This window comes from Mesorhizobium shonense (genome assembly GCF_040545255.1).
Classification (GTDB): domain Bacteria; phylum Pseudomonadota; class Alphaproteobacteria; order Rhizobiales; family Rhizobiaceae; genus Mesorhizobium; species Mesorhizobium shonense.
The window spans coordinates 1-43,157 of record NZ_JBEPLM010000031.1; the positions used below are offsets into that span (position 1 = coordinate 1).

A 43,157-nucleotide genomic window follows, 5' to 3' on the forward strand; every position below is an offset into this window, starting at 1 on the left:
GCTCCGGCGCCCGCCCGGCTGATCGAAGGCGGTCTGCCGACCGAGGCGACGGTCGCCCAGGTTCTGGTCTCCAAATATGCCGATCACCTGCCGCTTTATCGTCAGGCGCAGATCTACGCCCGGCAGGGCATCAGCCTGGATCGCTCCACACTCGCCGACTGGGTCGGCCGCGCCGCCTGGCATCTGCGTCCGGTCCACGAGCGGCTGCTGGAGAAGCTGAAAGCCTCGCCGAAGCTCTTTGCCGACGAGACCACGGCGCCGGTGCTCGATCCCGGCCGCGGCAAGACCAAGACCGGGCAGCTCTGGGCCTACGCCCGCGATGACCGACCATGGAACGGAAGCGACCCACCGGGCGTCGCCTATGTCTATGCGCCGGACCGAAAGGCGGAGCGCCCGATCGCTCATCTGGCGGGCTTTGCCGGAATCCTGCAGGTCGACGGATATGGTGGCTATCGGGTGCTCGCCGACAAGAGCGGCGCAACGCTCGCCTTCTGCTGGGCGCACGTGCGCCGACGCTTCTACGAACTCGCCGCGGCTGGCCCAGCGCCGATCGCGAGCGAGGCGCTCCGTCGCATCGCAGAACTCTATCAGGTCGAGGACGACATCCGCGGCCAGCCGGCAGACGCACGTCTTGCCGTGCGGCAGGAAAGGAGTCGACCCATCCTGGCCGATCTCGAACCCTGGCTGCGTGAAAAGCTCGGCCTGATCAGCCAGAAGACAAAGCTCGCTGAGGCGATCCGCTACACGCTCTCGCGCTGGGAAGGTCTCTCGCGCTTCCTCGACGACGGCCGCGTCGAGATCGACAGCAACACGGTCGAACGCTCCATCCGTCCGATTGCGCTCAACCGCAAGAACGCCCTCTTTGCAGGCTCAGACGGCGGCGCCGAACACTGGGCGGTCGTCGCGTCGCTGATCGAGACGTGCAAGCTGAACAATGTCGAGCCGCTCGGCTACCTGGCCGACGTGCTCACCAGGATCGTCAACGGCCACCCAAACAGCCAGATCGATGACCTGCTGCCTTGGGCCTACATCCGGCTCCCGAGCTTAAAGCCGTGATCTGAGTTCGGGTGATGCGCGGCTTCGCCAGCTCATTCGGCTAGTTCAAGACGCCCCTGAACTCGCTCCTCGATCGCCTTCAGGAAATGGTCGGACGTCGATGTCCAGCCAAAGAGTATCTGCACGAGCGTGATCGAGGCATCATGATTGCTCCTTGAGGCGTCCCAAGCGATGGGCTCGCTGGTGCAATCCGTCAACAGTATGCAGTGATAGTCCCTGAAGAAGGCATCCCGAATTGTCGATTCCACACAAACGCTGGTCGTGCATCCTGTCACGATGAGGTGTTTGATGCCTGCGGTCTTCAGAACAGAATCGAGCTCGGTCTCGTAGAAACCGCTGAACCGCGTTTTGTAGAGGACGACATCCCCTGCCTCTGGCTTGAGGTCGTTAACGATATCTGTTCCCCAGGTGTCGCGGATCAGAATCCGGCTCTCGCTGCCATCCGGAGCTGTCATGCTCTCACCGACGCCAAAGATCTGGAGATGTCGGATACGGTTGGGGGCGTCCGATGTCCCAAGGTCCGAGAGGTCGGAATAATACCCCATCTTCAGATAGACGACGGGCACTCTCAAATCGCGAGCGGCAGCTATTACGCTGGCAGTAGGGCCAATAGCCCGTTGAATCCCGGAGATATCGATTCCGGCTCTGTCGAACATTCCACCTTTGGAGCCGAAGTCATTCTGCATGTCGACGACGAGAATTGCAGCGTTAGCAGGATCAATTGAAACAGGTTGAGGCTTCGCGTCGATGACAAGTGGATGCATTTTTGTCCTCCCACCAGCATGAGGTGTCGCTCTTCGCGCCCTTGGTTATCATGATCCGCCACCTACATCGCGTCAACAAAGGGAGGAGCTACATCACTGCTTGGCAGCCTAAGAACAGCGGTTACGAAGTTTTCATAGGATTGGATGTTGCGAAGTAAGCGTCACGACATAGTGGAGTTCGCGAAGGGCGGGACGTCCTGGCCAAAGGCTCCGCAACCAATCACGCCGTATTTGCCAGCGTCGCCAGGATCCACAACCGGATCAACGAGACGCTGTTCGACAGACCCCACGATTTTGCGCCCCGCTTCACCACCAAGCCCAGCGGCGGCATCGACCCACGGCCGTGGTACCAAGGGTTCTACGCGGCCATGAATCTCAACATCAAACATCAAACGCTGGAAAGTAAGCGGTGCATCAAGGCACCTTTCCCGAAGTCGTCTGATGCGTGTATGGCGGTCAGCCGTTAGTCGGCGCGCCGGCGGCGATTACTGCGAGTTATCATAACGGGTGACATAGTGGAGTTCGCGCAGGGCGGGGATGACGAGGACGATGTCTTTGTATGCCCGTCCAACGTCCTTCGCATTTGCTGCCAAGCGCTAGGCAGGCGATGGTACGCCGGCCTCCGCAAGCAGCTGACGTTGAGTGAATCTGTCTTGGCATGGTTCAATAGATGCGGGGTTCGGTCCCGGTAGATCGAAACGCCGGCAGAGCTCGCCGACTGTTGCATAGACCAAAGGTCTGCCCGTGATGCCAGCAATATCATAGGTCGTGCGTATCCGGGAACATTCGCGGATCAGCATATCGAGATCACTTGTATCGACGCGGATTGTCTCAATCCCTTGCGCCGCAGGATAGTCGTCGCAAATTGTATCAGCCGAAAAGATAATTGGATGAAAGCCAAGACGCTGGGCCGCTTGGACGTATCGCAGACCACAACCCCATGGACCGCCTTCAACCAGGATGAGTGCTCTTCTTCTCATTGTTGTCGACTTTCTGTCGCGAGCTATGCGACGGTCAGATTGTAGATGTGCATCAGCTCTTTTACGTGTCCCGTCCCTCAGACTTGCGGTAAAGGTAGCATTGTCGACGCTCTGCAGTCGCAAAGGTTATGTAAAGTTAGTTGTAGGATCTATTGCAACGTTTTGCTTGCCGTCGGTCTGGCGCGCAGCCAAGAATGGCGGAGCCTTCACCTTGTTGAAGGAATAGCCACTCGGGCGGCCCACACCCGAGTGTTGCAACTGCCGGCACGGGTGGTTCGTCCCGTGGAATCATCGTCTGCGCATTGAGGTTAGACCCGGACATCGGGGCGATCAGATCGGGACCGAACGGGAACCGGGTGGGGCTGGGGTAGTTGTGGATGCATTCGCGAGAACGCCAGTCGCAGCCATCGTTCCACAAGATCGGTCCCGTAACCACCGCCAGACGACAGGATCTGCGCATCCCTGAGTCCCTGCCGCATGGCTGTTCCATCAGGCGGATGTTGCTCGCGCCGGCCTTCTCGCCGCGATGAAATATGCGGAATGACGAGCAGCAGTTGGTGTAGATGATCCGGATCGAGATAGTGGCTATTATAAACGGTTGACCGATTGTTACTCGGGGCAATCACTCGAATATCACCGAGAGATGTTGTCACGAGCAGTGCCGGCTCATCGATCAAAAAGTCGCGCGGGCATTTCCTGACGGTGATCCTGCAACTTGCAACGAATCTTTCTAAGAATTTTCGCAAACTCACGGGCTGCGTCCGTATATCCTGCTCGGAGTGGGCCCGATCAAAAGCAGTCGGCGTTATCGGAACCAAAGAACGGTGTGCGAGTTCGACGGAAATGTGCGGAACGCAGCGGCAGGTTATCACCCGAATGGGCAAGCGCTTGCTGCACAATGGACTGCCGAACTTTCTCTAGTTCAGCGCGTGAGTCGGAGATTAGATGAGCAGCCAGAATTACTCTTCAACTTCGTCAATGACAAGAAACGAAGTCGTTCATCCGATGCCAATATCCGGAAGGCGATTCGCGAGAGCATCGGCATCAAGAGAACCGTCATTTCCACTGGCTGGAACGACGCGTTATCGCGGAAAGTCCTGACATGCCGAAACTGAAATGCAGCGTCGCCCGACGCCGAAGCGCGGCCGCCGTGGGATCTGTTCTATCTCTCCCGCTCCCGGCGTCCGCTCGTCGACAGCGGAAGGCATCATCTCTGGCTAGGACGACCGGCTTTTCATCGACGGATCGATCGAGCCGTGGTCACCAATATCGGCCAGTCCAACTGCACGTCCTCGACACATGAAGCGCCAAATACACAATACGACCCTCGCCTTCCGGCTCCATTTGAGAACAAGCTGGCGGAAGAGCGCCGCTGCGCGGTCAGTGAGTGTCAGGCAGCGGTCTATGTTAAGCCCCTCCGTCAACACAGATAATGAGACGGCGCAAGAGAGCTCGGCATCGCCTAGTCGATTTACGAGCAGTTCTAGAACATCATCGGCAAGGCCTTCTTCGCCGTTGCCGATGCGAGAGGATTGACGATGAAAGCCTTCTACGCCAATGAACAAAAACGCCATCAACCCAAAGCCTACCTCTCCAGCGGCACAGCCCGGCCCCACCCTGAAAAACCGGAGCGGGTCGAGAGATTGTTGGCCGGCCTATCATCAGCAGGTTTGACCGTTGAACGGCCCAAGGATCATGGCCTTGGCCCGATCACCGCCGTGCACACACCCGAATATCTGGACTTCCTCGAGCACATATTCGCGCGCTGGCAGCGCATCGAAGGGGCCTCGGCAGAAGTTATCCCGAATATCCATCCGATCGCCCGCAACGGCTCTTACCCCGTTTCTGCGGTCGGCCAGGCCGGCTATCATATGGCAGACTCCGTGTGCCCGATCGCGACTGAGACTTGGAACAGCGCGCTCTGGAGCGCCTGGAGCGCAGTCGAAGCTGCCGAAGCAGTGAAGGCAGGGGCGCCTTCGGCCTACGCGCTTTGCAGACCGCCCGGCCACCACGCCTTCGCCGACCTTGCTGGCGGCTTCTGCTTCATCAACAATTCGGCGGTCGCAGCGTTGGCGTTGCGCAGGAGTGCTGCGCGCGTCGCGATCCTCGACGTAGACCTACATCATGGCAACGGCACGCAAGGCATCTTCTATGCAAGGCCCGACGTGCTCACCGTCTCGCTGCACGCCGATCCGGTGTGCTTCTATCCCTTTTTCTGGGGCTACGCCGGCGAGCGCGGTGAAGGCGCAGGTCTCGGCTACAACCTCAACCTGCCGCTGCCACAGAAATCCGGCGACGCGGCATTTCTGGAAGCGCTCGCGATAGCCCTCCGGCGCCTTCGCGCCTTCGCCCCCGAAGCGCTGGTAGTGGCGCTCGGTCTCGACGCCTTTGAGGGCGATCCGTTCGGCGGCCTATCGGTGACGACGCTTGGCTTCTCCCGTATCGGCGAAGCTATTGCCGGTCTCTGCCTGCCTACGGTGATCGTACAGGAAGGCGGCTATCTTTGTGATGCGCTCGGGGACAACCTCACCGCTTTCCTGACCGGCTTCGGCGATCGGGAGAGGACCTTGATGAGCTCGAACAGAAAGGGGTGGCAATGAACGCTTCTGGCCTTGGCACCATGGCGGTTATCGGCAACGGGGTGATTGGACACGGAATCGCGGAGGTATTCGCGAAGGCGGGCTGGGACGTGTGTCTCATTGGTCGCAGCCAGGATAGCCTCAAGGGCGCGCTCCAGCAGATTGGCGCGAGCCTCAACGAATTTGTTCAGGCTGAATTGCTGAGCACTTCATCAGCGAAATCAGCGGCGGCGAGGATTCGAACTTCAACCGAGTTACAAGCAGCAGCAGCAGCGGAATTCGTTATCGAAGCCGTTCCTGAGGACATGGAACTGAAGCTCGACATATTCTCCAAACTCGACGGAATCTGTCGTTCCGATGCCCTACTTGCGACTTCTAGCGGCCATCCGGCCAGTTGCGTCGATAAATGCGTCGAGCACAGGGAGCGTGTCATCGCCGCGCATTTTTGGTATCCGCCCCAACTGCTTCCGCTCGTTGAGGTTTGTGGCAGTGGTGCCACGACCAAGGCCGTGGTGGTGCGTACATGTGCAATTCTTGGCGGCATTGGAATGAAGCCTGTCGTCATCGATTGCGAAGTGCCGGGATTCATCGGCAACCGTATCCAATTTGCAGCGCTTCGTGAGGCCTGGGCGCTTTGGGCCGCGGGTGTTGCTTCGGCCGAAGCCATCGATTCGGTGATCCGGTATTCGATCGGACGACGGCTTGCTGTGACCGGACCAATCGAATCAGCGGATCTGGGTGGTCTTGACACAATGTATCATTTTGCTCGTTTCCTGCTGCCATCGCTCGACACTTCGTCTGAACCACCCGAACAGGTTGCGGCTTTGGTCCGCGGTCGGCATTGCGGAGTTCCCAGCGGCAAGGGCGTGTACGATTGGTTCGAACGAGACGGCTCTGGGCTGCTGTCAGCACGGCGCCGTGAACTGATGCGATGGTTGCAAATGGACCAGAAAGGTCGTGACCCCGATAAAGCACCCACACCCGTACCCCAAATCAGTGCAAGCGGCACAAAACCGCGCGGCTCAGATGAGGATCGCTTGGATTGACCCTTCGCCCGCGAGGTTGCGCAGATTTCCGGCGAGGCACTGGTTCGGGCGTTGCTGGCGTCCAAGCGGGGACGAGCCGTGGGTGTGTACGATGGCCCGCAAGCCGACACAGAAGACGGCCGTCTCTCGCATGATCGCAAGGCACAACGAGTATATATAAGTTATGATCGGCGAGGAAGTTAGGCCAAAGGTTCGAAGAGGATGCGGTTTGCGCGTCGCCTGAGCGCCTGCAAACTGCTTTTTGCATCCAAATCTCGAGCCGCAGCAAATCCCCGTAGATGATGGCGGATTTGCCAGGGATGGCAAATAGGATTCCTTCGGAGGCGACGAGAATTCCCGCGTTGGTCAACGCGTTTTAATTGTCGCATGTCCGACTAAGTCGGACATGCGAATAGCAGGCCTAGGGCAAACATATTGTCTTAAAAAGATTGTCTCCTTTGGCATGCTTCATGCTTCGTTATCCGCAAATGCGTCACCAACCGAGAGAATCGTCCGTGACCGCGTTCACTAATTATTCTGTTGCCGCCGACAATTCGGAGGCCCTCGCGAAAAGCTGCAGAATGACGGCGGCGCCATCGACGAGGCCAGCGTCTTTCCTCTTTTCAGTTCGAGCGAGGTTCCGATGAGCCGTATTACGCATGAGATGAACCACGAGTTCGCTGACGCTGCATGGCAAGAGCGCCATGCTGTTACTCGCATCGACCAGTTGCGCGAATGGATGAGGGTCGACGCCGACGGCAGTCTGATGAGAGACGTTGAACTCGGCCTAGCGCGTGCGCCAATGGCGATGCGGATCACGCCTTATGTACTGAACTTAATTGACTGGTCTAACTTCCTTAAAGACGCAATTCGCAAGCAATTCATTCCTGTTGGAAGCGAAATTCTTCCGTCTCACCCGTTGCTGAAAATGGATTCGTTGCATGAACGAGAGAATTCACCTGTAGATGGACTGGTGCATCGATATCAGGACAAGGCACTTTTACTCGCAACGGATCGCTGCCCGGTCTATTGTCGTTTTTGCACGCGCAGTTACAGCGTGGGTCTAGACACCCAATCGGTGTCGAAGAAACGGGCGGCGCCTTTCCAGATGCGCTGGCATAGTATCCTGGCATATCTTCGTACGAACCCAGTCATAGTTGACGTAGTAGTGTCGGGAGGAGATTGTTTTCGGCTCAAAGCGTCCAGACTTTTGGCGATCGGCATGGGGCTTCTGTCTATTCCCTCAATTCGCCGCATCCGATTCGCGACGAAAGGCCTCGCTGTACTGCCTATGAAAGTCACAAGCGATCATGAATGGACTGATGCTCTTTTCAACATTAACCATGTTGGCCGGGATCAGGGCGTAGAGATATCATTTCACACCCACTTCAACCACCCTGGGGAAATCACCGACTACACGATTGCGGCTGCAGAGCTTCTTTTCAAGCAGGGAATAAGGATGCGCAATCAGTCGGTTCTGCTGGCTGGTGTCAACGACGATCCCGAGGTTATGAAACAGCTCGTCAAAAGACTCTCAGACATACATATACAGCCATACTACGTGTACACTTGTGATCTTGTCGAGGGAATCGAGCACATGCGGTGTTCGGTAAAACGAGCGTGTCAGATAGAAAACGCCGTACGGGGGATCACGGCTGGTTATAACACTCCGGTGTTCGTCGTAGATACGCCGGGAGGTGGTGGAAAGCGCGACGTCCACAGTTTCGAGCATTATGACAGACAAACAGGGCTTGCTGTGTACCGGGCTCCATCTGTCCGGCCCAACCAACTGTTCACATATCCGGATCCTTTGCAGTCTCTCTCTCCAGATGCGCAGGCGGCATGGTTAAATCCCAAGCGCGCCGAACGCATACTGAGCGATGCGGTTGAGACCGCTCGAGTAAAATCGATGAGCGGCCTCTGCGGTATGCAAAAGTGATATCGCGAAGCCTGAGTTTGACGAGGGCGCCGTACCCGTGAAACTGGAAGTGCAGCCCTCGCCCGACACCCAATCGGGGCCGCCGTCGCATCCGTTCTATTTGTCCAGCCTGCGCCGGCCGCTGGTCGACCGTGCCGAGGGCATCTATTTCTGGACCAAGGACGGCCGCCGCTTCATTGACGGTTCGAGCGGGCCGATGGTCGCCAATATCGGCCATTCCAACCGCAACGTCCTCGACGCCATGAAGCGGCAGATGAAAAAGACCACCTTCGCTTACCGGCTGCATTTTGAGAACGAGCCGGCGGAAGAGCTCGCGCGCGAACTGGCTGGAAAACTGCCCGAAGGCATGGACCGCATCTTCTTCGTTTCCGGCGGCTCCGAAGCGACCGAATCCTGCATCAAGCTCGCCCGCCAATGGGCGGTCGCCACCGGTCAGCCCAAACGCTGGAAGGTGATCACCCGCTTCCCCTCCTATCACGGCGGCACGCTGGGCTCGCTTTCGATCACCGGCGACGATGCATTGGCCGAAACCTTCACGCCGATGATGCGGGTGATGCCGACGGTGCCGGCGCCGACCGCCTGGCGCGACCGCGACAACCTCTCGATGGAACAGCGCGGTATCCGCTACGCCGACATGCTGGAGGAGAAAATCCAGGCTGAAGGCCCGGAAAGCGTTCTAGCCTTCATCATGGAGCCGATCGGCGGCGCGGCGACGGCTGCCCTTGTCGCTCCCGACAGCTATTATCCGCGCATCCGCGAGATCTGCGACCGCTACGGCATCCTCCTGATCCATGACGAGGTGATGAGCGGCGCCGGCAGGACGGGCAAGTTCCTCGGCGGCGATCACTGGAACTGCAGGCCTGATATCGTCGCACTCTCGAAGGGGCTGGGTTCTGGCTATGCGCCGCTCGGCGCCCTTGCCGCGCCGATGCGCCTGGTCGAGCCGCTGCTGGCCTCCGGCGGTTTCCAGCACGGCCACACCTATGCCGGCAATCCGCTGGCCTGCGCCGCCGGCCTTGCCGTCCTTGGCGAAATGGACCGGCTCGATCTCATCGCCAACGCCGCGGCGATGCGCGACGTGCTCATGGCGGAATTGAAAGCGCTGCAGAAACGCTTCCCATTCATCGCCGATGTGCGCGGCAAGGGCCTGCTCACCGGCGCCGAGATGGTCGCCGACCCGGAGACCCTGCGGCCGATCGACCCTGCCAGCAAGGCGACGCAGCGCCTGCTCGATCACGCCTATGCGCGCGGCCTGATCATCTATGGCCGCAAGGTCAAGGGCGGCGTCAACGGCGACAATTTCATGGTGGCGCCGCCGATGATCATCACCCGCGAGCAAATCGGCGAGATGATCTCCATCATCGGCGACTCGCTAGAGACGCTGGCGCAGGAGCTCGACCTGCCGGTAGAAGGGTGAGAAAGGTATCTTGATGCCGGCACCGGTCACCCTTCGCCCCGGCCGCATCGAGGACGTCGAAACGATTCATGCCGCCCTGCTGCGCCTCGGCACCCATATCGGCGCGCATCAGGAAATCACCTCGACGCCCGACGACCTGCGCCGCTACGGCTTCGGCGAAAAGCCCGCCTTTTCGACGCTGATTGCCGAGGTCGGCGGCGAATTCGCCGGGCACTGCCTGCATTTCCCGATCTTCTCGACTTGGATGGGTCGGCCGGGCGTCTACGTGCAGGACCTCTACGTCGAGGATCGTTTTCGCGGCCGCCGGGTCGGCGAAAAACTGCTGCGGCACGTCGCGAAAGAGTGTGGCGCGGCGGGCGGCGTTTATCTGAGGCTGTCCGTCGATACTGACAACGAGCCCGCCAAGGCCTTCTATGAGAAGCTGGGCATCGGCTGGTCGAGTTACGAGCAGGTGCAGAAGATCGTAAGCGGTGCACCAGGGCACCTTGCAATAGGCCGATGAACATGGAGCTTTCGCGCCATGACATTGGAACATGCAGAGGGCGATGTAGTCGCCGAGATCAGCAGCACCGCGGCGGCTGAAGCTGGTGCAACGATGCCCGGCCGCGTACGGCAACGGAGGCTGTGGAGTTGCGCGGAGAAGCGCGCGTTGGTCGACCTTGCGAGCGCGGCGGGGTCGTCGGTGACCGAGGTCGCGCAAGCGTTTGGCGTGGCTCCTTCGCAGCTCTATGCGTGGCGCAAGCAGATGGCCGGCGGCGAGCACGATGTCGACGAGGCGGTGGCCACCTTCGCGCGCGTCGAGGTGAACGATCTGCCCGAGGTCGACCGGCCCGTCTCCGATTGCCCGGACCCGGCCGGCAAGATCGTGGTGGCCTTTGCGAACGGAGCGCGATTGCGGATCGATGGGACCGTCGATCCGACAGCGCTGCGCATCGTCCTGGCGGAGTTGAGCAGGTGATCACGGTGGTGCCGACCGACCGGATTTACCTGTGCTGCGGCGCGACCGATATGCGCCGCGGGATCAACAGCCTGGCGCGGATGGTGCAGCAGGTGCTCGCGCTCAATCCGCATACTGGCGCGATCTTCTGCTTCCGTGGACGCAAGGGTCATATCATCAAGATTTTGGCGCATGACGACCAGGGATTCTGCTTATTCACAAAGCGGCTGACCGACCGCTGTTTTGCCTGGCCGACCACGAAGGATCAGGTCGCCGTTTCGCTCACCAAGGCGGAGCTTTCGCTGCTTTTGGAAGGGATCGACTGGCGCCGGCCGAGCAAGACTTATCGGCCGCGTCTGGCTGGTTGATTTTGCTCGTTTGTTATTGATTTTGTGTCGATTTTGCTTCCTTGAAGGAAGTCTTTCGGGTATGTAATTTGGGTGTCGGAACAAGCTCCCTCAACCGCTGATTTCCTCGCCCGGATCGCGCTTCTGGAAGCGGCCGTTGCTGCCCGCGACATCACCATCGCCGAACGCGATGAGCAGCTGCGCAGAGAGCGCGCCGAGGCCGCACTTCGCATCCAGCGCCTGCAGCTGCGGATCGATCGCTTCAACCGCAAGGCATTCGGCCGCTCGTCCGAGAAGCTCGGCCAGATGCTGCTCGAACTCGAAGATCTCGAGGCCGATGTCGCCGCCGGCGTGCCCGATGCCGAGCTGCCCATCGTCACTGACACCGACAAGGTCCGGGCGTTGCCGGTGCGCAAGCTCAACCCGAACCTGCCGCGCAAGCGGATCGTTCGCGAGCCGTCCTGCGCATGCTGCCCGGGCTGCGGCGGCGCTCTGCGCGCCATGGGCGAAGACAGCGATGAGATGCTCGATCTGGTCGCCCAGGCCTGGCAGGTGATCGAGACCGTTCGACCCAAATACAGCTGCCGGACCTGCGATAAAATCATTCAGGCGCCGGCGCCCGCCAAGGCCATTGCACGCGGCAAGCTCAGCTACGCCGCGCTCGCCCATATCATGATGGCGAAGTGGGGTTATCATCTGCCCTACTACCGTCAAACCCAGATGATGGCCGCCAAGGGCGTCGATATCGAGCGATCCACGCTTGCGCGCAGCGCCGGCTATGTCGCCGCCTTGCTCGATCCGATCTACAATCGCCTTCGTGAGATCGGCCGTACCCGCATCAAGCTACACACCGACGATACGCGTCTTCCGATCCTGGCGCCCAGCACCGGCACGACGCACAAGGGCGCGCTCTGGGTTTACGTCGCCGATGACCGCAACTCGGGTTCGCAGGAGCCGCCGATCGCTTGGTATCGCGCCACCATGGGCCGCGCCGGCGCGAGCGTGATGAGCGAGCTCGCCGGATTTGCCGGCACGCTCCAGGCCGATGGATTCACTGGTTATGTTGCGGCCGTCCATATGTAACGGCGGCCGGAGAAAGGTTCGTTTCCCCGGCCTGAACCGCAACATAAATTTCAACCCTGCGACGGCTACAGAGCCTTCAGGAAAGCCATCAGGGATGGCAGCGAGCGCTGAGGGACAGTGGCTTGTTGGTCAGAGATGTCGACCCGAGCAAGCGCCTTCGCCTTCATTTCCATATCGACTTCAGCATAAATATGCGTCGTGTCGAGAGACACATGGCCAAGCCAGGCGCGGATAGTGTTGATATCGACGCCAGCGCGCAGCAGGTGGACTGCCGTTGTATGCCGGATCGTGTGGGGACTAACACGCTTCGCTTCGATAGACGGCACTGTTTTGCTCGCCAGTCCGACGTAGTGGGTCACAAGTCTGTGGATCCCGAAGCGCGTCAATGGTAAGTTGACCCGATTCAAAAAGACCGGATCACGTTTGCCACGCCCCTCGACGAGCCTCGACAGTGTCGTTGCAGTGGCTGGCCACAACGGACATGATCGGAACTTGTTTCCCTTGCCGTGTAGTCGCACCGACGATTGCCGGCCCAGCTGCAGATTGTCGACGATCAACTTCGCCGCTTCATCTGCACGGGCACCGCTGTTGTACAAGAACAGAAGCAAAGCATAATCGCGATTGCCAAGAGGCGTACGACGGTCCGGTTGTGCCAAGAGCGCGTCCATCTCCGGCTTCTCGAGATATCCGATCATGGCCTTGGCGGTCTTCTTGAACTGCACCGCTCGTACTTCGCCGGACCACGCGATGTGGACCGGAGAGTGCATGCCAATGAACCTTGCCAACGAGCGTATAGTCGCCAACCTCTGGTTTCGAGTGACTCCGCTGCACTTTCGATCGCGTTCCAGGTGATCAAGGAACTGACGGATGATTGACGGTGTCAACTCCTCGACCGACATCCGATCGATGGCGCGCGCCGCATGATTGCTGGCGAACGGAAGCAGCAGCGTCAGGGTGTCGCGGTAGCTAGCCTGAGTGTTTGGGGACAGATTCCGTTCCGCCACCAGATGTTCGAGGAGGAACCGCCGCACCCATGGTCCGAGGAGCATCTCATTCTTCATTGCTGCCCTCCATCGCATATTTGGCGAAGCGTTGGCTGGCCGCCTCCAGAAGTTCCGGCGTCATTTGCAGATAGCGTTGCGTAGATCGGATGTCGATGTGACCAAGGAAGGTTGCGAGTTGGGGGAGCAATCGTTGGACGTCCTGGCCGGATTGATACCATGCAACGACACGGTGGACGGCCGCGGTGTGGCGAAGATCATGGAGACGTGGTGGACGCGGTTCGCCGATCGGGCGTTCGATACCGGCGGCGCGGCGGACATGCTGGAACATGGTGACGACACTCTGATAAGTCCACCCTCGGATGCCGCGCGATGCGAATAGCGGCGCCGCATTCCCCTGCGGCATTGGCAGCAAGCCACGACGTTCGAGATGCGCGGCCAGCTCTCCAGACAGCTTCGGTCCAATTGGAACCAGGCGAGTCTTGTAGAATTTGGTGAAGCGAATGGTAATGATCCTTTCGACGAGATCGACATCCTGAAAGGTCAAGCGCAGGGCCTCGCCGATCCGGATGCCGGTCCCGTAGAGGAGTAAGATCATAGTACGATACATCGCTGGTACGTGCTGACTGTAGCCTGTTCGCAAAGTCGCCGTTGCTTCCAAAAGTCGGCGCAGTTCGTCGGTCGAATATACGTATGGCGTTTGCGCCGGCGGCAGTTTCGGCCGAACTGTCGGCAGAGGCGAGCGATCGGCATGTCCACGACTTATTGCGAACCTAAATAGGCCGCTCAGCACGCTGTGCTTGCGTGCCCACGTCGCTGTCAGAGCCTTGTCCCCATTAAGGAAATCAATGACCGATTCCGGGGTCACCTCGCCGATCTGTCGATCGCCAACTGCTCGCTCAAAGTAGTGGAGCGTGCGTTCGGCAGACTCGAAGCGCATGCCCAGTGACCGTTGCCGGGCCACGTAGATATCGATGACGTCGCTCAGCTTCATAGGACGTCTCCCAAATCGAAGGCGCCGACTTCGCGAAGAACTGCCATGTTCACCTTGGCGTAGACACTTGTTGCCGATGTCCAAGATGGTCGCCGATCTCCTTGATAGTCAGCCCCTCGGCGAGCAAGCGAACTGCACAGGCATGGCGCAAGGCATGCGCGCCGCGATGGGCAGCTTGAATCCCGAGCGCAACAAATCGCCGATTGGCGATGCTATAAATGCTAGTCACGTTCAAGGGGCGTCGAGGCGACTTCATGCGGAGGAAGACTTCTTGGCAAGAGGACGGTGGCCGGACAGTATCAACATAGCGCGCCAGTGCTTCAGCAGCAGAAGGCACCAGCGGATAGATCTGGGCTTGTCGTCGCTTCAAACGGAAAAGCCGAAGTGTTCGCCCCGCCCAGTCGATCTGGTCGAGTCGCAGTGCGGCGACTTCGCCGCGGCGCATGCCATATACAGCCAGCAGCAGTAGGATCGCGCGGTCTCGGATGTCGCGGGGCCGGTCCGTATCGACGTCGGCCAACATCTTCTGGACGTCGGACCAATCCGGGGCATATGGCAGAGACTCATGCTGATACAGCCGAGGTCGCGATATTGACGCCGCCAAGCGGTCTGAGCACCACGCCTCTTTTGCTGCGTATCGCAGAAAATCCCGCAAGGCTGAAGTGACGTGTGCAATAGAGACGCGACCCCATCGTCCGGCTCCTTGGGTCGCGATATAATTGTCAATGTCTTCTGCCTTCAAATCCTCAAGCTGGCGGTTCGACCGCTCGCACCACAGCAAGAACCTGCCGGCCATCCTCCCCCATTGCTCGACCGTCGAAGGTGTCAAACCGCGTTCGTCGCGCATCCAGACAACGTATTGGTCGAGTTGCCCTTGGTACGACAACATGACGGTGGGCTCGCGCCACCAGCCTAGGAACTTCAACCAGGGTCGCCCGATATCGATAACTCGACGCGCGGCGGTAGCCGCACCGCGAAGATTCTGCCGAGCTTGCGCAATCGGCAACAACTCCGCCATGCCAACTCCCTCCGCTGCGTCCGGGCGGAGATGTCGCGCGATCCATAGGAGTTCGCTGCGTTTGACCCTCAGAACTTCGGGTCTCGCTCCGAGTGTGGCGCAGTGATGCAAATAGCGGTTTCGCTCGTCAGCGAATGGCACTTCGGGAAATAGGGCATCAGCGGCTTGGTCAGAAAAGCAAGAGCGATCCATGTCGAACCTCCAAATGAGAAAAGGTCCGCCAGCCGAGCTCGCGATTTATGTCGCGTCAAATCGGGCCCAAATACTCAGTTGACAATGGGTAAAGGCCAGCATGGGGACATATGGATGGCCGCAACATAACCGGTGATATGTTCTGGAGAACATATCACCGGCTACAATCAGATCTACAAGGGCGGCGCCATTCGAGAAGCTGCCTGCCTGGCGCATCTGCGTCGCAAGATATTCGACGTTCACGACAGCCAGCCGACCGAGCTCAGCACGACGGCGATGGCCGGTATCCAGGCGATCTACCGGATCGAGGAAGAGATACGGGGGCTTGCGCCCGCCGAGCGATTGGCAGCCCGACGAAGGCGGACCCGACCACTGGTGCGCGCCCTGCGACGACAGCTCATGCGCCAGGCCAACGGTTTGTCGCGCCATGCAGATATCGCCAAGGCCTTCGCCTATGGCACCAAGCGATGGCGCGCGTTCAATCGCTTCCTCTACGATGGCCAGCTCGAGCCCGACAACCTGATCGCGGAGCGCGCCATTCGTGGATTTACCGTCGGCAGGCGCAATTGGCTTTTCTCGGGCAGCTTCGCCGCGGCAGAGCGATCCGCGGTCGTGCTCAGCATCATCGAGACCTGCAAGCTCTGCGACGTCGATGCCGAAGCCTACATGGCCGATGTCACCGAGCGCATCCAGAACGACTGGCCAGCCTCGCGCTGGGATGAGCTGATGCCGTGGAACTGGGTGCGCCGCCAAGAGATGCCGCTCCCCTTGGCGGCATGAGCGCGATCGATGACATGGCGCTGTCGGACGAGGCCCTCGAGGCCTGGATGGCCGCCAAGACCAACCCCCGCCCGCTGGTGCGCACCATGTCGGCGCTGGATGGCTTCATAACGGCGGCGGTCACCGGGCCGCGGTTCGCGGACCCGCAAGACTGGATGTGCCCGCTCATGGGATTGCCGCGCGACGTCCTGGCCAAAGGCTCTGCAACCGATCACGCCGTATTTGCCAGCCTCGCCAGGATCCACAACCAGATCAACGAGACGCTGTTCGACAGACCGCAGGATTATGCGCCCCGCTTCGCCACCAAGCCCGGCGGCGGCATCGACCCACGGCCGTGGTGCCAAGGGTTCTACGCGGCCATGAATCTCAACATCAAACGCTGGAAACGGCTCCTCGACCTCAAGAACCCCAACCACGGACTGCTGCTGCCGATCCTGATCTACTGCGTCGACAAAAAAGGGCGGCCCGTCCTCGGCAAACCCAGGCCGGGGCCCGAGACCGCGCACTTCGTCGAGCACGAGGCATACAAAGACATCGTCCTCGTCATCCCCGCCCTGCGCGAACTCCACTATGTCACCCGTTATGATAACTCGCAGTAATCGCCGCCGGCGCGCCGACTAACGGCTGACCGCCATACACGCATCAGACGACTTCGGGAAAGGTGCCTTGATGCACCGCTTACAGAAGATCGTTGGCGATGCCTTCTTCGCCTTTGCCGACATGCCGGAGGAATGACGATGAAAGCCTTCTACGCCGAGGAGCAGAAACGCCATGATCCCAAGGCTTTCCTCTCCAGCGGCGCGCCGCAGCCGAACCCGGAAAGGCCGGAGCGGTTCGAGAGATTGCTAGCCGGCGCAAGGTCAGGACGATCGAACGTCCAGGAAGTCATGGGCTTGGCCCGATTGCGGCGGTGCACACGCCCGAATATCTCGATTTCCTCGAGCACATTTTTCCGCGCTGGCAGCGCATCGAAGGCGCTTCGGCGGAGGTGATCCCGAACATCCACCCCATCGCCCGCGACGGCTCCTATCCGGCCTCTGCCGTCAGCCAGGCCGGCTACCATATGGCCGACACCGCCTGTCCGATCTCGGCCGAGGCCTGGGACAGCGCGCTGCGGAGCGCTTGGAGCGCGGTGGAGGCGGCCGAGGCGGTGATGGCCGGTGTGCCTTCGGCCTATGCGCTCTGCCGTCCGCCCGGCCACCACGCCTTCGCCGATGTCGGCTGGGGGTGCGGGAAGGGCTCGTCGGCAAGGCGACGCCGAGACCGCCTGTGACGTTGAAACGAATGGTGCCTGACGGTTGGGATCATGGAGCTGTGTCGGTGAGGGCAACCCGAGCAGCTGTTCGGGGAAGACGTGCGCCGAACACTTTCAGAGCGGACCATACCAATGACGACATAGGGACAAGCTGTCATATGAGTTCCGTTACATATTTCCAGTAGATTCAGCACCGGCTAGGGCTGCGACGCGATTGCTGCGAGCGCTCCGTCAACTGCTGAAAGGATATCGCGCGCGTCATTTTCGGTCATCGGGGTGGAAAGCGCGAAGAGGCCGTAACTCGCCGAGAGTACTCCCCGATCGAGCAAACCCTTGTGGAACAGGTTGAGCTTCTTACGTTCGGACGCTCCCGGATAAACCGACCGGTAGTCCGTGATCGGCGGCGCAGTAAAATGAACTTTGAAAAGCGAGCCGAGACCGACGCACTGTCCGTTGAGGCCATGGCGTGCTAAAGAATCCGTGATCCCTTTGCGAAGCAAGGCGCCGATAGACTCCAGATGCTCAAAGCTTTCGGGAGTCAGCGTGCGCATCGCCGCCAAGCCGGCTCGCATAGTCACTGGGTTGGCAGTGAAAGTGCCGGCGTGGGGCAAGGCAGGCTTACCGCGGGTTGGATCGAAAACCGCCATTACCTCGGCACGACCACCGACGGCACCAACCGGAAAGCCGCCGCCGATGATCTTGCCGAGTGCCGTCAGGTCTGGGTCGATGCCCCAGAGACCCTGCGCGCCAGAGTAGCCCAGTCGGAGCGAGATCACCTCGTCGAAGATCACCAGCGAGCCGAAACAATGAGCGATCTCGACCGTCGCCTCTAAGTAATCCTTCCGCGCGGGAATAAGTCCGGCGCGGTTCGGCATTGGGTCGATCAGAACACCCGCTATCGTGCCGCCATGCGCGTCAAAGACGGCGCGCAGCGCCTCGGTATCGTTGAACGGCACGGCGATCACATCATTAAGCACTCCTGCCGGCGTGCCTTTCGCGTATGCCGTAGACGCGGGCATGTCACCCCAGTTGGCGGGCGAGCTGTCGAGGCTGACTTCCGCAAAGTCATAAGAGCCATGGTACGCGCCTTCGATCTTGACGATCTTCGGTCGACCGGTGAACGCCCGAGCCGCCTTGATCGCCATCATCACACCTTCTGTGCCAGAGTTGGCGAAGCGAACTTGCTCGACCGACGGGAGGCGCTCGACCAACAGCTCCGCAAGATCAAGCTCGCTCTCGGTTGGCGCTCCGAAAGCGGTTCCGTGGGCTATTTGACTTACCACCGCCGTCGTGACGTCAGGATGACCATAGCCATGGATCATGGCCGTGAAATTGTTGATGCAGTCGTAATAGACGTTGCCGTCGACGTCCCAAACGTGACAACCTTCGCCGCGATCGGCGTAGATCGGAAAAGGGTCGATGTAGACGGTTGTCCGCGTATTCCCGCCCGGCATGACCTTGCGGGCCCGCTCGAACATCTCGCGGGACTTCGGCATGGAATCTGGATAGTGGGGCATGATCTCGCAATCGATTAGGCAAGAAGTTTACGGATGGACCGCGAAGAGAGTCGCGATCCGCCTTGATCACCTGGTCATGATCGTGTGACTCTGCTCGCGCAGATACTGCGGCAAGAACCAGGAGCCTAGACCACCTTTGCCACTGACCCCGGTCCCCTTCCAGCCGCAGAACGGCTGAGCGCCCGGCCATGCGCCGGTCGTCGCCCCACTAGCGCGGTTTGCATAGAGAACGCCCGCTTCGGCAAAGTCGAGGAAGTATTGCAACTCGTTTTGATCATTGGTGAAGATGCCAGCCGACAAGCCGTAAGCGATGTCGTTGCCCTCCTGGATGGCGGCTTCGAGGCTGTCAAAGCCGCGGACGACCAGAAAAGGCATAAAGAGTTCCTCGCGGGTCAGCCGGCTAGGGCCGTCCAGTTCGACAATCGTCGGTAGCACGTAATTGTCCGGGAAGCCCTGTCCCAGTGCAGCGCCGCCGAAGTGAACCTTGCCCTTGCCTTCGACTTCCGACAGCACTGCCTTGAACCGATCGACTGTGGCATCGCCGTAGACAGGACCCATGAAGGTCTCGGCCTTGCGGGGGTCACCGACGACCAGCTTTCCAGCGAACGCCACGAGCTTATAAATGAATTCGGCCTTGACCCTCTCGTCGACGTACACGACCGAACACGCCGAGCACTTTTGCCCTTGCAATCCGAATGCGGAACGCGCCACGCCTTGCGCCGCACGATCGAGATCGGCTTTGCTGGTCACGTACGCGGGGTTCTTTCCACCCATTTCTGCAATGACCGGCTTCACGTATGGCAGCGTCGCCATGTGACGGAAGATGCTCATGCCGGTCTTGTGGGAACCAGTGAATGCGACACCATCGATGCCGTCGTCGGTGGCAAGAAGGCGGCCGACCTCGCCGTCGCCTAGCACAATATTGAAGACACCGTCCGGCAATCCTGCTGCGTGCAGCGTTTCGGCGAGCAGCAACCCGGTCAATGCGCAGCCGGGCGAGGGCTTGTAAACAACGGCATTGCCCGTCAAGAGGGCGCCGGAAACCATGTTAATCGACAACGCCAGCGGAAAATTGAAAGGAGCGATGACCGCGAAGACGCCATATGGCTTCAAGGTGCTCACGGTCGTCTCGTTCTCGACCAGTTCGTTCATCGGCCGAACAAATCCGTTGTTCGCCTTTAATTCAGAAGCGTAGTACTCAACAAAGTCGAGGCATTCCTCGACTTCGCCGACAGCCTCTATACGGGACTTTCCGATCTCATAGAGCGCCGCGAGACCAAGGTCGTATTTACGCTCGGCTAGTGCCTCACGCCATCGTGCGCCGAATGCGAGACGATCGTCTAGCGTCGAACGATTCCACACTTTAGCGCCGGCTCGCGCAGCCTTGATCGCGAACTTGACGTCGGTTGGAGTTGATACTGGGAACTTGCCAAGAGAGATCGTCCTTTCGATAGGGCTGAAGATTTTCTCCCGTGCACCAGTCGCGAAAGGCGTCGACCACTCGCGGCCTAGCGTGTCTTTCTCGAAGCCTGGGATCATTGGATCGAGGTGAGCGTGAACTGGAGAAAGATCCACTCCGACGTTCGAGTATGTCACGCGCGGTAGTTCAGCCATTTTCAGTCTCCGAAAAACGGTGTTTGTACCAACCGGATAACCGAGTTTTCCCTTCCGCGTCAATATTTGTGTCCATAAAACGGGTTTAGTTACCTGATTTCGGACCAATCGTGTTAGATCGGCTTGGTGCGACCGGTAGATGACCTCGTCTAATCCCCGGATCGCCCTGGTGCGAGCCTCGCGGCCGATCGCCGCCTTCATGGCCAGCCCGATGGTCATGTCGACGCCGGGGATGGTCATCAGCCGCTTCACGCCTTCAACGGCGAGAGCCGAACGTGCAAGATCGCGTTCGAGGACCTGAAGGTCTTCGCCCGGTCGAACTCGCGCGGATGCCGATCGATAGCGAGACGCTCGTCCTGCGGTGAGACCTGCTCGTTCAACCATGACCGGCCCTTAGTGCCGCGCAGGTCGGCATGGGGGCAGGAGGGGATCAGGCGGCTATAAGGATCGACTGGATCACGTTCTTCGATCGAGAGATCTCTGCCGGACAATCTGGTTGCGCTGTGTCACCTGTCGACGCAGAGCCTGCTTCGGCCTCGACCGGGAGCAGCCCATGCTGCCGATAATGCCGGGCATCCCCGAGCGCCAGACACATAGCTATGTCGGGCCCGGCGCCACCTCGCTGTCTGTAGCGCTCGACGTCGCCTCCGGCTTCGTTATTGGCAAGCGCTACAAACAGCACCGGCCCACCGAGTTCCTGGACTTCCTGTAGCAGCTCGATGCCAGTATTCCGCCGGACCTCGACGCCCACATCGTCATGGATCACTATGCTACTCATAAAACCGCGCTGGTTGGGTAACGGCTGACTTGACGGCGGCACTACCATGTCCAATTCACGCTGACATCGGCATTCGCGGCTGCGGGCCGGCGCGAGCGGGGGCATTCCGCGAGCCATCATTGCCACTCTTCTTCGTCGCCGGCCGGGGTTCCCGGGGCGGAAGAATTACACTTGACATCGACATTGCTCCCGCTTTTCGGATATCATGACCAGTTTTCGGATTTATTACCGCAGCGGTGCCGGAGGCAAGGGGGTGGCGCGTACATGTGGAGCGTTAGATCATAGGACTACATAGCAAGCGGAGGTCGCCGCCTGAACTTCCTTGACCGGAATCGTTGAATCCGATCTAGCTTCGTCGGGACGCGAATGTGTCGAAGAAGGGATAGTCAAACTTTGCCCGCCAGCAAGATCCACGAGCCGAAATCCGGACCTTTGGAGCGTTACGTCACCGTCCTGGAAGCGGTCGTCAGCGCGCCGGACGGTCTGACCACGCGTGATCTCGAGACCATGCTGGGTCTGCCGAAGACGACGGTCAATCGCCTCCTCTCGGCCCTGGTGGCAAGCGACCTTTTGGTATCTGGCGAACGCCGAGGCTCATTCGTCCTAGGCCCGCGTTTATCTCAAATCCTTCAGTCAGATACCGCGTGGATTGAGTTCGCTAGCAAGCGTCTGCTCAAGTCTCTCGCAGAGGAAAGTGGAGAGACTTGCTTTATCGTACGGCTATATGGGGCGACCGTGCGCTCCTTGGTTATGGAATCGCCGGATGCAAGCGTAGGGGTATACGTCACTCCCGGTCACATCCTGCCTCCGCACGCAACGGCAACAGGCAAGCTTTTAACTGCCATGCAGGAACAAAATCTGCGCGAGGCGATCTTGCAGACGGAACTAAAGAGACTCACACCTCACACGATAATTGATAGAGCGGAACTGGAGGAGGAGTACCATCGGATCCGAGGGCAGGGTTATGCCGTCGAAAACGGGGAGCAGGTGAGAGGTTTATTTACAATCGCGTGCCCTATCATTCTGATGGAAGGGCAGGCACCAATTTACGCCCTAGGAATGACAGGGCCGGCTGAGAGAATGGCAAGCCAGCCGCTCTCCTTGTGGGTAACGAAGCTGCGGCAGACGGCTGCTGAGTTTGCAAAGGTCTTCACTCCAAATGGGAAGAAAAAATCGTAGGCTATAAGCGAGAAGCGTGAGAGCCTGGCCAGCAACTGCGATGCGCCGATCGCTCCGGGTGTCGCGACTTTGCGGGATCATCGACCGTTATAACAAATCCTTCAAACAAGTTTACAGAACTTTCACGACCGCAAGTCGCTGATAGAGGTATGGTCACTCAAATTCGACGGCAATCTCACGAGAGTCCAAGGTCAAGCACGGCTGAAAGCTTTGCTGATGTTCACTCGGACGTCCGCACAGGATGCAAGGTCGGAGTTAACAGCCAGTGGCAAGAAGAGCGCTCATCCTGCAGAAGACACAAGCAGAAATGGTCCGTTATTCGTCCAAGCAGAACGGCGTCTGGCCTTCATCCAATTGCCCTGTCAGCCGAACCAGCTCGGTATGACTATCTCGCGGCGGAAAGGGCCGAAGCAATCCGTGTCGTTACAGCGATTTCGACGTGCTGAACCGCGAATGTTCTCTGCCGCGCGACCCATGACGTTGCTGGCATTACAAGCGCCGAGGTGGTGTATGCGACAGCTGGCAGGCTTTTACGGCATTTCGATCTGCCACGAACCAAACCGAGTATCGATGGTGCTGCGACAATTTCGTCCACGTCAGCTCCTCGCGTGGTCGGCGTTCTGTAGAAAGCGCTGCCCGGAGATCGACCTGCCGATGATTCCTAAGTCAGCTGTTGGCTGATGCGAATCCGATTGAACGACAACGTCGATGATAACATTCTACAGAGCTGTTGAGCGGGAAGCGCATATGGTAGCCTTCGCCGCGAGTACTAGTCGAAAAATGCGCACAAGGCCCCTTTGTTGCGCCGACATAGTGGGGCTTCGACCGTCACCGCACTCTTTCGTGAATTCACTTTCCGGCCTCGCTGACCGATGACGAGCATGCGCGTATCGCTTAGAGTTATCGCGACGTTAGAGACTTCGAGGCCGATAAGTTTGGCCAAGCAACACAAATCGTTAGCGGAAGCATATCAAGGCCAAAGGGAGGGAATCTTTGCCGTGACCTCGACTAGGAACCGTGAAGCGAAATCCGGTCCGCTCGAGCGGTATATTGCGATCATCGAAGCCGTTCTCGGTCCGCCCGATGGACTCAATGCGCGTGAACTCGAGGTGATGCTTGGGCTGCCTAGGACCACGGTGAACAGACTTCTTTCCGCGCTGACCGCCAGCGATTTGATTGAAAAGGGCGGTCGACGTGGCACGTTCAAGCTTGGCCGCAGGCTTTCGCAAATCCTCCAGTCAGACACTGCCTGGTTAGAACTCGCCAGCAAGCGACTCCTGAAGGGCCTCGCCGAGGAGACCGGAGAGACTTGCTTTATCGTACGACTTTGCGGGGCCACAATACAGTCAATCTTGATGGAACCGCCTGACGCAAATGTCGACGTCGATGTTCTGCCCGGCCACGTTCTGCTGCCCCATGCGCTAGGGCATCGAAAGACACGTAAGCACGGTTATACTATGGAGAATGGCGAGCACTTAGGGGGTCTCTTCACCATCGTCTATCCGATCATTCTGGGACCGGATCAGCCTCCGATATATGCGCTCGGTATAACAGGCCCCGCTGAACGCATTGGATCACAACGTGTGCCGGTTCTCCAGGAAAATCTCGAGCGGACAGCCGCTGAATTCGCCAATGTCTTCTCGCTAGGTCGAAAGAAGCTCGCGGTTAGTCCCAATTAAGTCCCACGCCGCGCGATCTGGCGGTCATGCCAATCAAAATAACGCATGACGAGGCCGAGAAACCATGGCGTTCCGCTATAGAAGGGCATCGTGGGAAATTTGGTGGTCGCGAACATGCTGTTCACGCCACGCTCGCCGAGAATGCGCCCGGCGATTTTCCTGCCGAAGGTAGTTCCCAGAGTGATGCCGGAGAAATTATAACCCAGGCCGTAATGGACGCGCCCTTTACTGCCCATATGCGGCATCAGGTCAAACGTCCCAGCACAATAGCCGCTCCACGCATGGCTCAACCTCAGGTCACGCGCGTCAGGCAGCACGCGATCGAGAATTGCTTTCAAGCGCCTTACGATCTCATCTTGCCCGCCAAGCGGCGCCGCAGTTGCGCCACCGAACAAGATCCGGTTCGAATCCGGTGCAGGACGGAAGAAGTCGATGTTCGTGTTGGAATCGACGACTGTCCGTCCAAGGGGGATAAGCTTCTCCAGCTGCGACCGCGGCATCACCTCGGTCGCAGCCATATAGGCACGGAACGGAACAACGCGGCGGCGGAACCACCCCAAGTTTGTGGTGTAGCCATTGGTGCCCACTACCACGTCACGTGCCTTTACCACCCCTTTGGTGGTGCGGATTTCGCTGCTTCCAGTGCTGGACGCCCTGATCTCCTCTACCTCAGTGCGGCCGAAAACGCTGACCCCCGCCGCCATGGCACGGTCAAGCAAGCCCTTATGGTAGAGACCTGGATGAAGGCAGCCACTGTCCGGAATGACCGCTCCGCCCAGGTAAAGATCGGTGCCCAATTCTTCCCGTTGGCGTCCGGCTGGCACCATCGCATAGTCGAAGCCCATCTCTGCTTGCATCCTGCCGAGATCCGCTGCGAGCGCATCAAAATGCCCCTTCGACGTCGCGCCGATGAAGCGGCCCGGGCGCGAAGCGAAGCAGGCGATGGCCTCGCTTTCAATGAGATCCAGCGTAAAGCGGTAGGCGGAGTGAAGTTCAGCATAGATGGCCTTGGCGTCTCCTTTCCCCTTTGAATCCGAGAGATCGGAATACGACTTCTTAAGCACCCTTCCGATGAAGCCCGCATTGCGGCGTGAAGCGCCCGCGCCCGGATCCTGCCGATCGAAAATCGCGACATTGCGCCCGGCGCGCGCTAGATGGAGCGCCGCGCTGACTCCGGTGTAGCCACTGCCGATAACAACGACATCGTATTCGGCATCGGGGTTGCCCGCTTCAATTACAGTCGGGGCCGCAGCGTCCCACCAATAGGGTAGGAATTTGAAATCAGAAGTCGTGACGTCAGGCATCTGGTGGCTAACCTGTTGGTGCGAGTGCGTGCAACCGTTTTTAGGGACAAAAGTCCGTTTACCGGTACATACTTCGCATGTACGGTCACGTCAATCGCGGTTGTGAGTCACGTGCCGGCCTGCAAAAAGGATCACTCGTAGGAGTTTCCGATAAGCCAAGCGATCCATCGCACTACCGTCCAGGGCAACTCTCGTGACCTCAGGACCGAGCAGTTGGCTAATAGACAGCGAGGGCAAGACGCATCTCGACGCCTCGAGTGGCTGCCTGTGGCACGCATTGGCCACGGAGCCGCCGCGTTGGGGACTCGATTGCGCGGCAACCGCTAAGCTCGACACGGGGGGCCAATCCCTCCTGCATGAGCGGATCTGGCGAGCGGCTTGCCGATGTTGGTCTCGCGCCGACCGGAGACACTGGCGAAGGGCCATTGCACAAGCGACGGCTCGGGAGCTGTTAAAACAGCGCTCAAGCTTGCTCAGCAGAGAGAGAGAGAGAGAGAGAGAGAGAGAGAGAGAGAGTCGTGATGATGTCCCGGGATGAAGATGCTATAAGGCGAGCGGCGAGGTGTGGCATCCTTTGGGCGCGTTGGATCCACGATCAGAAGGAGGCCCCCGATTGTCGCAGTCGTTTGAGGCAAGCCGGTCCCTTACCGCTCTTCAATAGGATAACACGATCGTCGCCGTCATCGAAATGAGCAAGGCGAAGTGGCCGATTGCCGCGTTTGTTCCGGGTTTCAAGCGAAGCCGGCCACCCCCTTCTGCATTGTGTTTGGACTGGGGACATCGCGAACAGGTGTGCGAAGACATCGCGAACAGTTTCGTGCGCTTTGCGCGGGGAGGTTCGGGGTGCCATTCGAGGCCAGGAGCGTGATGAGCCAGAAGGAAGAGTTTGTGAGGTTGGCGCTGGCGCCAGGGGCCAATGTGAGCGCGCTGTGCCGTCGCTTCGGGATCGGGCGAACCTGCGGGCACAAATTGATCGCGCGGTTTCGCGCGGAAGGCGTAGCCGGGCTGACGGAGCGGTCGCGGCGGCCGAAGTCGAGCCCGCGGCGCAGTCCGCCGGTGCTGGAGGCGGCGGTTGTGTCGCTGCGCCGGGAGTGTCCGGCCTGGGGTGGGCGCAAGATCGCCGGCGTGCTCGAGCGCGACGGCATCGGCGCCATTGCCCCTTCGACGGTGACCGGCATCTTGCGGCGCAACGGGGTCGAGCTGGGTGCGTTGGGCGGCGGCGCGCAGCCCTTCATCCGCTTCGAGCACGAAGCCCCCAACGATCTGTGGCAGATGGACTTCAAGGGCCATGTGCCGCTGCGCCAGGGACGGTTGCACCCGCTCACTGTGCTCGACGACCATTCGCGCTTCTCGCTGGCCCTGGAGGCCTGCCCCGACCAGACGAACGAGACCGTCAAGGCACGGCTGATCACGGCGTTTCGGCGCTACGGCCTGCCGTGGCGCATCGCCATCGACAACGGCCCGCCCTGGGGCGACGGTGGCCGCAACAACTTCACCGTGCTCGGCGTCTGGCTGATCGAGATGGACGTGGCCCATCAGCCATGCCAGGCCCTACCATCCCCAGACGCTGGGCAAGGAGGAGCGCTTCCATCGCTCGCTCAAGGCCGAGGCGCTGCAGGGACCGCCCTTCGAAAACCTCCAGCACGCCCAGAGTGCCTTCGACAGCTGGCGCCATCTCTACAATCCTGTTTCATAACACCCATCTGTCTATGTTGTTGAAGGGAATAGGCTTTGCTGATCGGGATGCGATCCTGCGGGTATTTGGGATTCTGTCGCGCGCGATGAACGATCTGCAGGGCATGCGGCTTTCCGAGTTCTGACCGGCTGAAGATCCACGGACCATCCGGCAGGGGATGAACGCCTTCGATCTCGCCTGTCTCGGCGGCGAGCCTGAGGGTCTTCGGTGCAACGCCGAGAAGGCGTGCGGCCTTGTTCAGGTTGAGCCACGGTTCGTTGCCCTCCGGCGCCGGTCGGAAGACCGGAATCTTGTGATGCGACCGGTGCGCCGTGACCCGTTCGCGCGTCCAGCGATTGCCATGCCCGGTCACCAGGCCGTTGCGGTTGAGAATGCCGGCAATCAGATCGTCGCTGGCGATTAGTACCAGTTGCCGCATGGCGGCGATGATGTCGGCGGAGGTGCTGTTGCGTTGTCCGCGGCGCCGCTTCGGCAAGCGCAGTTCGGTGTGAACCCCGCCGATCCAGTGGATCAGCAGGACGATCTCGGAGGCTTCATCATCAATATCGGCGATCACCTCCTGAATGACGGTACGCGCGATGCGCTTCTTGAGCCGCGCATCTGTCGTCGGTGCCGCCAAGACGATGTGGAGGTTCGCGGCCAGAGCGCCAAGGTCCATCGTCAACACAGGTGACGGCTTCGCCCTTGCGGTATCATGTGTGTGGCGATCTTGCCCTCGATCTCGCCGACATATGCGAGGGCACGGTTCCACCGCGTCTCCAGTTCCGCGGCGACCAGCCGGTTCTCGGGGTCGGCCGCGTCATATTGCCGGAAAGCCCGGTCGGCGACGTAGCGTGCAGCCTCCAGATCGCGACCGAGAGCGTCCCGAACCTGGTCGCGGCGATTGGCAGCCTGCGCTTCGGCCTCGGCGGCAGCCGCGACCGCGCCGGGCTCGGACCACCTGCAGAAGGGCCTCTTCAATAGCGTCATCGACGCGAAGTCCGCCGAAGGCGATGCAGCGCGGTTCGCCATTGTCGAGCAGGCCCCGCCAGCAGGAATAGCGCGGGATGTTGTGCTTGATACCGGTGTATCGCACCGTGAGCTTGCGGCCGCAGCGGCGGCACCGGACAAGCCCGGCGAGCAATGCATCGCCATGCTTCGGTGCTCCGTGATGCCGGCCCGTTGGCACGTTGTCGCTCACCATTGTGCGGATTGCCTCCGCTCGTTCCCAACTGACGTAACCTTCATGGCTGCCCGGGATCAGAGCCAGCCATTCCTCCCGGGCCTGGCGACGAACGCCCGACCGAGGAGCCGTCGATCCAAATCCCGGCGCGGCACGAGTCCTACCATAGGCATAGGCGCCGCCGTAGATCGGGTTCTCGATCATCCGGTGGATCGTGCCATAGCTGGGTCTGCGCTAGACGACATCGCCGTTGTTGCGCCTGGTGGGCAAATCCAGGCCATGCTCGAGGAACCACATCAAGGCCTGACGGGCGCTGCCGAGCGCGGCGACCTTGTCGAACACAAGGATGATCGCCTCTTGCACGCGGCGGTCGGAATCCTTCTCGAGCCGATCCCCGACCTTTACGAAGCCGACAGGTGCCGCGACCACGAGTTCGCCACGGCGTGCCTTCTCGTAGCGGGCCGAGAGCGACCGCTGGCGCAAAAGATCGAGTTCGTACTCGTTGAGGCTTCCCTTTAACCCCAGCAGCAGCCGGTCGTTGCCTTGGCGCGGCGCATAGACCGTCTCCTGGCACGGTGTCGACGACGCGGCACATCTCGATGAGCTGCTGCCAGTCGCGGCTGTTGCGGGCAAACCGCGACACTTCCCGCGCCGCGACCGCGCCGACCTTGCCGAGACAGACTTCCGCGACCATTCGGTCGAAACCGGCGCGTGCGACGCCGCCGGCGGCGGACCGGCCGAGATCATCATCGACCGTCTCGACGCGAGACCACCCAAGCGCCGTCAGGCGATCGCGCATCGCATATTGGAGCGTGCTGCTCTCGCGGTTGTGCAGGACCTGATGGACCGACGACTGCCGCACGTACAGTATCGCCTTGCGCTGAAGATGGTGCGGCCTGATCTTCTCATGCATCATGATCCGCGCCCTCCTGTCGCCCGGCGCGATCGCCGCCGACGTGGTCGAGGATCAGACGCACCATCAGCTTCGTCACTGACCGACGCGTCTCGACAGGCAGCGCCTGCCATCGCGGCGCCTCCATCATCATGTCGGTGTCGTTCAACCTGGAGAACAGATCGAACTGGTAAGTCGTGGGCTTGCGCGGCATGGACCTCTCCCCGATTCGAGTCGTGAGAGTCCGATGCTGCGCCGATCTTCTGAGATTGCGACGGCACGCCTGTGTCACGGAGAAGCTCAGCCAAGGCGACAAGCACGGCAAGATCGACCTGCGCGGCAGCCGTGATGCGCCAGCTCACGCCAGCCGATCGGTCGAACATCCACGCCGGAACCTCCAGCCACCGGTCCGACGCTTGGCCGGAAAGGCTGCAGCGGAAAATCGTCACATCACCCTTCTTGATCACTTCATGGGTATGGACCTGCAGCCCGGCCCACGGATGCCACGGATAGCAAAGCTCGCGTTCAATCCCAGTCCCGTGGGTGTTAAGTCGTCGAGTTGTACAACACCAGGCGCCCGCACGACGGCCTTGCCGGCGCCGTGCCGCTCGACCGCTACCGACCTTCCAGCCGCGACTTCTGCGAGACCGTGCCGCCCTTCGAGTACGCCGCCGGCGACCTCCTGCGCAAAATCCAGCAGAAGGGCGCGACCTCGCTGTTCGGGCGTGCCTTCAAGATCTGCAACGCCTTCGCCGGCAAGGTCGTCGCCTTCAGGCCTACCGAAATCGACGGCGTCTTCGACGTCTTCTTCCGACACCAGAAAATCCAAACCATCGACCTCAACGAGTTCCACCACTAGCATGGGAAACTGTTCGCGATGTCTTCGCACACCTGTTCGCGATGTCCCCAGTCCAAACACATTGAAGGAGTACATGCGCTATGCGGGCCACAAACTTCGCCATGATAGCGTTGTTGATGGACCTGTTGCGATTGCCCGTTAGGAAGAGTTCGACAGTGCGCGGGGAGCCTCCGGCACACGAGCAAGTCCTCAGCGGGCAGCCTGAGCGCAACATACTAACGCTTGGTCAGATTATTGGGCAAGTTTGCCTGACATTTTCGCGAGGTAACAATTTACCGTGGCAGAGGGATGCCGCTGCCGCAACCTGAGATGGTAGTCTGGTGGCCCAAGGGCCTGACTTGACCGGCTCCGCACTGCTCGCGAGCGGTTTTTCGGACATCAGCCCGAAATAGGATAGTTCCTCAATCGCCCTCGCAAGTCGCGACGGTGCCGGATCAAACGAAGAAGAACTCCTCGACGCGCTGCTTAGCCTGCCCCAGCACAGGCAGGATGTCGCGTTCCATCGCTAGGACCGAGAAACGCGCCGATTGCGTCGAGACGTTGATGGCTGCGACGGTGCGGCCGGCGCGATCGACGATCGGCACCGCGATCGAGCGCAGGCCGAGCTCCAGTTCTTCATCGACGACGGCGAAGCCCTCCGCCCTCGCCTTGTCGATGGCCTTGCCGAGCGCGGCGCGGCTGGTGACCGTCTTCGGGGTCCGCCGCTCGATGGTCGCTTGCGTCAGGAAGGCCTTCAAATCGTCCGCCGGCAGGCCGGAAAGCAGCACGCGTCCCATCGACGTGCAATAGGCCGGCAGCCTGGTCCCGACATCAAGCGCGACGCTCAGGATTCGCCGTCCGGGGATGCGCGCGACATAGACGACGTCCTCGCCCGACAGCACCGCCGCGTTGCAGGCTTCGTCGAATTTGGTCGCCACCTCGCGCATGATCGGCGCGACGAAGGTCCAGAGCGAAGCGCCGCCGAGCCATGTCCGCGCGACGGTCAAGAGACGCGGCGACAGCGAGAACAGCCGGCCGGACTGCGTCGCATAGCCCGTGGCGACCAATGTCAGCAGGAAGCGGCGGGCGCCAGCGCGGGTGAGGTCAGCCTCTTCGGCCATCTCGGTCAGCGTCATGCCGGCCGGATGGCGCGCGAGGATTTCCATCACCGTCAAGCCGCGTTCCAGCGAGCCGACATGGTCGCGTGAAATGGATTCCTCTTCCATGAACCTTTCCAGGCCAGCGTTGACTCCAGGCAAAGTTTGGAGCTAAAAGTATCTCATATAAAACATATGTTCGCAATACGAACTTTTCCAGTTACGGAGCCTGGAGATGGTCAAGTTCCTCCCGCTGAAGGAAGCTGTCGCGGAGAATTTGCACGATGGCGACATGGTCGCTTTCGAAGGCTTCACCCATCTGATCCCGACGGCCGCCGCGCATGAGGCGATCCGCCAGGGCTTTCGCGACCTGACGCTGATCCGCATGACGCCCGACCTGATCTACGATCAGATGATCGGCATGGGCATGGCGAGGAAGATCGTCTTCTCCTACCTCGGCAATCCGGGCGTCGGCCTGCTCAGGCGCGTCCGCGACGCCGTCGAGAACGGCTTTCCGCGTGCGATCGAGGTCGAGGAGCACAGCCACGCCGGCATGGCCAACGCCTATGAGGCGGGCGCCGCCGGCCTGCCTTGCGCGGTGTTTCGCGGCTATCGCGGCGCCGGTCTCGCCGCGGTCAATCCGAACATCAAATCCGTCACCTGTCCATTTACCGGCGAGGAGCTTGCCGCCGTTCCGGCGATCCGGCCCGACGTCACCTTCATCCACGCGCAGAAGGCCGACCGGAAGGGCAATGTGCTGGTCGAGGGCATCATCGGCATCCAGAAAGAGGCCCTGCTGGCCGCAAAGCGCGCGGTTGTTACGGTCGAGGAAGTGGTCGACAATTTCGACGACCTCCATCCCAATCTCACCGTGCTGCCGAGCTGGACGATCGCGGCGATCTCGGTCGTTCCCGGCGGCTCCCACCCTTCCTATACGCATGGCTACTACGAACGCGACAACGCCGCCTATCTCGAATGGGACAAGATCGCCGCCGACCGCGACAGGTTCCGGGCCTGGATGCAGCAGAACGTCATCGAAAGCACGGCGGACGATTTTGCCGCCCGCGTCGAGCATCTGAGGAAGGCCGCATGAGCGACACGCCAAGCCTGGGCTTCACCCCCAACGAGATGATGACGATCGCCGCCAGCCGAGCGTTGAAGAACGACGATGTCTGCTTCGTCGGCATCGGCGCGCCATCGGCCGCCTGCAACGTCGCGCGGCTGACCCATGCGCCCGACATCACGCTGATCTACGAAAGCGGCACCATCGGCACCGCGCCCGACGTTCTGCCGCTGTCGATCGGCGACGGCGAATTGTGCGAGACCGCGGTGACTACGGTCGCGGTGCCGGAGATGTTCCGCTACTGGCTGCAGGGCGGCCGCATCTCGATCGGCTTCCTGGGTGCGGCCCAGTTGGACAAGTACGGCAACATCAACACCACCGTCATTGGCGACTATGCGCACCCGAAGACGCGGCTGCCCGGTGGCGGCGGCGCGCCTGAGATCGCGATCTCGTCGAGAGAGGTCTACATCACCATGGTGCAGTCGAAGCGCGGCATGGTAGAGGCGATCGACTTCTTCACCTCCTTTGGCCACGGCGAGGGCGGCGACCACCGCAGGCGCCTTGGCATCAACACGGCCGGTCCGACGCTTTTGATCACCGACCTCGCCATCTGGAAGCCGGACCCTGTCACCAAGGAATTCACCGTCGTGTCGCTGCATCCGGGCGTCACGCGCGAAGAGGTGCAGGCAACCTGTGGCTGGGCCGTAAAATTCGCCGAGGCCCTTGACGAGACGCCGGCGCCGACGGAACTCGAGTTGAAGACATTGCGCGACCTGCAGGCCCGCACCAAGGCCGCGCATCAAGGGACCGCCAAAGGGAAAGCTGCATAAATGGCTGAGGCCTTCATCTGCGATTACATCCGCACGCCGATCGGCCGCTTCGGCGGCGCGCTGTCCTCGGTGCGCGCCGACGACCTCGGCGCCATTCCTCTGAAGGCGCTGGTCGAGCGCAACGCCGGCGTCGACTGGACTGCGGTCGACGACGTCGTCTATGGCTGCGCCAACCAGGCCGGCGAGGACAACCGCAACGTCGCGCGCATGGCGCTGCTGCTTGCCGGCCTCCCTCAGGACATTTCGGGCTCGACCGTCAATCGTCTGTGTGGTTCGGGCATGGATGCCGTCACCATCTCCGCGCGCGCCATCAAGGCCGGCGAAGCGGAGTTGATGATTGCCGGCGGCGTGGAATCGATGAGCCGCGCGCCCCTCGTCATGCCGAAGGCCGAAACCGCCTTTTCGCGCAATGCCGAGATATACGACACCACCATAGGCTGGCGCTTCATCAACCCGCTGATGAAGAAGCAATACGGCGTCGATTCCATGCCGGAAACCGGCGAGAACGTCGCCGAGGATTTTTCCATCTCCCGCGCCGACCAGGACGCCTTCGCCGTGCGCAGCCAGGACAAGGCGGTCGCCGCGCAAGCCAATGGCCGGCTGGCGAAGGAGATCACGCCGGTGACAATCCCGCAGAGGAAGGGCGATCCGATCGTCGTCGCGAAGGACGAGCATCCACGTGCCGGCACGACGATTGAAGCGCTGGCCAAACTGCCGACGCCCTTCCGCCAAGGCGGTACGGTGACCGCCGGCAACGCTTCCGGCGTCAATGACGGCGCCGCCGCCCTCATCGTCGCCTCGGAAGCAGCGGCGAAGAAGCATGGCCTGACGCCGATCGCCCGCATCCTCGGCGGTGCCGTCGCCGGCGTCGCCCCGCGCATCATGGGCATCGGCCCGGCGCCCGTCACGAAAAAGCTTTGCGCCCGCCTCGGGCTGACACCGAGCCAGTTCGATGTCGTCGAATTGAACGAAGCATTTGCCTCGCAAGGCATTGCCGTGCTGCGCCAGCTCGGCATCGCCGAGGACGCCGCGCACGTCAATCCGAACGGCGGAGCGATCGCGCTTGGCCACCCGCTCGGCATGTCCGGCGCGCGCATCACCGGCACGGCGGCGTTGGAGCTGCGCGAACGCGGCGGCCGCTACGCGCTTGCTACGATGTGCATCGGCGTCGGCCAGGGCATCGCCATCGCACTGGAGCGAGTGTAGGCGCTACGGCCGATCGATAGGAAACAGAAACAGCTTCGAGCACCTCATGCTCGCGGTCGCTCAGATCGTCCTACTAGGTCAGCGTCGTAGGCGCCGAAAAGTTAGTCTAGCCCAACTTTCTCAGTGCGCCCAGATGGCGCGTATCACCAGTGGAGGAAGGTTCCACCCAGATAGTAGTCGATAGGTCTGGTAGCTGACGAGCGATTTGGTCGGGTAACTGGCCGGGTCGAAGCCTCGTGACAAAGGCCGCCTTGGGCGGTTGAGCAATCCAGTGGGCCGTAATGTGAGTAAAGCCTGAGCAGGCCTCGAAAGTGAAATTGCGGATGCCGACCTGGCTGAGATTCGGGGAAGGCCGCGTGAACGGGGAAGCAATCGACATGGGCACCCGTTTGATCCGCCGGGGTATTGGGCACGGCACGTTGGAAGGGTGATGCGGGCAACTGGGGAGACCCGTTCGGCATGAGGGTAGCGGCCTCAACGCAGCTGTCAGGGCGGCGGTGCCGGCGGGAGTCGGACAGGGTCATAATACTTGTGAAGCCGGGTAATGCCGGTGGAGGGAAGGACCCTGACTTCTGGTGTGCTTTTGAAGCTGGTGAGGATGGGGTGATTGGCGATGAACCTGGAAACACCCGAAAAGATCAGGAACCTGCAGAGGAAGCTGTATTGTAAGGCGAAGGCGGAGCCCGCTTTCCGCTTCTACGCGCTTTACGACAAGATCTGCCGCGAAGACATTTTGCGCCATGCCTATGCACTGGCCCGCGCCAATGCGGGTGCGCCGGGCGTGGACGAGATGACCTTCGCGCAGATCGAGGCGGAAGGTGTGGAGAAGTGGCTGGCGGGCCTGCGCGAGGAACTCGTCTCGAAGACTTACCGGCCACAGCCGGTGCGACGGGTAATGCTGCCAAAGCCGGGGGGCGGAGAGCGTCCGCTCGGCATCCCGACTATCCGGGATCGGGTGGCCCAGACCGCCGCCAAGCTGGTGCTGGAACCGATCTTCGAGGCGAACTTCGAGGATAGCGCCTATGGCTATCGGCCCAGACGCAGTGGGACCGACGCAATCAAGGAAGTGCACCGGCTTGTCTGCCGGGGCTATACCGACGTTGTAGACGCCGATCTGTCGAAATACTTCGACACGATCCCGCATTCGGACCTCCTCAAATCGGTGGCCCGACGCATTGTCGACCGGCACGTGCTGCGGCTGATCAAGCTGCGGCTGAAAGCGCCGATCGAAGAGCGGGACGGTGACGGGAAACGGCACATGAGCGGTGGCAAGAGCAGCACGTGCGGCACGCCGCAGGGCGGGGTCGCAAGCCCGCTGCTCTCGGTCATCTACATGAACCGTTTCCTGAAGCATTGGCGGCTCACCGGACGCGGCGAGGCGTTCCGTGCACACGTCATCTCCTATGCCGATGACTTCGTCATCCTCAGCCGCGGTCATGCGGCCGAGGCGCTGGCGTGGGCACGTATGGTGATGACGAAACTCGGGCTCACCTTCAACGAGGCGAAGACCTCGGTGAAGGATGCCCGCACGGAGCACTTTGAATTCCTTGGCTACCGGTTCGGCCCGCACCGCTTCCGCAAAGACGGCCATTGGTACTTGGGCGCGAGCCCGTCCAAGAAGAGCGTGCAGCGGATCAAGACGAAGGTTGGTGACCTCCTGGTTACCGGCAACAAAGAGCCATGGCCCGAAGTGCGGACTCAGCTGAACAGGCTTCTGCGCGGCTGGTCTGCCTACTTTGGCTACGGAACGCGTCTGCCTGCCTATCGGGCGGTCGACAACCACGTCCACGACCGGGTACGCGCATTCCTATGCAAACGGCACAAGGTGCAAGGACGCGGCACGCAGAGGTTCTCCGACGATCAAGTCTTCGGCGAACTTGGCGTCTTGCGTCTGCGACGCGTGCACATTGGGCCATCGCCGTGTGCCTCGCGATGAAGCCAGTCGGAAAGCCGGATGCGGGAAATCCGCACGTCCGGTTTGATGAGCGTTGCGCCTTGCAAGCGCGTTGAAGTCTGCCGTCTGCGATGACGGCCGCGGTAAAGCCTAGCGAACAGCTGCGAACCGAGTCTTGCGTGGCGTCCGGCAACGGCCGCTGCGAAGCGTAGGCAGGGAGGTTGTAGGCCGGAATGAAGTGAACGGGAATATAGCCCCGAAATCGAACGTGATCGGAGTAGCCGACCCTGTCTCTCAAAGGGGAAGGCGGAATCAAAGGCGGCGTTATCGCAAGCGGCCTGAGGTGCTCCCGGGGTTCGTACCGCAAGCATGCAACCGAAGGCATTGACGCGAACAAGGGAGATCCATCCGGCTCAAGCGCAAGCTTAGAACCTGCCAAGCCGTTCAGGTGAGAAGGGCTGATGGTCGGGTGGAAGTCAGACTCACTGATAGTACTCAGAGGTCGGGAGAGCCGGCTACAAGGGGAAGCGGTCAGCGGCAGTTGAATTGTTCCAGGGCGACATGGGCTCCATTCAACGGGAGTCACAGCCTTCTATTCAAAGAGAAGATCAGCTGACCATGGAAACGAAACTTGAACAAATAGCAGTGAAAGCTCGAAGTGAGCCAAAGCTCCGCTTTACCTCGCTGGCCCATCACATCACGCGCGAACGAGTGCAGAGGAATCTTTTACAGATACCGAAGCGCTCGGCCGCCGGGGTGGATGGACAGACGGTGGAGGCGGCGAGGAAAGACTTCGACGGATGGATTGGGCCAATGCTTCAGTCCACACCGCCAGGGGTATCGGGCGCCGAACATTCGGCGGGTCTACATCCCCAAGCCCGGCAAGACGGAAAAGCGCCCTCTTGGCGTTCCGACTGTCTCTTACCGGGCACTCCAACGCACCACGGCTGAGGTGCTGTCGGCCATCTATGAGCAGGACTTCTTGCCCTGTTCGTTCGGCGGGCGGCCTGGGTTGAGTGCCCATCATGCTCTGGCGACCCTCAACGAGGTTATCGCAGGTGGCAAGATCAGTTGGGTACTAGAGGCGGATTTGAAGAACTTCTTCGGGAGTCTCGACCATGAATGGGTGCTCCGGTTTGTTGAACATCGAGTCGGTGATCCGCGCTCTGATCTGCCTGATCCGGCGTTGGTTGAAAGCGGGTATTCTGGAAGATGGAGCGGTCCATCCAAGCGATGAGGGAACTCCACAAGGCGGATCGATCAGCGTGCTGCTGAGCAACCTGTACCTGCACTATGTGCTCGACCTTTGGTTCGAGCGCGTGGTGAAGGTCCGGTTGCGGGGCGAAGCCCGGCTGGTGCGCTATATCGACGACTTGTGATCTGCTTCCAATATCGTGAGGATGCGCTCCGCTTCGCAGATGCTCTTCGTCACCGGTTGGGCAAGTTCGGCCTTGCTCTCGAGCCGTCCAAGACCAAGTTGGTCGAGTTTGGTCGGTTCGCGCAGCGAAACGCGGGCAAGCGCGGCAGGAACCGCCCGGAAACGATCTACTTTCTGGGCCTGACGCTGTACTGCACGCGTAACCGAAAAGGCAACTTCAAGGTGGGGATGCGCGCCGAGAAATCTCGGCTAAAGCGCAGCCTTCTGTCTCTGCAAGAGCTGATGCGGCGAATACGGTATTATAAAATCGGTGATCAGGTTGCGGAAATAAACCGCGTCCTGCGCGGCCACATCCGCCCGAGAACGAGAGCGACAAGCGCCGCCACGGCTGCTCGCGCGACAAGCGCAGCGACTGCGTCCAGGTGGTCATTGCGCTGGTCGTCACGCCGGAGGGATTTCCGCTGGCCTACGAGGTCCTGCCGGGCAACACCGCCGACAAGACGACGCTGCGCGACTTCCTCGCTCGGATCGAAGCGCAATAAGGCAAGGCGCACCGCATCTGGGTGATGGATCGCGGCATTCCCACCGAAGACACGCTGGCCCAGATGCGCCAGGCCGATCCGCCCGTCTCCTACCTGGTGGGAACGCCCAAAGGACGGCTCACCCAGCTGGAGACGGCGCTGCTCGACCTGCCCTGGCAGGGCGTGCGGCCGGGCGTCGACGTCAAGCTGCTGACCCGGGATGACGAGCTCTACGTGCTGGCCCAGAGCAATGCCCGCATCGACAAGGAGCGGGCGATGCGCCGCCGGCAGCTGAAGTGGCTGTGGGCCCGGCTCAAGCAGCTCTCCACAATGCGCCTCAAGCGTGAGGACCTGCTGATGAAGCTTGGCGCCGCCCGCGCCAAGGCCCCCTCAGCCTGGCGGCTCGTCACCATCGCGGTGGCCCGCAACGCACCGACCTTCACCTATCGCCTCGATCGCAACAAGCTGCGCCAGACGCGTCGGCGCGAGGGCCGCTACCTGCTCCGCACCAATCTGGCCGGGCATGATCCTGCACAGCTGTGGCAGTTCTACATTCAACTCGTCGAAGTCGAGGCCGCCTTCAAAAATCTGAAGGACGACCTGCAACTGCGCCCGATCCACCACCAGCTGGAGCAACGCATCGAGGCCCCACATCTTCATCGCCTTCTTGGCCTACTGTCTGCACGTCACGCTCCGCGCCCGGCTCAGGCCCCTGGCCGGCGGCCCCACTCCCCGTGCAGTGCTCGACAAGCTCGCCGCCATCCAGATGCTCGACGTCCACTTCCCCACCACCGATGGCCGAACCCTGATCCTCCCCCGCCATACCGAGCCCAACGCCGACCAGAGCATCCTGCTGCGCCAACTCGGCCTCACCCTGCCGCCCCAGCCCCCACCGCGTATCACTGCTGCCGGTCACACCCGCCAACCACAGCCCGCCATGTAGTGGAGACCTCCGCCGTGCCCCTCTTGATCGGGCTCGATTTTTCCCCGCCGCATCTCTCCAGTTGAGAAAGTTGGGCTAGTTCTAACCGAAGCCGAAGAACAGCGCGAGCGAGGGCAAGACCTTCGCGTGCTCTGGCACCGATGAATTCCCCTGGCCGGAAGCCAGAACGCAGATCAACCGCTTCGGCCAGCCTGGATCGAAACGGTCCTCGCGCAACAAAGTGACGCAACCCATACCCGCGGCAATTGGCACAAGGCGAAGGCTCTGTTGGAATGCCGTCGCGCATCTTTGGTCCATTTATCGTGTGGATGATTGCTATTCCAACAATCAATTTTACCGTCCTAATAAAATCGTATTAGGGGATCCTGAATTGCAGCGCGTTGGGTATCCTTGTCGTGATTGGTGCGTCGACTGAGGCTGCCGGAAAGAAGTCGGCGACGGCATGTGCGGGATTGTTGGTATCGTAGGGCAACAGCCCGTGTCGGAGCGGTTGGTCGACGCCTTGAAGCGTCTGGAATATCGCGGCTATGATTCCGCCGGCGTTGCGACGATCACCGGGGGCGCCCTGCAGCGCAGGCGCGCTGAGGGCAAGCTCGTCAATCTCGAGACGAGACTTAAGGCAGAGCCGCTGAACGGCTCCATCGGCATCGCCCACACGCGCTGGGCAACCCACGGAGCGCCGACGGAAGGCAATGCGCATCCGCACTTTACCGACGGTGTGGCCGTCGTCCATAACGGTATCATCGAGAATTTCGCCGAGTTGAAAGAGGAATTGGCGGCGGCGGGAGCCGAGTTCCAGACCGACACCGACACCGAGGTCATCGCGCATCTCTTGGCGCGACACCGCCAGGAGGGGATGGGGCGGGGTGAGGCAATGCATGCCATGCTGAAACGCGTCAAGGGCGCCTATGCGCTCGCGATCCTGTTCGAGGATGATCCGTCGAGCATCATGGCGGCGCGCAATGGACCACCGCTGGCGATCGGCCACGGCGACGGCGAGATGTTTCTGGCATCCGACGCGATCGCGCTTGCCCCCTTCACAAATGAAGTCACCTATCTCATCGACGGTGACTGGGCCGTAATCGGCAAGGGGGGTGCCGATATCTTCGATTTCGACGGCTACCCCGTAGAGCGTCCGCGTCATACCTCCATGGCTACAGCTTATCTGGCCAACAAGGGCAAACATCGCCACTTCATGGAGAAGGAAATCTATGAGCAGCCCGAAGCCATCGCCTATGTGCTCGCCAATTATATCAGTTTAATCGAGAACCCCGCCGATCCGATTCCTAGCTTCGATTTTGCCAGCATTCCGAGCCTGGCGATCTCTGCCTGCGGCACCGCCTACCTCGCCGGACTGATCGGAAAATACTGGTTCGAGCACTATGCTCGCCTGCCAGTCGAAATCGACGTTGCGTCCGAATTTCGCTACCGCGAGATCCCGTTGTCGCCCCAGTCTGCTGCTCTTTTCATTTCGCAATCTGGCGAAACCGCCGATACGCTGGCCTCGCTGAGATACTGCAAGAAGCTTGGACTGAAAATTGGCGCGATCGTCAATGCCGCCGAATCGAGTATCGCTCGGGAGGCCGACGCGGTCTTCCCGATCCTTGCCGGCCCGGAGATCGGCGTCGCCTCCACCAAGGCCTTCACCTGCCAGCTTGCCGTTCTTGCCGCACTTGCCATCAGCGCCGCCCGGACCCGCGGAACGGTAACCGAAAATGAGGTGCAGGCGCTGGTCCGGAGCCTTGCCGAAATGCCGCGCATTATGGGCCAGGTCCTGAATAGCATCCAACCTCAGATAGAGCTTCTGGCGCGCGAATTATCCAAGTATCGTGACGCCCTATATCTTGGCCGTGGCACCAGTTTCCCACTGGCGATGGAAGGTGCCCTGAAGCTCAAGGAGATTTCCTACATCCACGCCGAGGGCTATGCGGCGGGTGAATTGAAGCACGGTCCGATCGCATTGATAGACAAGGACATGCCGGTGATCGTCATCGCGCCATTTGATCGCTTTTTCAACAAGACCGTCTCCAATATGGAGGAAGTCGCCGCCCGTGGAGGGCGGGTTATCCTCGTCACCGATGAAAAAGGAGCAACTGCATCCAAGCTCGACACCATGCACACGATCGTGCTGCCAGCTGTCGACGAGATTATCGCGCCGATGATCTTTTCGCTGCCCATACAGCTTCTTGCCTATCACACAGCGGTCTTCATGGGCACAGATGTCGACCAGCCGCGCAACCTCGCAAAATCAGTCACCGTCGAATGATTGTGACGCGCTCATAGCTGGGCCGTCCATCGGAAATGCCCTCCAAGTGACAAAGCGCGTCGCACCGGCACTTGGATGTCGACGAGATGCAGATTAGGGTACGCAGCTGATGGATATATCTTATTGCTCTACCGACATTGTGGGCACCCCACCGAATTCAGCCACGTGCGTTACTAGCCGGCGCCCAGTGCGCATGACCGAAAGTAAAAATGGTGTTCGTGATCACCGAAAACCCGCGCGACGAACGATGGCGATAACCGCGAGGTCGGCATTGGCCCCGGTGACGGTAATGGCCAGCGAAGCGCCCAGCAGGTCGCGTTCAGGGCGTCGACACGATCCTTCCTTTCCTTGACCTCTGCCGGGCCAAATCGACAAATGGCGCGCTGTGCAGAACTGGGCCAGACGGCAGTTCGGCCCGGCTGCGCAAGGGCTGTGAGCCCAGGCCTTTGGTCGGATCGATTGGGCCGCGAGGGCGGGGTGGCGCGCCAGCAGAACTGCGAGGCTAGTCTCTTGCTGAAGTACGCGAATGTGGGCGTCCGCGCGCCGACTGATATCAGGATCACCTGAAACCGGTAAGTGGCGCCAACCCGTTTCCGTGTTCCGGTAACGAGACTAGAACGCCAAGGGGAAAACCGCCCTCAACGGGATGCACATGCGACATTTCGATTTGCCCGCGCTTTGCTAAACAGCTTTCACTAGGAGGAAAGAAACTAGTCCTTGGCAAGCCCCTACAGCAGCCCTGCCTGTTCGGCCTCGCGGCGCAGATTCTGGCGCGGACGCGGGCCGATCTGCTGGATCATCAGCCCGGCCGCCAGCGAGCCGAGATCGCCGCATTCCTTGAGGCTGCGTCCGGTCGTGTAGCCGTAGAGGAAGCCGGCGGCGTAGAGGTCGCCGGCGCCGGTGGTGTCGACCAGCTCCTTGATTGCCGTCGCCTCGATGATGACGGTCTCGTCGCCGCGCACGATCACCGAGCCTTTTTCGGATCGGGTGACAGCGGCTATTTTGCAGTCCTTGCGGATGGCGGCGAGCGCCTCCTCGAAGGAAGCGGTCTGGTAGAGCGACTTGATCTCATGTCTGTTGGCGAAAACGATGTCGACGGTGCCTGAGCGCATCAGCTCGAGGAACTCGTCGCGGTAGCGGTCGACGCAGAAGGGATCCGACAGCGTCATAGACACTTCGCGGCCGGCGGCGCCAGCTTCGCGGTCTGCCGGATCGCTTCCTTGGCGCGCGGCGGATCCCAAAGATACCCCTCGAAATAGGTGACCCTGGCTCCGGCCGCCTTGTCGGCCTCGACATCTTCCGGCCCGAGCTCGACGCAGGCGCCGAGATAGGTGTTCATCGAGCGCTCGCCGTCCGGCGTGACGAAGATCATCGAGCGCGCCGTCGGCGGCTCGCCCTTGAGCGGCCTGGTGTCGAAGGCCACGCCCTGGGCGTGGATATCGTGGGTGTAGATTTCGCCAAGCGCATCGTTCGACACCTTGCCGAAGAAGGCGGCGCTGCCGCCGAAGCTCGCCACGCCCGCCGCCGTGTTGCCGGCGCTGCCGCCGGAAGCCTCGATCGCCGGCCCCATGCGGCTGTAGAGCAGCTCGGCGCGCCGGGTGTCGATGAGGTTCATCGCGCCCTTGATGATGCCGTTGGTCTCGAGAAAGGCCTCGTCGCACTGGGCGATGATGTCGACAATGGCATTGCCGATGCAAAGCATCGGCGAGGCTTTCAGCTTCTCCAGCAGCCGCTCGTGGACTGGACGCAGATGCCAGGCCGCGCGGCCGACACAGTCGGCGAGCGTGGAACGGTCGAGGTTGATACCCTGCCGCGCGTAGATCTGCGCCTGACGATAGAGCGGCAGGTGATCGGCATATTTGGAGACCAGAACCTGGGCGACCGTCGCCTCGGTCGGCAGACCGCCTTCGATCAGCCGGGCGGGCGCCGGAGC

At 60.7% G+C, this 43,157-nt stretch carries 33 protein-coding genes and 10 pseudogenes; 27 read left to right on the plus strand and 16 right to left on the minus strand.

Going from position 1 to position 43,157, the window contains the following annotated elements; genetic code table 11:
* A partial coding sequence (gene tnpC / locus ABID26_RS35600; protein WP_354418171.1) for an IS66 family transposase occupies positions 1-1,056 on the plus strand: 1,056 nt, incomplete at its 5' end.
* A gap of 32 nt (positions 1,057-1,088) precedes the next feature.
* On the opposite strand, the gene ABID26_RS35605 is transcribed toward tnpC (ABID26_RS35600), so the two are convergent.
* Together ABID26_RS35605 and ABID26_RS35610 are read right to left on the minus strand one after the other, a co-directional pair.
* Positions 1,089-1,820, minus strand: a complete 732-nt coding sequence (locus ABID26_RS35605) for a cysteine hydrolase family protein (protein ID WP_292369149.1) — start codon at positions 1,818-1,820, stop codon at positions 1,089-1,091.
* Between the two features lie 536 nt (positions 1,821-2,356).
* Positions 2,357-2,800, minus strand: a pseudogene (locus ABID26_RS35610) (ATP-grasp domain-containing protein); the annotation flags it as partial.
* Positions 2,801-4,338: 1,538 nt separating this feature from the next.
* On the opposite strand from ABID26_RS35610, the gene ABID26_RS35615 reads away from it, so the two are divergent.
* The 9 genes and pseudogenes from ABID26_RS35615 (at position 4,339) to tnpC (ABID26_RS35650) (ending at position 12,127) form a co-directional block, all read left to right on the plus strand.
* Positions 4,339-5,400 carry a histone deacetylase family protein gene (locus tag ABID26_RS35615; RefSeq protein WP_354418173.1) on the plus strand — a complete coding sequence of 354 codons (1,062 nt, stop codon included), beginning with the start codon at positions 4,339-4,341 and terminating at the stop codon, positions 5,398-5,400.
* On the plus strand, positions 5,397-6,425 hold the full coding sequence (locus ABID26_RS35620) for a 3-hydroxyacyl-CoA dehydrogenase family protein (protein WP_354418174.1): 1,029 nt from the start codon (positions 5,397-5,399) through the stop codon (positions 6,423-6,425). Before ABID26_RS35615 ends, ABID26_RS35620 begins: the two co-directional genes overlap by 4 nt.
* Positions 6,426-7,047: 622 nt before the next feature.
* Positions 7,048-8,343, plus strand: a complete 1,296-nt coding sequence (locus ABID26_RS35625) for a KamA family radical SAM protein (RefSeq protein WP_354418175.1) — start codon at positions 7,048-7,050, stop codon at positions 8,341-8,343.
* Between the two features lie 37 nt (positions 8,344-8,380).
* On the plus strand, positions 8,381-9,760 hold the full coding sequence (locus ABID26_RS35630; protein ID WP_354418177.1) for an aminotransferase family protein: 1,380 nt from the start codon (positions 8,381-8,383) through the stop codon (positions 9,758-9,760).
* Positions 9,761-9,773: 13 nt separating this feature from the next.
* A complete protein-coding gene (locus ABID26_RS35635; RefSeq protein WP_354418179.1) occupies positions 9,774-10,262 on the plus strand; it encodes a GNAT family N-acetyltransferase in 489 nt (162 codons plus the stop codon).
* 93 nt (positions 10,263-10,355) lie between these two features.
* The gene (tnpA, locus tag ABID26_RS35640; protein WP_354418212.1) at positions 10,356-10,718 is read left to right on the plus strand and encodes an IS66-like element accessory protein TnpA; all 363 of its coding nucleotides are present in this window, start codon (positions 10,356-10,358) and stop codon (positions 10,716-10,718) included.
* On the plus strand, positions 10,715-11,065 hold the full coding sequence (tnpB, locus tag ABID26_RS35645) for an IS66 family insertion sequence element accessory protein TnpB (protein WP_027170287.1): 351 nt from the start codon (positions 10,715-10,717) through the stop codon (positions 11,063-11,065). Before tnpA ends, tnpB begins: the two co-directional genes overlap by 4 nt.
* Positions 11,066-11,137: 72 nt before the next feature.
* A pseudogene (locus tag ABID26_RS37115) lies at positions 11,138-11,431 on the plus strand (transposase domain-containing protein); the annotation flags it as partial.
* 21 nt (positions 11,432-11,452) lie between these two features.
* Positions 11,453-12,127 (plus strand): IS66 family transposase, encoded by a 675-nt coding sequence (tnpC, locus tag ABID26_RS35650; protein WP_435528642.1) that lies wholly within the window; start codon positions 11,453-11,455, stop codon positions 12,125-12,127.
* 65 nt (positions 12,128-12,192) lie between these two features.
* On the opposite strand, the gene ABID26_RS35655 is transcribed toward tnpC (ABID26_RS35650), so the two are convergent.
* The 3 genes from ABID26_RS35655 to ABID26_RS35665 are packed head-to-tail and all read right to left on the minus strand — an operon-like array spanning position 12,193 to position 15,140.
* The gene (locus tag ABID26_RS35655; protein WP_354418182.1) at positions 12,193-13,188 is read right to left on the minus strand and encodes a tyrosine-type recombinase/integrase; all 996 of its coding nucleotides are present in this window, start codon (positions 13,186-13,188) and stop codon (positions 12,193-12,195) included.
* Positions 13,178-14,122 (minus strand): tyrosine-type recombinase/integrase, encoded by a 945-nt coding sequence (locus tag ABID26_RS35660; protein WP_354418184.1) that lies wholly within the window; start codon positions 14,120-14,122, stop codon positions 13,178-13,180. The genes ABID26_RS35655 and ABID26_RS35660 overlap by 11 nt, the downstream gene beginning before the upstream one ends.
* Before the next feature lie 49 nt (positions 14,123-14,171).
* Positions 14,172-15,140, minus strand: coding sequence for a tyrosine-type recombinase/integrase (locus ABID26_RS35665; RefSeq protein ID WP_354418186.1), 969 nt, complete (start codon positions 15,138-15,140; stop codon positions 14,172-14,174).
* A gap of 324 nt (positions 15,141-15,464) precedes the next feature.
* Between ABID26_RS35665 and ABID26_RS35670 the strand changes: the two genes are divergently transcribed.
* The 3 genes and pseudogenes from ABID26_RS35670 to ABID26_RS35680 all read left to right on the plus strand — a co-directional run.
* Positions 15,465-16,112, plus strand: coding sequence for an IS66 family transposase (locus tag ABID26_RS35670; RefSeq protein WP_354418187.1), 648 nt, complete (start codon positions 15,465-15,467; stop codon positions 16,110-16,112).
* Positions 16,109-16,711 carry a UPF0149 family protein gene (locus ABID26_RS35675; protein ID WP_354418189.1) on the plus strand — a complete coding sequence of 201 codons (603 nt, stop codon included), beginning with the start codon at positions 16,109-16,111 and terminating at the stop codon, positions 16,709-16,711. The genes ABID26_RS35670 and ABID26_RS35675 overlap by 4 nt, the downstream gene beginning before the upstream one ends.
* Before the next feature lie 138 nt (positions 16,712-16,849).
* A pseudogene (locus ABID26_RS35680) lies at positions 16,850-17,340 on the plus strand (arginase family protein); the annotation flags it as partial.
* 224 nt (positions 17,341-17,564) lie between these two features.
* Here ABID26_RS35680 and ABID26_RS35685 read toward each other — a convergent pair.
* Positions 17,565-18,863: an aspartate aminotransferase family protein gene (locus tag ABID26_RS35685; protein WP_354418190.1), complete on the minus strand. Its 1,299-nt coding sequence runs from the start codon at positions 18,861-18,863 to the stop codon at positions 17,565-17,567.
* An 87-nt stretch (positions 18,864-18,950) separates the two neighbouring features.
* Positions 18,951-20,738, minus strand: a complete 1,788-nt coding sequence (locus tag ABID26_RS35690; protein WP_354418192.1) for an aldehyde dehydrogenase family protein — start codon at positions 20,736-20,738, stop codon at positions 18,951-18,953.
* Positions 20,739-21,033: 295 nt separating this feature from the next.
* On the opposite strand from ABID26_RS35690, the pseudogene ABID26_RS35695 reads away from it, so the two are divergent.
* The 3 genes and pseudogenes from ABID26_RS35695 to ABID26_RS35705 form a co-directional block, all read left to right on the plus strand.
* Positions 21,034-21,294: pseudogene (locus ABID26_RS35695) on the plus strand (IS630 family transposase); the annotation flags it as partial.
* Positions 21,295-21,669: 375 nt separating this feature from the next.
* Positions 21,670-22,455 carry an IclR family transcriptional regulator gene (locus ABID26_RS35700; protein WP_354418193.1) on the plus strand — a complete coding sequence of 262 codons (786 nt, stop codon included), beginning with the start codon at positions 21,670-21,672 and terminating at the stop codon, positions 22,453-22,455.
* 998 nt (positions 22,456-23,453) lie between these two features.
* Complete coding sequence (locus ABID26_RS35705) at positions 23,454-24,134, plus strand: helix-turn-helix domain-containing protein (RefSeq protein ID WP_354418195.1); 681 nt, start codon at positions 23,454-23,456, stop codon at positions 24,132-24,134.
* Here ABID26_RS35705 and ABID26_RS35710 read toward each other — a convergent pair.
* Positions 24,131-25,438 (minus strand): NAD(P)/FAD-dependent oxidoreductase, encoded by a 1,308-nt coding sequence (locus ABID26_RS35710; RefSeq protein ID WP_354418196.1) that lies wholly within the window; start codon positions 25,436-25,438, stop codon positions 24,131-24,133. The genes ABID26_RS35705 and ABID26_RS35710 overlap by 4 nt on opposite strands.
* Positions 25,439-26,305: 867 nt before the next feature.
* On the opposite strand from ABID26_RS35710, the pseudogene ABID26_RS35715 reads away from it, so the two are divergent.
* Together ABID26_RS35715 and ABID26_RS35720 are read left to right on the plus strand one after the other, a co-directional pair.
* Positions 26,306-26,974: pseudogene (locus ABID26_RS35715) on the plus strand (helix-turn-helix domain-containing protein); the annotation flags it as partial.
* Between the two features lie 31 nt (positions 26,975-27,005).
* The gene (locus ABID26_RS35720) at positions 27,006-27,134 is read left to right on the plus strand and encodes an integrase core domain-containing protein (protein WP_354418214.1); all 129 of its coding nucleotides are present in this window, start codon (positions 27,006-27,008) and stop codon (positions 27,132-27,134) included.
* Between the two features lie 660 nt (positions 27,135-27,794).
* Here ABID26_RS35720 and ABID26_RS35725 read toward each other — a convergent pair.
* The 5 genes and pseudogenes from ABID26_RS35725 to ABID26_RS35745 form a co-directional block, all read right to left on the minus strand.
* Positions 27,795-28,103, minus strand: coding sequence for a hypothetical protein (locus ABID26_RS35725; RefSeq protein WP_354418217.1), 309 nt, complete (start codon positions 28,101-28,103; stop codon positions 27,795-27,797).
* A 25-nt stretch (positions 28,104-28,128) separates the two neighbouring features.
* A pseudogene (locus ABID26_RS35730) lies at positions 28,129-28,500 on the minus strand (recombinase family protein); the annotation flags it as partial.
* A gap of 30 nt (positions 28,501-28,530) precedes the next feature.
* Positions 28,531-28,929: a serine integrase family protein gene (locus tag ABID26_RS35735; RefSeq protein ID WP_354418219.1), complete on the minus strand. Its 399-nt coding sequence runs from the start codon at positions 28,927-28,929 to the stop codon at positions 28,531-28,533.
* A 13-nt stretch (positions 28,930-28,942) separates the two neighbouring features.
* Positions 28,943-29,212: pseudogene (locus ABID26_RS35740) on the minus strand (recombinase family protein); the annotation flags it as partial.
* Entirely contained in the window at positions 29,202-29,402 is a 201-nt protein-coding gene (locus tag ABID26_RS35745) for a hypothetical protein (protein WP_354418197.1), read from the minus strand. The pseudogene ABID26_RS35740 and the gene ABID26_RS35745, both read right to left, overlap by 11 nt.
* A gap of 345 nt (positions 29,403-29,747) precedes the next feature.
* On the opposite strand from ABID26_RS35745, the gene ABID26_RS35750 reads away from it, so the two are divergent.
* Positions 29,748-30,047 (plus strand): hypothetical protein, encoded by a 300-nt coding sequence (locus tag ABID26_RS35750; protein WP_354418199.1) that lies wholly within the window; start codon positions 29,748-29,750, stop codon positions 30,045-30,047.
* Between the two features lie 434 nt (positions 30,048-30,481).
* Here ABID26_RS35750 and ABID26_RS35755 read toward each other — a convergent pair whose 3' ends face one another.
* Positions 30,482-31,252, minus strand: coding sequence for an IclR family transcriptional regulator domain-containing protein (locus ABID26_RS35755; RefSeq protein ID WP_354418200.1), 771 nt, complete (start codon positions 31,250-31,252; stop codon positions 30,482-30,484).
* A gap of 106 nt (positions 31,253-31,358) precedes the next feature.
* Between ABID26_RS35755 and ABID26_RS35760 the strand changes: the two genes are divergently transcribed.
* From ABID26_RS35760 to glmS, 8 genes and pseudogenes are all read left to right on the plus strand, one after another.
* Positions 31,359-32,216, plus strand: a complete 858-nt coding sequence (locus ABID26_RS35760) for a CoA transferase subunit A (RefSeq protein WP_354418201.1) — start codon at positions 31,359-31,361, stop codon at positions 32,214-32,216.
* On the plus strand, positions 32,213-33,016 hold the full coding sequence (locus ABID26_RS35765) for a CoA-transferase subunit beta (RefSeq protein ID WP_354418203.1): 804 nt from the start codon (positions 32,213-32,215) through the stop codon (positions 33,014-33,016). Before ABID26_RS35760 ends, ABID26_RS35765 begins: the two co-directional genes overlap by 4 nt.
* Positions 33,017-34,222, plus strand: a complete 1,206-nt coding sequence (gene pcaF / locus ABID26_RS35770; protein ID WP_354418205.1) for a 3-oxoadipyl-CoA thiolase — start codon at positions 33,017-33,019, stop codon at positions 34,220-34,222.
* Between the two features lie 613 nt (positions 34,223-34,835).
* Entirely contained in the window at positions 34,836-36,158 is a 1,323-nt protein-coding gene (gene ltrA / locus ABID26_RS35775; protein ID WP_354418216.1) for a group II intron reverse transcriptase/maturase, read from the plus strand.
* A 718-nt stretch (positions 36,159-36,876) separates the two neighbouring features.
* The gene (locus ABID26_RS35780; RefSeq protein ID WP_354418207.1) at positions 36,877-37,353 is read left to right on the plus strand and encodes a reverse transcriptase domain-containing protein; all 477 of its coding nucleotides are present in this window, start codon (positions 36,877-36,879) and stop codon (positions 37,351-37,353) included.
* Entirely contained in the window at positions 37,235-37,495 is a 261-nt protein-coding gene (locus tag ABID26_RS35785) for a reverse transcriptase domain-containing protein (RefSeq protein ID WP_354418209.1), read from the plus strand. The genes ABID26_RS35780 and ABID26_RS35785 overlap by 119 nt, the downstream gene beginning before the upstream one ends.
* A 352-nt stretch (positions 37,496-37,847) precedes the next feature.
* Positions 37,848-38,958: pseudogene (locus ABID26_RS35790) on the plus strand (IS1634 family transposase); the annotation flags it as partial.
* Between the two features lie 442 nt (positions 38,959-39,400).
* A complete protein-coding gene (gene glmS, locus ABID26_RS35795; protein WP_354418210.1) occupies positions 39,401-41,224 on the plus strand; it encodes a glutamine--fructose-6-phosphate transaminase (isomerizing) in 1,824 nt (607 codons plus the stop codon).
* Positions 41,225-41,952: 728 nt separating this feature from the next.
* Here glmS and ABID26_RS35800 read toward each other — a convergent pair.
* Positions 41,953-42,926 (minus strand): annotated as a pseudogene (locus tag ABID26_RS35800) (adenosine kinase).
* A pseudogene (locus ABID26_RS35805) lies at positions 42,921-43,157 on the minus strand (IS66 family transposase); the annotation flags it as partial. The pseudogenes ABID26_RS35800 and ABID26_RS35805, both read right to left, overlap by 6 nt.

What these genes read in the sequence shown, in the direction of transcription:
- ABID26_RS35710 (WP_354418196.1), bottom strand. Translation starts at nt 25,438, where the DNA reads ATGCCTGACGTCACGACTTCTGATTTCAAATTCCTACCCTATTGGTGG.
- ltrA (WP_354418216.1), top strand. Translation starts at nt 34,836, where the DNA reads ATGAACCTGGAAACACCCGAAAAGATCAGGAACCTGCAGAGGAAGCTG.
- ABID26_RS35760 (WP_354418201.1), top strand. Translation starts at nt 31,359, where the DNA reads ATGGTCAAGTTCCTCCCGCTGAAGGAAGCTGTCGCGGAGAATTTGCAC.
- ABID26_RS35660 (WP_354418184.1), bottom strand. Translation starts at nt 14,122, where the DNA reads ATGAAGCTGAGCGACGTCATCGATATCTACGTGGCCCGGCAACGGTCA.
- tnpA (WP_354418212.1), top strand. Translation starts at nt 10,356, where the DNA reads ATGCCCGGCCGCGTACGGCAACGGAGGCTGTGGAGTTGCGCGGAGAAG.
- ABID26_RS35780 (WP_354418207.1), top strand. Translation starts at nt 36,877, where the DNA reads ATGGACAGACGGTGGAGGCGGCGAGGAAAGACTTCGACGGATGGATTG.
- ABID26_RS35690 (WP_354418192.1), bottom strand. Translation starts at nt 20,738, where the DNA reads ATGACCATCCCCGGCGTCGACATGACCATCGGGCTGGCCATGAAGGCG.
- ABID26_RS35615 (WP_354418173.1), top strand. Translation starts at nt 4,339, where the DNA reads ATGAAAGCCTTCTACGCCAATGAACAAAAACGCCATCAACCCAAAGCC.
- ABID26_RS35725 (WP_354418217.1), bottom strand. Translation starts at nt 28,103, where the DNA reads ATGACGCTATTGAAGAGGCCCTTCTGCAGGTGGTCCGAGCCCGGCGCG.
- ABID26_RS35765 (WP_354418203.1), top strand. Translation starts at nt 32,213, where the DNA reads ATGAGCGACACGCCAAGCCTGGGCTTCACCCCCAACGAGATGATGACG.
- pcaF (WP_354418205.1), top strand. Translation starts at nt 33,017, where the DNA reads ATGGCTGAGGCCTTCATCTGCGATTACATCCGCACGCCGATCGGCCGC.
- ABID26_RS35620 (WP_354418174.1), top strand. Translation starts at nt 5,397, where the DNA reads ATGAACGCTTCTGGCCTTGGCACCATGGCGGTTATCGGCAACGGGGTG.
- ABID26_RS35785 (WP_354418209.1), top strand. Translation starts at nt 37,235, where the DNA reads ATGAATGGGTGCTCCGGTTTGTTGAACATCGAGTCGGTGATCCGCGCT.
- ABID26_RS35755 (WP_354418200.1), bottom strand. Translation starts at nt 31,252, where the DNA reads ATGGAAGAGGAATCCATTTCACGCGACCATGTCGGCTCGCTGGAACGC.
- ABID26_RS35625 (WP_354418175.1), top strand. Translation starts at nt 7,048, where the DNA reads ATGAGCCGTATTACGCATGAGATGAACCACGAGTTCGCTGACGCTGCA.
- ABID26_RS35675 (WP_354418189.1), top strand. Translation starts at nt 16,109, where the DNA reads ATGAGCGCGATCGATGACATGGCGCTGTCGGACGAGGCCCTCGAGGCC.
- ABID26_RS35685 (WP_354418190.1), bottom strand. Translation starts at nt 18,863, where the DNA reads ATGCCGAAGTCCCGCGAGATGTTCGAGCGGGCCCGCAAGGTCATGCCG.
- glmS (WP_354418210.1), top strand. Translation starts at nt 39,401, where the DNA reads ATGTGCGGGATTGTTGGTATCGTAGGGCAACAGCCCGTGTCGGAGCGG.
- ABID26_RS35665 (WP_354418186.1), bottom strand. Translation starts at nt 15,140, where the DNA reads ATGGCGGAGTTGTTGCCGATTGCGCAAGCTCGGCAGAATCTTCGCGGT.
- ABID26_RS35745 (WP_354418197.1), bottom strand. Translation starts at nt 29,402, where the DNA reads ATGCCGCGCAAGCCCACGACTTACCAGTTCGATCTGTTCTCCAGGTTG.
- ABID26_RS35635 (WP_354418179.1), top strand. Translation starts at nt 9,774, where the DNA reads ATGCCGGCACCGGTCACCCTTCGCCCCGGCCGCATCGAGGACGTCGAA.
- ABID26_RS35655 (WP_354418182.1), bottom strand. Translation starts at nt 13,188, where the DNA reads ATGAAGAATGAGATGCTCCTCGGACCATGGGTGCGGCGGTTCCTCCTC.
- ABID26_RS35605 (WP_292369149.1), bottom strand. Translation starts at nt 1,820, where the DNA reads ATGCATCCACTTGTCATCGACGCGAAGCCTCAACCTGTTTCAATTGAT.